Origin of the sequence: Peijinzhouia sedimentorum, assembly GCF_049340005.1 — a bacterium.
Classification (GTDB): domain Bacteria; phylum Bacteroidota; class Bacteroidia; order Cytophagales; family Cyclobacteriaceae; genus CAXBDP01.
The window spans coordinates 115,909-173,579 of the sequence record NZ_JBMPIY010000006.1; the positions used below are offsets into that span (position 1 = coordinate 115,909).

Here is a 57,671-nt window from a genome sequence, read left to right on the forward strand (position 1 = left end):
GAGTTGTGCTCCATGCTACTCCTCTAGCCGTAACGACTCCATTACCTAGATTGGTTACTTCCCCTCCGCTGGTTGCATTGATTACGGCAATATTGGAAATTTCTTTGGTTGTGACCGTAGGCATCACAATTTCTGGTTTAGTAGTAAACATATCGATGAAACTACTATAATTTGTACCTGCCTCGTTGGTAGCATATGCTCGAACATAGTAAGTTGTATTAGGATTTAGGCCAGTAAGCTGGCTTTTAAAAGGACCTAACCCCAAACTATCGGCAGTAAATGAATCATTAAGAGTAGGAGGGAAAGATGTACTCCAGAGAACCCCTCCAGCAGAAACGGTTCCATTTCCCAAAAAGGTAATTTCACCCTCAGCTATAGCACTTGTTGAACCAATGTTGGATACCGTTATCATGCTAACATCAGGGTAGAGTATTTCCAAAGTAGTAAACACAATTTCGTTTCCATAAGCTGTACCTGCCTCGTTGGTAGCATATGCTCGAACATAATAAGTTGTGTTTGGATTTAAGTTAATAAGTTGACTTGTAAAAGCCCCTAATCCTTCTCCGTCGGTTGTAAATGAGTTATTTATCGTAGGGTTTGGAGTTGTGCTCCATGCTACTCCTCTAGCCGTAACGACTCCATTACCTAGATTGGTTACTTCCCCTCCGCTGGTTGCACTGGTTGCACCGATGTTTGAAATTGATGCAGTTGTTAAAATCAATTCTGGCTTAGCAGTAACAAACATAACTTCATTCCCATAAGCTGTACCTACCTCGTTTGTAGCATATGCTCGAACATAGTAAGTTGTATTAGGAATTAATCCAATAAGCTGGCTGGTAAACGGCCCTAATCCCTCCCCATCAATTGTAGTTGAATCACTAATGGTGGGATTTCGAGATGTGCTCCAGCATACTCCTCGGGCGGTAACGACTCCATTACTTAGATTAAATATTTCCCCTCCACCTGTTGCTGACATGTCTCGAACATTTATTATTTTTTTTGTCAATAATGGGTAATTGCCACTAGTATTTATTCTATACTTTGAAAGTACTTCTCTCATTTCCCGAATGGTTCTTGCATTATTTGCTAAATTAGGATGGCCGGTAGGGTATCCTTTGTGTAATACATCAGGGTTTGAAAAATAGGGTAGATTGACAACTATTGAACTATCTGCATAAAAATGACCGCCGAATGACATTTCATCCGCAAAAAAAGGATATTTATCGAAATATAAAATATCTGGATGCGGTTCATCGGACTTCCACTTCCAACCTGCTGACCATGTATTCTCAGGCCAATCTCCCCAGGTATTAGGTCCAGGATCAATTGTTTGTTCCCAATTATGTCCAGCTCCAAAATTATGACCTATTTCGTGTGCTAAGACACCTTTATCATATCGCCATGAATCAATGCCACAAACATTAAAAGCACTTAATTCAGAAGCTCCGGTTTTTCTTCCTAACGCACTGGCGACACCACCTGCTCCCATGATTTCAGCAACTAGAGTTACTAAATCGGCATTGTAGGCGTCTCTTAATTCATGGATTTCATCCATATATCCATCATCTTTTCCCTGTAATCTATAAAGGGCATCAGTGAAGTTTGTTACTGTGTTAGGGTTGAAAACGTAATCTGTTAACCCTGAATAGACAAGTGATACTTGAGTGTAAGTTAAACTGTTTTCTAAACATAAATTTAAATAAGCAATTTGGTTAGCTGTTATATTTTCAATTCCATTTGAATGCTCGTTAAACCACTTAAATGCTTCGGGTGTGTAAACTACCATTAGGTCGATGTTAATAATGGAGTCTCCAATATCCGTAACTTTATTATTGGGTATTAAGTGCTCAGATTTATGTTGATGTATAGTTTTGGGCTCCATGGCATCAAAATAACAATAAGCATCTGAGGCTAAATTATTTAACTGATTCCTATTTTCACTGACTTCAATTACAGCTATTCCAGAAAGATCTTTGGTGAAAAAATTATATTCCTGATTTAGTTCAGGTATTTGAATAATTCCCGTACTTAGGCCATTCGTTGTAGAAAGAAGCAAATAACCCATTGAATACATTTGAAACCTTGCTCTTACTGTAGTAGTATTATTTACATTTGTGCTAATTTTATCTATAATTACTATAAAAATTTCATCAAACAAATTTAAACTAATAGTATTACCTATTTCAAGGTTTCCCATTGCTACAGATTTATTCAAAACAACAGTTTTCTTATTTAAAGAAGGGATACTATCAATTCTATTAGAGTTAAAAACATCTGAATCAGCAATTGGAATAAATAAATTAAAATCTGCTTTTTTATTTAGATTAATATTTTGTCCACTAAGGGTTTTAACTGTAAATAAGGGCAAAATAATTATTAATAATACTATTCTTAAATTGTGCAAATATTTCATGAGAATTTATTTAACTTTCTTTGCAAGGATTCTCTATTTCGATTGAAACTTCATTGACACTAAATTAAAAATTAATTTTTAATCATTAGTGTCCGACTAAAATTAAAAGTAGAGAAAAGTCTTTATTAGAGTCGATTTAGGTGGATATTTATTTGATTTTAAAAAACAAAGCCCCTATGTGGGAAAAAGTGAAGGTTGGTTGAGTGCATTTACCCTTTGTTTTAGCCCTTTTTCTGGGTTGATTAGGTGGACGTAGCTGATCAGATAGAATCTGACCAATGCGACCATATTAGAAAATGCCCATCTTCTTTTGGCCATTTTTCTGATTACCTCCATAAGCAAAAGAGAGATCAAGGAACACCATATATGGATTTCAATTGCATTTTGATTGTCTCCTAAGAAGTATTTTAATGGGAAATTTTGCTTGAGTTTTTTAAACAGCAGTTCTATCTGCCAGCGATACTTGTATATGGCGGTAATGATGGATACGTCGAGTTCAAAATTATTGGTCATAAAAACCAATAGTTTTGGATGCTGTTCATGTCAAAAGACTATCCTACGAAGTTTTAGCGGTCTTTTTTCGTTGTTTACTTTATAATTGATAGTAATGAGCTCATCTTTTAGGATTTCTTGCTCGTTGTATTCGGGAAGCTCTATTTCTTGTAGGCTTTTATAGCGCGTATTATCTCTCATTCTGGTGATGAAATAAATCTCTCTGTCAGTCCATTGGGCATATTGAAGGTAATCTGTATAACCCTAGTAGGTTCTTCTAATCTGGAAACAACCCCTTTCGTCTTGATTGATTTTAACTCTTTATCCCAGATTTTGATTTGTGAGAAGGTTGAAAAAGAAACCCCAATCAAAATAATTAAAACAATATATTTTACTTTCATAATTTCACTTTTGCTAAGACCTTTTCAAACTCAAACACGTTTCGCATCTATTGTAATAAACTCCTCATCGTCAAAACTATATAAAAGTAACCCATCCCAAAATAAAATCCAATAGTGCTATTGTAATATTATGAAGAAAATTGAAATGAGAATTGGCCTAGCCTAGTTTCCTCGCATCCCCCAAAGCCTTCACCAATTGCAAAGTATCAATTTTGAAGGCGCAGTCGAAATGGCCTTTGGGGCAGTCTTTGAAGCCATGTAGGCCACAGGGGCGGCAGGGGAGGGATTCTTTGATTTGGATAATTCGCTTAAAGCTGGAGAGTGGTCCAAAGCCAAACTGTGGAATAGTGGAGCAAAATACCACAGCTACCGGCGCATCCATGGCAGATGCTAAATGTAGCGGAGCTGAGTCATTTACATAATTCAAAATGGCACCTTTCATCAAAGCGGCAGATTGCAATAGCGATAGTTTTCCGCAGAGGTTTACCAGCCTGCTATCGTTCGTTTCGGAGATAATGCCATTTACCAGCTCGGCATCATTGGGTGCGCCGAGTAGATATATCTTTCCTTTGAAGTCCAAATGACGGATTAAGTCGCACCACTTCTCAGTTGGGTATTGCTTGGTGTACCAAACTGAGGCGGGTGCTATGCAGATATAAGCTCCCTGTTGAAACTCGGCAATTTTTTGCTTATCCGCTTCCGAAGGGTATAGCTTAGGCATACACGGCTTTTCATCCGTCCAGGGTAAGATCAATTGCTGATTGCGGCTGATCTCATGTGTGCCATCGCCTACTTCATGGCTTACCCGGTATTTGAATAGCGCAGAAAAGGGATTTTTACGAAAGCCCACTTTGATTTTGGCTTTGGACAAAGTGGTGAATAAACCCATAGAGGCAAATCGCTGTAGGTTTACGAGCAAATCGTATCGCTGCTGTTTTACCTCCCGCAAAAGCTCCCGCCAATGTCCGTACTTATCGGTTTTTTTATCCCAGACCAACACTTTTCGGATATGCGGGTTTCCATCCAAAACCGATTCATTTCCTTTTCGACACATAAAATCGATGGCACTTTCCGGATAAAATCGACGTAATTTTTCCACCAAAGCCGTAGCCAAAATCACATCGCCGATAAAGGCCGTTTGGATGATCAGGATAGAGTGGATCTGGATTTTCTTTTTCATTGGAGGCTTAAAGATAAGACTTCCCTTCAAAAGGCAATTTGCCATATAGTTATTTTGTAAGTTTGTACAATTTCTAGCGATGACCGATTACGACATTATTACATTAGACAATGGCATTCGGGTGGCCTTCAAACCCAATCCGCATAGCCATATCGTACACTGCGGCTACATAATAGATGTAGGCAGTCGCGACGAACAACCGGGGCAGGAAGGGCTTGCACACTTTTGGGAGCACATGGTTTTTAAAGGAACCTCCCGCCGCAATTCCTTCCAGATTATCAATAGACTCGAAAGCGTTGGCGGTGAGCTGAATGCTTATACAACGAAAGAAAAAATCTGCTTTTATGCTTCGGTTTTAGATCAGTTTTTTCCACAAGCTGTGGATTTGCTTACTGATATTACTTTCGGTTCTATATTTCCTAAAAAACAGCTTGAGGTAGAGCGAGGCGTTATTTTGGAGGAAATGTCCTTGTATGAAGATACCCCGGAAGATGCTTTACAAGATGTATTTGATGAAGTGCTTTTTGGCAAGCATCCATTGGGCAATAATATATTGGGTAGCCGCGAAACCGTCCGCAGTTTTTCGCGGGAGGATATGCTGCAATTTGTGCATCAGAATTTGCGTTCGCAGCAAATCATTTTTTCGATAGTAGGCAATTTGCCCTTGAAAAAAGTGAAATACTATGCCGAGAAATTTATCGCGCAAGTGCCTGTATTGAGTGGCCGAAAAGTACGGACGCCTTTCGAGAAATACGATCCCAAATCAGTGAAATACGAAAAGCCGATTACTCAAGCGCATTGTGCTATTGGAGGCTTGGCTTATCCGATCAATCACAAACATCAGCTCGACTTTTTTATATTGATGAATCTGCTGGGCGGCCCGGCAATGAATTCACGCTTGAATATGGCTTTGCGTGAGAAAAACGGTTTGGTTTACGCTATAGAAGCATCTTATCAGCCCTACTCGGATACTGGCAGTATGGGAATATTTTTCGCTACTGAGCCCAACCAAATCAATAGGGCGATTCGTTTAGTGATGAAGGAAATCAAAAAACTTCGCGAGCAGCCTTTGGGCATTATGCAACTGCACCGTGCCAAAGCGCAGATTAAAGGGCAATTGGCGATGGGTGAAGAGAATAGCGGAGGTATGATGTTGATGATGGGTAAAAACCTGCTTGAACTAGGCAAAATGGAAAGCATTAACAATATTTTCAGCCGAATTGATAATATTTCGGCCGAAAGGCTGATGGATATTGCCAACGAAACGTTAGAACCGAGTAAATTGAGTATATTAACTTTTGAGCCTGATTGAGGTGAAAAGTAATTTTTTGGTCAAAAAACGGTTATTCAATTAATGGAATTTATTGACGTTAAGCTTCAGGAATATTGCGAGCAGCATTCAGGAACGGAAGCGGAAGTGCTGAAGAAGCTCGATAGAGAAACGCATGCAAAAGTAATGATGCCTCGAATGCTTTCAGGGCATTTGCAAGGGCAGTTTTTGGCGATGATCTCGAAAATGTGCCAGCCCAAACGTATATTGGAAATTGGAACATACACCGGCTATTCGGCCATTTACCTTGCCCAAGGTTTGGCAAAAGGCGGGAGGTTGATCACCATCGATATCAATGAGGAGCTGGAAGAAATGGCCAATCGCTATTGGACTGAAGCGGGTGTACGCGAAAAAATCGATTATAGAATTGGTAATGGGCTGGAATTGATCCCGGATATTGATGGCCCTTTCGATTTGGTTTTTATCGATGCGGATAAGAAAAACTACTCCAACTATTACGACCTAATCATTGATAAAATGGCTCCTAGCGGAATAATCCTAGCCGATAATGTGCTGTGGAGTGGAAAGGTAATCGACGAATCTGCAAAAGATAAGGATACTGTAGCCATAAAGGCCTTTAATCAGAAAGTGCAGGAAGATGATCGAGTGGAAAATATGCTCCTCCCGCTCAGAGATGGAATAATGATGGCAAGAATGAAGAAATGATTAAAAGAATCAGCGTCATATTACTTGGATTTCTACTGATAAGCAATGCTTTTGTGCAGGCTCAAACCCCAACTGTGCCTTCAACATTAAAGTTTGGCGATATGACTTTGGAGCTGGACAATAAAGTGCGGGGGGAAATCCAAGTGGATGTGGATCGTCTGTATCGCAGCCCTACGTATTTTCAAAGCTTACTCGATCGCGTAAATCTTTATTTCCCTATCATCGAGACCGTGTTTAGAGAAGAAAATGTGCCTGATGAATTCAAGTATTTGGTAATCCAAGAAAGTGCTTTGATTTCGGATGCCGTATCCGTTTCCAATGCCGTTGGTTTTTGGCAATTCAAAATGGCGTCTGCCCAAGAAGTAGGAATGCGGGTGGATAGGCAAATAGACGAGCGTGCCCATATCGAAAGAGCCAGTAGAGGAGCTGCAAAATATCTCAAGCGTAATAATCAGACCTTTGACAATTGGTTGTATTCATTGCTATCCTACAATGTAGGTTTGGGTGGAGCTTTGTCTATTGTGGATAAAAAGTATTATGGCTCTCGCAAAATGCCTATCACTAGCAAAACGCATTGGTATGTGAAGAAATTCTTGGCGCATCAAGTAGCCTTTGCAGGCCGAACAGGTCTTGCGCGTCATCCTGAATTGGCGCTATATAACCTGAAAGGCAGTCCGGGAATAGCACTTGAAAAGATTGCGGCAGACTATAGCTTAGATCCCAAACTAGTACGCGACTATAATAAATGGCTCAAAACAGAGAAAATCCCACAGGGTGGAAGCTTCGATGTGATATTGCCGGTAGCGCATCAAAATGAAAGAGCAATTGCTCAGCTGACAGGTAAAACCTATTTAGAAAATACACGAATTCCTGTAAATCAAGATATTCGATCGGTTTCCCAGCCGGCAAGAAGTACAGCGAGATATCAGGTTCGAAATGAAATGGAGGCCGTGTTGGGTCAGCGAAATGACACGCAAAAGGAGTTGGCGAAGTTGGGTGGAATCTCAAGGAGAAAATTCAGGAAGTATAATGATCTATTTAGGAAGGAAGAAATTCGACCTGGACAGATTTATTATTATGAAAAGAAAGCAAGAAAAGCAGAACAGGAATATCATGTGCTTCAGCCCGGACAAAGTCTTTGGGAGGTATCGCAAGCGCATGGAATCCAAATGGGAAGGCTCATGAAATTGAATAGAATTGAGCCTGATGAAAAGGTAAGAGATTGGCGAAAGCTTCATTTGCGGAAGCGCATTAAGAAAAATCAGCAAGTAGAGTATGTTAGAAATACTACTCAATTCGCAAACAATTCAACAAGTAGTAATCGAAGATCAAATAGCCAAACAAGTAGTAATTCAAGTAATACAATTGAACGCTATGTGCCTTCTGAGCAAGGTTATGCTATACCAGCGGGGCACAACAAAATCAACTATACAGTAAAGCGTGGCGACAATTATTTCAATATCGCAGCAAGACACGGAGTATCGATGGACGATGTATTGATATGGAACGATGCCAATGCTTCACAGGCACTTAAAGAAGGAACAGTTTTAGTAATCTATGTAGATCCAAATAAGAAAAAATTACCTCCCGCTGGTCCGGGTTCTTATTATGAAGTGCAGCCGGGAGATACGCTGTCGGCCATTTCCAGAAGAACTGGTGCAAGTGTCGCCAATATCAAAGATTGGAATGGCTTGAAAGATGATATTATCCACCCCGGACAAAAACTTCGAATTAAGCTGTAAAAATTTATTTTGATTGTATAATTGCAAATCGCTTAGCTCGTTTAAGAAGCTGTATTTTTAATTTAATAGATATCCGATCTTGCGTTTCTTTTTAATTTCACTATTCATCTTCATTTTTTCAATTCCTATCTATGCGCAAAGTGATACTACTAAAGCGGTGGTAGAGGTCGATTCTGTTTTGGCAGCAGACACTGTGAAGTATTGGTCTAAAACAGGGAATTTCAGACTCAATTTCAGAAACGTAACTTTGAAAAACTGGAATGCGGGTGGATCGAGCAATATTTCTGTAGGAGGAGAATTGCGATTAGGAGCTGTTAAGGAGAAGGAAGATATTACATGGACAAGTGATTTGCTGTTTGCTTATGGCTTGATTCGCGAAAGTAGCAGTGATTTTCCTTTCAAAAAGAATGACGACCGTATTTTACTCAACACTAAATACAGTCATAAAATCAACGAAACTTGGTCGCTTTCATCCATTTTAAACTTCCGTACTCAATTCGACGATGGTTATAGATATCGAAGAGATGCAAACGCCGATAGAGAAACGCGTACTTTCTTATCCACTTTTATGGCTCCAGGTTACTTGCAAGGCTCCCTTGGACTTACCTTGAAAAAGGTAGAATGGTATTCCGTGACTATGGCTCCCTATACAGGAAAGCTCACCTTTGTGTGGAATGATAGCCTTTCGAATGCAGGAGCCTTTGGTGTGGAAAAGGGCGAAAAAAGCAGATTGGAAGCTGGTTCAAGTATTACGACATCCATTAAGAAAACGCTTTTTGAAAATGTAAAAATCACCAGCTTGCTCAACTTGTTTGCCGGCTATGAATCGTTCGAAAAAGTGGATGTGAACTGGGAAGCCTTGCTGGAATTGAAGGTAAATAAATTTATCACATCTAGTGTATCGGCAGTGCTTATTTACGATGAGGATATTGATGTGAAACGGGATGATGGCACCACTGGGCCAGCCGTTCAATTTCAGAATGTAATCAACGTTGGATTTAGTCTCGACCTGAATGGGAATGGGAAGTAAGAGGTTTTTTGCTCAATTGAATTGTTGACAGATCTTTAAAATTCATTTTTTACTATGCTTTGAATTACTTTTTCTAAATCATCCAAATCTTGGGTGGCATAGTAAATCCTTTCCATTTTCACACCATGATAAACGTGAATAATGAAATTTCTGAATGATTTTGGAATATGCCATGGATAATCATATTTGGATAAAATACGTTCATCAGTATGTCTTATCGCTTCACCAATGATCAAAAACTGATATTGTATTGCACTTTGAATTTTTATATCAACTAAAAATGCGGCTTCGTCCACATCGGCTACAAACTCCTTGATTAACTTAATAGCTTCAAGAACATGCTCAAATCTTTCTTTAGGGTTTGGCTTAACCATAGATTTTTAACAGGTTATTTTTAGCCGATTTCAGCGCAAATTCCTCTAATTGCCCTTTTTCGACAAGATCTACCTTTCTGTCAATTTTGTTTTCTATGTTGTGGGCAATATCCAGTAGGTCAAACATAGAATATTGTTTCTTGTCATTGAACTCGATAATAATATCTACATCACTTTCTGGTTTTTCTTCACCAATTGCCATCGATCCATAAAGCCAAGCAGCGGCAACTCTTCCGTCTATTTGCAGCACCTTTTTGATTTCAGTTACGATTGCAGCTAAGTTCTTTTTGGTGGGAGATAGATAGCCAATTTTTTCCTCAGCCACTTGCAAAGCTCTTAAAGCCACATCTTCGTCTCCAACTTCATACAGTAGTTTGTCCGAAAGCCATGCAACGAGTAAATCACTTTCCTTCACATTAAAATATTGCGCAAGTTTTACAACAGTTCCGCGGCTTGCATTGCGTTGCCCTCTTTCAATTTTGCTCAAAATGGCCTGGTCAATATCGAGATATGCAGCAACTGTCCTTAGGGGCAATTCCTTTTCTAAGCGGAGTTTTCTTATCGTTTCACCTAGGCTATCCATATTCATTATCCACAGTGAGAATTTTGCAAAAATTATTTTGACTAATTTTGTCAAAAATACTTAAAAATTTGAAAAACTCACTGACGCGTTTTTGCAAAGTGTGCCTATCTATTTTCTTTTCTACCGAATCAATTGCAATTGGCTTATATAACCTGTGCATTTTTTCGCTTCTCTTGTATACCGGATTGCAAATCCTGGAATTGAACCAGCAATCTTTGCAAAAGCGCTTCAGAATAAATCGAAAAATATCATAGCTATCATTCAATCAATATCATCCCTACCTAAGAAAGGCAAGATGGTTAGACAATTCGTAAGCTTTATTTGAGATTCAAATTGTTGTGAATATTGGATAATTAAATAAGATGTCCTAGGAATTTGATTGTTGTTGTAAAGGGTAAGTTTTGTTCATCATCAATTTTGACCGTTCATTTTGTCATTTTGCTATTTTATCGATCTCTTATTTTTATAAAATTAGTTATAAAATTAGATTTATAATCTAATCAAGTAACGAAAAAGCTTAAAAACTCTTTCATCAGAAGTAGCTTGTGGGGATATGATTCCTACGGGAGTCATTATTTGATAGAATAAATTGTAATCCAACCATCGAATGATACGGTTATTTTCTGGCCTTTGCTTATTCTTATGCATTAACTTTATGTCCTGTACCTCCGAGAAGGGAGTGCAAGACATTTCCTTTGCTCAGCCTGATACTTTAGTCATTCAAACTAATGTAAATTTTTTAACATATTATGATCGAAGTTATACTTCTACCATTGAGGAAGATCAAATTATTTTTTATGGCTTTAATCATACTCGAAACACGATTGATAGAATAAACCTTAGTACGGGTGAGATTGCCAATTTCAAACCTTGTGATCCACTTGTCAGCCTTTATTCAGGTTCAGCTGTTGGTGTTTATGGACAAGACATAATTGTTCAGAATTTTCGTACTAACTATCAACATTTTCAGATCAACAAAGAAAAAAACTGCTTAAAACTAATAGCGGAAATTGATTCCAAAAGTTTAGCTGGAAATAGTATTGTTGTGAATCCAGGTTTAGATATAACAATCTCCCCATCAATTAAACCTGCGTGGGTAAACCAGGAATTCATAGAAAGTTTTTACCCATTTGTGTTTGATGAAATTCCAAGGATGGTTAAGATAAACCCAGACAGCAAAACTGTTAGAGCATTGGACGTAGCATTGCCGGATGAAATAAAAGAAAGACTTAGGCCATTCACGGATATAGCCAAACCCTTAGTCAGTGCTATTGATGATACTAAGGTCGCCTTTATCTTTCCTTTTTCAGATTTACTTTTTACTTACAATCTCACTGAAAAAAAAATAAATTTTGCATCGGCACCTGGTGAATTCATTAAAGGAGAGGTTGAATTGCCAGGTGAAAATGAAGACTTACGGGTCTGGCACGTTAGAAGGAGCAATTTTTTTCACAATCTGATATGGGATCCTTCCCGAAGAGTTTTTTATCGTGTTGAGGTTACATATAATCCTAATGAAGATTTAAAGAAACCCAGTTTCTTTTTTAACCGTCATCATATCTCTGTAATTTCTGAAAATTTGAGTTTAATTGGTCAAGTAAAGGTTCCAAAAAACTGCTTCTCCATTCCCATCCCAATGGGTGATAGGCTTTATTTTATGTTAGCTCAAAACATGGAAGAGGATGCTATTATGTTTGTTGGCATTCCTACACCTGAGAATTAGGAGTTTTTATTCTAATCAGTCTAACTGGCGCGTTTTTGGAGATTGGCTAAATATTAATTGATTTCTAATTCTATTTTCGGATGACTATGCGGGAGGATGATTTGTGCTTTTCCATTATCCCACGGTTGAAACCATGGGCTATGGCCATTTTCCTTTCACTAAAAAAAATCCGTGAAATCTGTTAATCTGTGAAATCCCTGCCTGACAGGCGTGATTCAGACAATTGTCCAGAAGGATGATTTGTGCAATTCCATTACCCTATAGTGGAAACCTCAGCCTTACTTCTCGTAAGTATAAAATCCCTTACCGCTTTTTCTGCCATGAAATCCGGCATCTACTTTCTGTTGCTGTATTCTACTTGGGCGGAATTTTGAATCTTGATAGAAGGAGTTGAACATCGAAGTAGTCACTGAAAAATTGGTGTCCACACCGATTAAGTCCATCAAACGGAAAGGACCCATTTTGAACCCACTCGCTTCCATCAATCTGTCTATGCTTTCGTGTGAGGCTACATTTTCTTCAAGCACTTTGAGGCTTTCCACATAGAAATGACGGGCAACACGGTTTACGATAAAGCCAGGAGCATCTTTGGCCATTACTGGAGTTTTGCCCAGTTTCAAAGCAAGCTCATAAATAGTATTGGCTACTTGTTCATCAGTGGCGGCACCGCTAATTACTTCTACCAATTTCATGATATGCGCAGGATTGAAAAAGTGCATGCCAACCAAATTCTGTGGGCGACTCAATCCAGCACCAATTTGAGTAATCGGGATGGACGAAGTATTGGTTGCCATGATGCAATGCTCATGGTTGATTTCTTCCAATTTGCGGAAAATGCTCAATTTCACATCCAGTTTTTCCACTACCGCTTCCACGATCAAATCGGCTTTGCAATCTTCAAGCTTTTCTACATAGCTCAGGTTTTTGAGCGTAGCTGCTTTACCAGCTTCATCGAGTTTACCAATTTCAATAGCCTTATTCAGGTTCTTTTCTATTTGCTTGGCAGCTTTCTCAAGCATAGCGGTAGATATATCGAACAGCATACAAGTGAATCCATTCATGGCCGCCACTTGTGCGATGCCCAATCCCATTGTTCCTGCGCCTATTACTGCTATACTTTTGATCTGCTGCGTCATAATTTCAATTGGTTAATAAGGTTTTTATCCTCCCGCTTTATGTAAACTGCTTGAGGAATCGGACGTCATTTTCGGTGAAAAGTCTCAAATCCTTTATTTGATATTTCAGCATGGTAATGCGCTCCAAACCCATTCCAAATGCAAATCCCGTATATTTTTTACTGTCAATACCACAATTTTCTAAAACATTCGGATCTACCATGCCACAGCCTAATATTTCTACCCAGCCCGAGTATTTACATACATTGCAGCCTTTGCCGCCACATATTTGGCAAGAGATATCGCATTCAGCGCTTGGCTCAGTAAATGGGAAATAGGAAGGACGAAGACGGATTTTCACATCCTTGTCGAAGAACTCTTTGGCGAAATGATAAAGCGTTTGTTTCAAATCTGCAAAGCTTACATTCTCATCTACATACAAACCTTCCACTTGGTGGAAAATACAATGCGCCCTTGCCGAAATAGCTTCATTCCGAAATACACGTCCCAATGAAAGTGTGCGAATGGGTGGTTTTTGATTTTCCATCACCCGTACCTGTACCGATGAGGTATGAGTACGCAATGCAATATCTGGATTTTTCTCTACGAAAAACGTGTCCTGCATTTCACGTGCTGGGTGATTTTCGGGAAAATTTAATGCGGAGAAATTATGCCAATCGTCTTCGATTTCAGGCCCTTCCGAAGTATTGAATCCCAATCGGCCAAAAATTTCGATAATTCGGTTTTTGGTAGCGGTAATCGGGTGAATACTTCCCAAGCTATCAGGAATAGGCGGGAGGGTAAGATCAATGGGGGCGGCTATAGATTCATCCTTTTTGGCTTCCAGTGCATCGATAAGCTCTTTAAATTTTTCTTGTGCTGCATCCTTCACTCCATTGATGGCCGCGCCATAAGCTTTGCGTTCTTCAGGAGCTACACTTCCCATTTTGGCAAACAATTCTCCCACTATGCTCTTTTTACTTATAAAGCGCATTCTGAACTGCTCCAGCTCTTCTTCTGAATTGGCTGTGAAATTTTTAATTTCTTCTGTAATGGATTGTAACTCGACCAACATAAAGATGTAAATTGAACTTGAAAGCAAAAATACACGGCATATCGTGAAATAAATAGTTATCTGATAGAATATGATAGATTCCAGTGAAAAGAATGGGTTTGAGATGAATTGGATTCCGAAGTTATTGGAAAGCTCGCGAGAAGCCGGTGATATTCTTATGCACTATTTCGATGGGCATAGTCCACTACGGGCAATGGAAAAAGCCGACGAAAGCCCAGTAACCCAAGCCGACTTGCAAGCCGATAAATTTATTAGAAAGGTGCTGTTGGACATTGCGCCGTCTATACCTGTGATTTCTGAAGAACATAGCCTGCCGAGCGATCAAGAGATTGCCAAATTCACTAACTTTTGGTTGGTCGATCCGCTAGATGGCACGAGAGCTTTTATGCGTGGCTCGGGTGAATTCGCAGTCAATATTGCTTTTGTGCATCAACATGAACCTGTTTTTGGAATTATCTACTTACCATTTACTCAGCAGTTGTATTGGGGGCATGTGGGTAAAAATGCTTTTAGAAGCGAATCAATTACCAAGGATGGAAAAAATCCGCATACGGAGGAAATTAGCATTTCGGGTAAAAAGAAAGATTTAACGGCCATTTTGAGTCACATGTATGCACAAACAGAGCGGGAGGAAATATTGGTGAATTATCCTATTACCAAATGGGTAGGAGCCTCCAGTGCACTTAAGTTTTGTAGGGTAGCAGAAGGAGCCGCAGACTTGTACGCCCGAAAAGGTCGTACTATGGAATGGGATACCGCTGCCGGTCAAGCCATTATTGAGGCAGCGGGAGGAATAGTGACCAATCCATACACAGGAGAACGAATACGCTATAAAAAGCCTGGTATGGACAATGGCCCGTTTCTGTGTTCAGGGATGGGAAGTTAATAAGGGTTTTTTCTTATAGCCTGGCATCAACTTTATCCTTCGGCAACATCCCTTTAATATCGAATACTACAGAATAAGTATTTTTCAGCGCATCGATATCTAAGGTCTTAAATTCCTGATGAGCTACTGCAAGAATTATCGCATTGTATGAACCTGTAGGTTTTTCTACTAGGTTGATTCCGTATTCGTGTTTCACCTCATCTTTGAGCGCATAAGGGTCATATACCTCTACGTTGATACTGAAATTACTCAGCTCTCTCACAATGTCTACTACTTTGGTGTTTCTGATATCAGGACAGTTTTCTTTGAAGGTGATGCCTAAAATCAAGGCTCTAGAATCTTTAATTTTATCGCCTTTTTGCACCATCAATTTCACCACTTTATTAGCAATAAAAACGCCCATATTGTCATTGATCCGACGACCTGAAAGGATTACTTCCGGATAATAACCGAGACTTTCAGATTTTTGAGTGAGGTAATAGGGATCCACACTTATACAATGTCCACCTACCAAACCCGGACGAAATGGAAGGAAATTCCACTTAGTGCCAGCCGCTTCTAATACATCCAAGGTGTCGATGCCCATTCGATCGAAAATCAGCGATAGTTCATTCATAAAGCTGATATTCACATCGCGCTGAGAATTCTCAACAACTTTAGCCGCCTCAGCTACTTTCATAGAAGCAGCTTTGTGCGTGCCAGCTGTGATTATTTGCTTATAGAGTTGATCTACTTCTTCTGCAATATCCGGAGTGGAGCCGCTAGTTACTTTTTTGATAGTAGGCAGGCGATTTACCTTATCTCCAGGATTGATTCTCTCTGGTGAATAACCGCAATAGAAGTCCTGATTGAATTGCAGCCCGCTATACTTTTCAAGCATCGGTACACAATCTTCTTCTGTGCATCCAGGGTATACGGTCGACTCATATATCACGATATCGCCTTGCTTCAATATAGTCCCAATCATTTCAGAAGCTTTGAGCAAAGGCGTAAGATCAGGATTCTTGAAATCATCAACTGGCGTAGGTACAGTTACAATATAAATCTGGCATTCTTTGATGTCCTCAAGTTGAGAAGTAAAGCTTAAATGTTGGGCTTCTTTCAGTTCCTCACCATCTACTTCCAAAGTGCGATCGAAGCCATTATTAAGCTCAACCACACGCTCCTTATTGATATCGAAACCAATTACTTCACGGATTTTGCCAAACTCTACCGCTAGGGGAAGGCCAACATAACCCAAACCAATTATACCTATTTTCTTATTGCTAGTTGATGTCATGAATCTTATTGAATTATAAGCTATTGCTCATTTTTATAATATTGCTTATACCACTCTACAAATTTTGTCAAACCTGTTTCGATGCTGGTAGCAGGCTTAAAATCCACCTCCCGCATTAGGTCGTCCACATCAGCAAAGGTAGCCTCTACATCTCCATCTTGCATGGGTAAAAACTCTTTTTTAGCTTCCTTGCCCAAAGCTTTTTCCAATACCTGAATAAAGGTCAGTAACTCTACGGGTTGATTATTTCCAATATTGAATATTCGATATGGCGCAAAACTACTCGATGGGCTCGGTTTGCTTCTATCCCAGTTGGGATTTGCTATGGGTGCTTTCGGAATCAGGCGAACAATTCCTTCAACTATATCATCGATATACGTAAAGTCTCGTTTCATTTTACCCTCATTGAAAACCTTGATTGGCTCACCTTTTAATATGGCTTTTGTAAATAGAAAATAAGCCATATCTGGTCTGCCATACGGGCCGTACACAGTGAAAAAGCGCAATCCCGTTACAGGAATTTGATACAAATGGGCGTAAGTATGCGCCATGAGTTCATTACTTTTTTTGGTAGCAGCGTATAAGGAAACCGGGTGATCTACACTATCAGTTGTGCTAAATGGCATTTTGGTATTAGCGCCATAAACCGAGCTTGAGGAAGCAAAAATTAGGTGCTTTACGGGATAGTGACGGCAAGCTTCGAGTATATTCAAAAAGCCTTGCACATTGCTTTCGATGTAAGCGTGTGGATTTTCTAAGGAATATCGAACGCCTGCTTGTGCAGCAAGGTGCACGACAAATTCAGGATTTTCACTTTTGAAAACTTCTAAAACATCTTCGGTATTCTTGAGATCAACATGATGAAATGTAAAATTAGAATCTCCTTTTAGCTGATTGAGTCTAGCGTGTTTGAGGCTTGTTTCGTAGTAGTTATTCAGATTGTCCAAACCAATTACCTGCATGCCTTGGGCTAGTAATTGACTGCTGAGATGATAACCAATAAAACCCGCAGCACCAGTTACCAATATTCTGGTATTTTCCTTCATATTATCTATTTCCGAAATTATAATGCAATTAACGGCAAAAATAGAAAAAAGCAGATAAGGAAGTAGAATTCTCTTTCCACGTATTATTCCTCCCGCTTATATCGAAGCCTTTATGTATCGAAAAATTTAGTGCTATATTAACCTTTGAAACCACAATGAAATGAAATGATGAAACAAAAACTATTAGCATTGGGGATGGCCTGCCTTCTTTTTGGTGGGACTTCCCTTGCGCAGCAAAACCCTAAGGTTTTCAAGGGAGCCACTATCCATACTGTGTCGGGCGACCCTATTGAGAATGGGGTATTAATTGTGCAAAACGGAAAAATCACCGCTGTAGGTGGAGCTCAAACGAATATTCCATCAAATGCAGAAATAATTGATGTAAGTGGAAAGGTAATTTTACCTGGACTGGTTGATACGCATACGCACTTGGGTGAAGGTTCGGGTGGTGATGGTTCCTCGGCGCTCAATCCTGATGTTCGTATTTATGATGCCATAAATGCTCGTAGTGATGGCTTTAATAGAGCATTAGCCGGTGGAATTACTACAGTGAATGCCATGCCAGGTTCAGGTCATTTGATGAGTGGCCAAACAGTTTATTTGAAAATGCGTGAGGCTCGTACGATCGATGATTTGATCATTACCAACAGAGAAGGCGTATTTGGCGGAATGAAAATGGCAAATGGTACCAACCCGATAAGGTCTATGGGCCCATTTCCAGGAACAAGAGCCAAGAGTGCAGCAATGGCTCGTGATTTATTTGTGAAAGCTCAAGAGTATAAATCCAAGGTAGAAAAAGCGGGAGGTGATGCGACTAAAATGCCCGAGCGAAATCTGCAAATGGAAGCAATGATGGAAATATTGGAAGGTAAGCGAATCGTCCATTTCCACACCCACCGCCACGATGATATTATGACAGCAATTCGTCTTTCTCAGGAATTTGATTTTCGTCTTGTACTACATCACGTAAGTGAAGCTTGGAAAGTAGCAGAAGAAATTGCCAAAGCTGGCGTACATGCTTCTATTATTTATCTGGACTCACCGGGTGGTAAATTGGAAGCAGTAGATTTGCGCCCAACCAATGGTCGTGAACTTGAAAAGTATGGTGCCAATGTAGCTTTCCATACCGATGATGGTATTTCAGATTCACGCTTTTTTATCAGACAAGCTGCTTTTTCTGTAAAAGAAGGCATGTCCAGAAAAGCCGCCATCGAAGCATTAACCATTGCAGGAGCTAGAATGATGGATCTTGACGATCGTATTGGGACACTAGACAAGGGAAAAGATGCTGATTTTATCATCCTTTCAGGTGATCCATTCAGTGTATATACTCGTGTAGAGCAAACTTGGGTAGAAGGGCAAAAGAGATTTGATCTAGCAAACCCAGAAGACAGCTCATTTGCCAGTGGAGGCTACGATGTATATAGATCGAATATGCATATTCATCATCACCTAGAAAATTAAGAATAAGAAAATGAAAAAGTTTAATATATATAGAATTGCATGTTTGCTAATGCTCGGCATGTTACCCATGTTAGCAAATGCACAAATTGCAGTGAAAGCCGAAACGATTTATACCATGGAAGGTCAGGCCATTTCCAATGGTGTAATTTTGATCAGAGATGGAAAAATCCAGCAAGTGGGAACTGCTGCTCAAGTAAGTATCCCATCGGGCTATAAAGTGCACGAAGCAAAAGTTGTAACACCAGGACTTGTAGATGGTCACTCGGTGGTTGGTTTGGCGGGGATTTTAAATGCGCCCGGTGATCAAGATCAACTGGAAAAATCATCACCAATTCAGCCAGACTTAAGAGCAATTGATGCCTACAATGCAAGAGAGGCCTTAGTAGGTTATGTTCGCAGCCAAGGAGTTACCACAATGCATACAGGCCATGGTACGGGCGCAATCATAAGCGGCCAAACGATGGTAGTGAAAACTGTAGGCGAAAATATAGATGAGGTAACCTTAGTTCCTGAGAAAATGCTTGCCATGACCTTGGGTACAATGACAACCGGTAATTTCAGTTCGCCAGGCACAAAAGCCAAGGTAATTGCCATGCTCAGAACAGAGCTACTTAAGGCGCAAAGCTATCTCAAGAAAATGGAAGATAGCGACCCAGCAAAGCATCCTTCGAGAGATTTGAAAATGGAAGCACTTGCGAAACTCCTGAAAGGAGAGACCAAAGCGCTAATCACGGCAAATACAGCTTCCGATATTCAAGCTGCTCTTCGTTTGAAGGAGGAATTTGGTTTCAAACTAGTATTAGATGGAGCTGCTGAAGCTTACAATTTTATAGAAGAAATTAAAGCTTCTGGAGCTGAAGTTACCATCCACCCAACAATGGCTCGCTCAACGGGAGATATGAAAAATATGAATATGGAAACGGCAGGGAAATTAGCAAGTGCCGGTATTCCGGTTAGCTTGCAGAGTGGTTTCGAAGGCTATGTGCCTAAAGCCAGAGTCATTCGTTTCGAAGCTGCCGAAGCTGTGAAATTTGGAATGGATTATAATGAAGCATTAAAATCGATTACCATCAATCCAGCCAAGATTCTTGGTTTGGATGCCAGAGTTGGTTCAATCAAAGCCGGTAAAGATGCGGACTTGGTATTGTACGATGGCGATCCATTCGAATACCTTACTAATGTATGCATAGTGATGATCAACGGAGAAGTGGTTGAATCACAATGTGATTGATTACTGAAATAAAATCTGATAGGAAAAGGGAGGCAACTGGCCTCCCTTTTTTATTTCCTTTCGCTGATATTAATATTCGGGATCAAGCCCAAATTTATCAGCCATTTCTCTAAGAAGCGGATGCTTTTCTAGTAGGAAGGTGAATTTCTCAGAACTTGTATAAGGTCTGCGTTCTTTAGCTTCTTCCTCGTTGATTTCAGCTTCAAGTACAATCTTTCTATTCTGATTTTGATGTTTCAAATGCTCCATCAAATCCACCTTGAAATCTTCGAGAATTCCCTCCTCAATATTATTAATCAGATTGATTACAACCTTGTGTTCTTCAACCAGTCGTATTTTTTTGTTGGCAAATGTTTGAAGCAATGCTTTACCATTGTCTTTTCTTTTTTCGAAAAACTGTAGCCAAGTTTCTTGCAACTTCTCAATGGTGAGGGGAAGATCTTCCTTGATATTTAAACTAGAATTTTCTTCTTCCTTTACTTCATTTTCAGCATTTATTGCAGCGTCGTTTTTGGATGGAATCGTCGGTATTTTTTTTAGAGAAAGGCTAACTTTCTTCTTTGCCGGGGTGTTTACTTCAGGCCTTTTGGCAGAAGGAGCAGGAGGAGTGTTTTCTGCTTTAGGTACTTCTACTGGCTTGTTTGAGCTCTCAGTAGCATCATCAGCTATTTTTTTTTTAATACCGGCTCCGATTGAGCAAGAAAAGCAAGTTGAATAGCATCTTTTACGTGAGCCATTTTCAACAAGTAAATTTCCAAATGCAATCGCTGATTTCTGCTAGCTTTATATTGCAGATCACATTGATTAGCCAAGTTGATACAGCTTAGCAAAAAGGAGATGGAAGTTTTCTGCGCTTGTTGGATATAGAGTTCTTTTACACCGTCGCTCATTTCAAGGAGCTTATGGGTGCGTTCATCTTTACAAACCATTAGATTGCGGAAATGCTCTGCTAAGCCTGTAATAAAATGATGCCCGTCGAAGCCTTTCTTAAGAATGTCATCCAGCGTAAGTAAAATAGCTGAATTATCACCTGCAAGCAATTGATCTGTGGCTTTCAAATAATAATCATAATCAAGAATATGGAGGTTTTCTACTACTCGATCGTATTTTACTTTACGATCAGATGAGTAGGTAACAATTAAATCGAAAAGTGAAAGTGCATCCCTCAATGCGCCATCAGCCTTTTGAGCAATTAGGTGTAAAGCTTCATCCTCAGCTTCGATATTCTCCTGATCTGCTATGGCACGTAGGTGCATTACAATCTCCTTCACCTGTATCCGATTGAAATCGAAAATCTGACAGCGCGATAGAATAGTTGGAATAATCTTATGCTTCTCTGTAGTTGCCAATATGAAAATGGCATAGGAAGGAGGCTCTTCCAAGGTTTTCAAAAAAGCATTAAATGCTTGATTGGAAAGCATGTGAACCTCATCAATAATGTAGATTTTGTACTTACCATTCTGTGGGCCATATCGTACTTGATCTACCAAGTTTCTAATATCTTCTACGGAGTTATTAGAAGCAGCATCTAGCTCCCGAATATTGAGCGAGGCACCTGTATTGAAACTCAAGCAAGAGTCGCACTCATTGCAAGGCTCCATATCAGCTGATGGATTTTTGCAATTGATGGTTTTGGCCAATATTCTAGCGCAGGTAGTTTTACCAACACCTCTTGGTCCACAAAACAAGAATGCCTGAGCAAGCTGATTATTTTGAATTGCGTTTTTTAAAGTGGTAGTAATATGCTCTTGTCCTATTACCGAAGAGAAAGTATTAGGGCGATATTTTCTAGCCGAAACAACAAAATTTTCCATCGTTGCAAGATAAAGAAAATGACTTCAACTTGGAGAGATTATATATGAAATTTGGCAGTATTCATTCAATTTTCGAAACCAATTAACCTATTCCTCCCGCTACATTATCGTAAATGAAAAAAGCGATTGATTCAAAATGTGAATCAATCGCTTTGTAAATATCTTCTTTTGATTTTCGTTATGCTCCTTCTGCAACCACTTCTTTTACTTCATTCGGCAGCATTCTTTTTAGCAGATTTTCTATACCTGCTTTCAATGTAATTGTAGATGAAGGACATCCACTGCATGAGCCTTGAAGCAATACTTTTACTACACCATCATTAAATGAGTGAAAGCCAATAGCGCCGCCATCTTGCTCCACAGCCGGACGGATATATTCATCTAAGATACCTTTGATTTTCTTTACCGTTTCGGAGTCACTTTCATCAAACAGCGGATCTTTGCTCAAATCTTCCTGAATCACAGCTTTGCCTGATTCTAGATATTTTTTCACATGATCTCTAATGAAATCTTGCACATCCATCCATTCGACTTCGGCTTTTTTTGTAACGGTGATAAAGTTACTCATCACAAATACACGTTCCACGAAGGCATAATTGAAGAGTTCTTGAGCCAATGGGCAATTTTCGGCACTTTCCAATGTTGGATAGTCGAAGCTCATGCCTTCAGGCACCAACATAAAATTGGCGACAAATTTTAATGAGTTTGGATTTGGGTTTGACTCCAAGTAAATGGTAACCGCTCTTTTATATTCTTTCAGCATAGTAATTCATTTTTAGAAACAACAAAATCAATCTTAATAAGTTCTGTTGCTCGAGAATTATGCAGTTTTGTCTGTTTCTACATTTTCGTAACCTGGCGTGGTGGAGGTATCGAGCATATCTTCACTATGCGCTACCACCATTGTCACTGTGGCATCACCCGTAACGTTTACCACAGTACGACACATATCGAGTGGCCTATCTACCGCAAGGATCAATGCCAAGCCGGCAGGATCAAGTCCAACAGATTCTAATACGATAATAAGCATGATAATACCTGCACTTGGTACGGCTGCTGCGCCGACCGAAGCTAATACTGCGGTAAGCAAAATAGTAATTTGCTGACCAATACTTAAATCTAAACCAAATGCTTGCGCAATAAATACGGCAGATACACCTTGGTGAATACTTGTGCCATCCATGTTAACAGTAGCGCCGAGCGGGAGGACAAAGCTGGAAATCTCTTCCTTTACACCTAGATTTTTCTCCACACAATCCATTGTTACAGGCAGAGTGGCAGCACTGGAACTGGTTGAGAAGGCTAAGATTTGTGCAGGTAAAATGGCTTTGAAAAAGCCGAAATAGCTTGTTTTGGTAAACATCTTAAAGATGAGTGGATAGATAACAAACACCATCATTGCCAAACCGAGGATTACGTTTCCGCTATACACACCAAGTGCACCTAGGAGATTGAGATCTAAGTTTAAACTTGCCAAAAGGGCAAACACACCCAATGGGGCATAGAGCATAATAAAATCCACGATTTTTAATATGATGGAATTTACTCCATCAAAAAAGGCCTTTACTGTAGCAACCTTTTTGGGTGGTGACATTACCATAGCTACGCCAAATAATATTGCAAAGAATATTACTTGAAGCATGTTGGTATTATTGGTAAGTGCAAAAAAGAGATTATCGGGCACTATATTCACTAAAGTATCCAATGGGCCGGCATCAGTTACGCCTTCAGCGCCTTGGATTCGTGTGTCCATATCGGAAGCGTAAGCTGCTCTCAATTCCTCCCGCTTACTTGGGTCTAAGAATTTGCCGGGCTTAATAATATTAACCGAAACCAAACCTATTACTACAGCGATTACCGTGGTAGCCAAATAGAATATAATAGTTTTGCTTCCAATTCGGCTAAGCTTGGATACATCTGTAAGATTGGAAATTCCATCAATTAGGGAAACCAAAACCAACGGAATGGCTATGAGCTTAAGTGAATTTATAAATATGGTACCGAATGGCTTTATCCAGTCAGCTGTGAAATCTACCAGTCCAAATGACGGTGCAACGAGTCCCCAAACTAAGCCCAGCCCCATACCAATTAGTATTTTGGCATATAATGGCATAGGTTTTTTTTCCTTCAGCATATATTTAATCTAAATAGGCTACAAAATAGAAATACGAAAGCTATTGATTGCTCTGCTGCGAATGTCACAACACACAAACAAGCCTACAATTTTGAAATTTTATTCCTTAAATAAAAATCTGCTATGACGATTGCAGCCATTGCTTCGACTATTGGTACTGCACGTGGCACTACGCAAGGGTCGTGACGTCCTTTTCCGCTTACAGTTGTTGTATTGCCTTGCTCATCCACACTTTCTTGATCTTGCATTAATGTAGCCACAGGTTTGAAAGCCACACGGAAATAAATATCCTGGCCGTTGCTGATGCCACCTTGAATGCCACCGCTATGATTGCTTGTAGTTATTATTTTATCGCCTTCTTTTTTGAAAAGATCATTATGAGCAGATCCATTCATTTCTACTCCTTCGAAGCCGCTGCCGTATTCGAAGCCTTTTACTGCATTGATGCTTAGCATGGCTTTGCCTAATTCGGCATGCAGTCTATCGAATACTGGTTCGCCAAGTCCGGTAGGCACTCCTTTGATTACCCCCGTAATCACTCCACCAATGGTGTCTCGATTTTTACGGGTGGTGTCTATCAGCTCGATCATTTTTTCGGCCATTGCTGCATCCGGACAGCGGACGATATTATTCTCGATACTTTCTAGATCCAATTCCTGATAGGGTTTCTCAAGTTTGAGCTTGCCCACTTGTGAGACATAGGCTTGGCAAGTAATGTTTTGTGTATTGAGGAGCAATTGAGCTACAGCACCAGCGGCTACTCTTGCCGCAGTTTCTCTTGCAGATGACCTTCCGCCACCACGATAATCACGCACGCCATATTTTTCGCTATAGGTGAAATCGGCGTGGGAGGGACGGAATTTGTCCGCAATGTGGCTATAATCATTGCTTTTGGCATCGGCATTAGGAATCAACAACATTATCGGAGTTCCTGTGCTTTTGCCTTCGAATACACCAGAGAGGACTTGAAAAACGTCATTTTCCTTGCGCTGCGTGGTGATGCGAGACTGCCCAGGTTTCCGCTTTTCTAATTGCGCTTGAATAAATTCCTCGTCAATTTCTAAGCCTGCCGGGCAGCCGTCTATTACTACGCCAATAGCTGGGCCATGTGATTCACCAAAAGTTGTAATGCGAAATAGCTTACCGTACGTATTGGACATTCTTTATTTTTTGAACATGATGTATGCTGATACGCCCAACATCAAAAATATGAGCGCATTGGCAAATATGGTGAATGTGCCTGATCCGCCCAAGTTTCTCAATTTATTATCCTCAAGTTCGATGCGATCATAAAATGGACCAAAATCATTGGAACTGATCACTTGGTTTTTCTTACTTTCTCCTGTAACTGTGATTGTTGCTTTTGGCTTGAGCGTATCGTATTTGGCTACATTGGTATTAAAATAAATAAACTGTAACTGATCCGCCAACGCATATTGGCCAGGCTCATTTGGGATAAAGAAATAGCTAAAGGATTTATTGCCAGTCACCCTGCCATTGCTCCTACGGATATTTTGTGTGGTGTTTGGTGGAAAAATATCAAAGTTCTTTCCTTTTGTTAAAGTAGGCTCTTGAATAGCTGAAATGTTTCCTTCACCCACCAGATTGAATGTATAAGTTAAACTTTCGCCAGTGCTCAATGCTGCTGTAGAAAGTCCTTCCTCCAAACTATAAGCACCTACTGTAACTTGATCTTTTAATGGATGAGGCGGGAGGTCAAGCACTCTTACCGTTTTTGGTTTGGTGGTGAATGTCACATAATCTTCTTGCCTGTTGTTACCGAAGAAAGATTGGTTTTGAGCCACTCTATATTTGATCATTTTCAATGGAACAGATGGGAATTCCAATGGGCTTACTGAGAGTGGGAAGAAGGTAGCTTGGTAAATTTTGAACTGAGTGTAATACTTACCATTTATGTTGATTCGTGTTCCTTGAATATTGTCAATGGCGAAATTCTCTTCCCAAGTATTTTCCGGCTTCAAGGTTTTTAAGATGTCTTGTAACTGAATAGCCAAATCAAACCATTGCAATTGAGCTCGGTTTGTTTCAGCTACATAAAGTGCAAATGTGGCTGTAACGCCTTCACCTCGATAAACTTGATCTTTGTCCGTAGTTAGAGCCAAAAACGCATCCTCTTTTACATCTATATATTCGGCTTGGCCTCTACGTCCACCAAAAAACTCTTCGAAGGGGTCTCGTGTAGGATCGGTTGCTCTTTGTTGAGTTTTTGGAGCGACTACACGGATGGTTTTGCCTGGTGAAGAAACTTCTTTTTCATTTACAGTAATCTTAAATGGCGCTATAGTAAATGAACCCTCCCGCATTGGCTGATAGTTTTGAGTGATGGTTTGCGAAAAGGACATTTGGCCATTTACTATGCTTGTAGAAGAGGAAGATGCTGTTCCTCTTTTTTCGAAACCAGGAATGTCCGGGAAGTTATCGTAATTACGAATTCTTTCATTTTTCACCATTATCGATATAGTGAACATCTCATTCATTCCTATTTCATCAGCACCTAATTCAATCGTAGTTTCTTGAGCAAAGGAAAGTGAACTAAGAATAAAAATATTTAATACTAGGAGGTATAGACCTTTCGTTATCTTCATGAAATTGATAGACTTAAATTTTTGTAAAAATACGTTTTATAAACTATTTTAAGGTCTTTGACGAAACGAAGAAACATCAAGTTTGGTATTTCGTAAAAAAATGTGACTTACGATCAATCTACATATAAAATCAATAATAAAAATGCTAGAATATGCAAAGACTATCCTTTCCAAAGTAAGCTTTGATAAGAGACTTTTTGAAAAAGAACTCAGCAAAGCAGTTAAGGCGCTGGTACCTGACGAGCTCAGGGAATTTAAACAATGGTGTTATGATAAGTTTGGTCAATTGTATCAAACGGTTTTGAATAAATATTTTGTGAATGTCGCATAAAAGCAAAAACCCGGATTCGTCCGGGTTTTTTGTTATTTCTAATTTTCAAAATCCTGAATACTTTTTAGCTCACGTAAAGCTGTCTGTATTGATCGTATCTAGAAAGGATCTCTTTCACATAGTTTACTGGTTCTGCTCCTCTGCAGTATCCGGATCTTACGATTGGATCTAAATAGAATTCAGGGTCAGATTTTTTCAGTAAATACTCTTCTACATTTTCCCACTTCTTGGGATTTTCTCCATACTTGATCGTAAGGTTGTATGCATCTAATACGTGGCCTTGGCCAGCATTGTAAGAGGAGAGTATGAATTTCAATCTTTCGTTGGGATCTTCAATTTTCTTCATCCAAAACTTATCGAGATATTCTAAGTATTTAACTCCAGCTCTCAAGCTTTGCATTGGATCGAAAGGATCTTCTGCGCCAAATCTTTCCGCTGTAGCAGGCATTATTTGCATTAGGCCTTGCGCTCCAGCCCAAGATTCTACGTCTATTTCGAATTTAGATTCTTGGTAAATTTGAGAGGCTAATAGGCGCCAATCCCAACCTAGTAAATCTGCATATGATTGTATTTCTGAATCAAAAGGCGAAATCATGCTTCCTCGAACAGATGAATAACTGCTACGGACTCTATATGCATGGTTGTAAGAGTTTTTGTAATAACGGTTATACAATACCGCATAGATTGAGGATTTTTGAACCTCGTTGAGCCAGGTGTTAGTTTCTGCTAATAGTTCGGGAGCGTTGCGTCTTACCGCCCAAGCAATGCTTTGAGTAAAGCTAATGGGAGTTTTAGTGTCAATATCAAGATACAAGCCTTCTAATAACTTAGCGTCGTTCTCATCTATCACGGTCATAGCAATTTCACCATTTGCTACCATTTGGATTAGCTCTTCTGAGCCAACTTCTCCACCCATTTCTACAATCTGAATAGGCGAACCAATTTCTGTAGATAAGTTCTGTAGTCTGGTTTTGAATGAGCTGCCCTTCCGAATGTGTATTCTCTTATCACCTAGTTCTACAACATTTCTAACTAACTGCCTATCAATTTGAGTGGCAGACATCGAACGCCAGTTTATTGGCTTTCTTTGAATTAGAATTTGACGAGTTTCGTGATGAGTTTCGGTAAAGGCAACTTTCTTAAGTCGGCCTTTTGTTACGGCAAGGTTGTAAGCTAAAATATCTGCTCTTCCAGCATTCAATTCGTGGAAGGCAACATCTAAATCCGACTCTTGTCTTACTTCAAGTTCTACTCCGAGCTTTTTACTCAATCGAGTTAGCAGCTCAAACTCAAAGCCCATTGGTCGGCCTTTGTAAATATAGAAGCTAGTGGAAGTATTATCCACTAACGCGATTAATCTACCTCTTTTTTTGATTTCTGTGAGATCAAACTCTACTGGAGGGATTCCGCCAAGTTCCTTTTCATCTGTATCTGTTATTTCGGCTTGCTGACAAGCATGAGAAACAAACACAAGAACAAGAAACATCTTAATTAGCAAATTGCTCTTAAGAAAGTTTTTTTTCATACCTGAAGATACACAATGCAGATTTTCAGCTTCTTAGCTAAATCTATGCCACATTATGCAAAGCCTCTTTTGATTACTATTTGTTATGAGGCTAGAAAACGAAGGCGCAAAGATAATAATAAAAAACGTAATAACAAATTGATTATTAGACTAGTATCTTCGTTCGGTATGCAAACAGGTCTTTTACTATAAAGGTTCCATTACTCTTGTGCGTATTGAATTATCTCACCGCTAAGTCTAAGTAGCTCTATTTCAGATGATTTTGCATTGAAGGCTGCAACTAGTGCACGAGTTTCGGCGTCAACAGCATTGACTTGAGCTTCTCTTAATTCAAGTGCATTACTCACACCAAGCCTATATCTTTCCAATGCTATTTCTGCATTTTCCTTGGCTATTTCCTGATTGGCATTTTCGAGATTCATCAGGATAATATTTTTTTGGTGAGTAGTATATGCTCTTTTGATATCTGATTCTAGTTGGAGTTGCAATTGATCTACTTCGAGTTCGGCATTTAGGGATTGAACTTTTGCAATTTGTGCTCTTCGGTTCACGCTATTTCCATTGAATACATTCAGAAATGCAGAAGCACCATAAGTAAAGCCTGAACCTTTATTTGAAATTAAGAAACCCGCATCCGAATTACGAACTGAATAATTATAGCCACCATTCAGTGTAAGCGTCGGCATTCTTTCAGCTTGTATCTCTCTTATCTGCAAGTAGCTAACATTTTTTCTTCTTTGTGCTGCAAGCAATTGTGGATTTTTTACATTTAATGTATTTACCAATTCATCAAGAACTAGATCTTCCGAAACTTCAATTTCAAAAGCTACACTAAAATCAATGCTAGCATCTCTACCCATCAATTCATTCAAATTGGCTTTTGATGTGAAGATGATTACCTCTTGATTAATAAGTGCAGTGGAATCTGTATTATAATCAACCTGAGCCGCTAGGTATTCTAATTTGGAAGCCTTTCCCAATTCATACTTGTCTTTGGAAATGGTCAAACGTTCTTTTGAAATATCCATGGTGGTTTCTAACACCTCAAGTCGAGCTTCTTCCAGCGCAATTAAATAGAAGGAGTTGAAAATTGAAGCCATAGTATTTTCAACTGCGATTTTCGTGTTTTCTAAACCTTCGGCTTCCAATTCTCTTAATCTTTCCAAGGCAACAAACATTCCTAAGCCATCAAAAATTGTCCATTGTAGTGAAGGATTAATTGATAAGTTATTCGTTTTCGCATTATCAATTCGCCCAGGCTCTGGATCATTCCGAAATTGCTGCTCAACATCTTCGATAGAAAAACTTCTTGACGCATTTACTCCTACAATTGGCAAAAAACCTGCTGCACCTGGAGTCGCATTAAGTTTAGCTATTTCTTCAGTGTTTTTAGCAATCCTTATCGAATAATTATTTTCCAAACCTATCGAAATTGCTTCCTTCAAAGTGAGCTCATTTTGAGCGCTTGCAGTATTGTTTACAAACAAAAAGGCACAAATAAATATAATTGAAAACAGGTGTTTCATAGTAATGGTGGTGGTATGCAGCAATAATTTAAACTCTAGCTAGTCGAGCTGATTTACTTGTGAAATAAATGTAGATACCTGGAATAACATATAGCGTAAGGATGGTTGCGAAAATCAATCCACCAATTACTGCTATACCCATGGAGACGCGACTCTCAGCTCCAGCACCCAAAGCAAGAGCAATTGGTAAAATACCTAGGATCGTTGACAAACTAGTCATCAAAATCGGTCTGAATCGGGCTTGGGCAGCACCAACAATTGCTTCATAAATCGGCATTCCTAATGCCTTGCGTTGATTTGCAAATTCTACTATCAGAATACCATTTTTAGTAACAAGTCCTATGAGCATGATGATACCGATTTGACTAAAGATATTCAGTGTTTGGTCAAATCTCCATAAGGAAATCAAGGCACCTGCTAATGCCAAAGGCACTGTAAACATGATGATAAGCGGGTCTCTAAAGCTTTCAAACTGAGCAGAAAGAACCAAATAAATCAAAATCAAAGCAAAGCCAAATGCAAAGTATAAACTGTTTGAACTATCCTGGAATTCTTTAGACGCACCAGTAAGTGTAGTGGCAAAAGTATCATCAAGTAACTCACCAGCAATTCTGTCCATTTCTTCTATACCTTCTCCTAAAGTTACACCTCTGCCAAGGTTGGCTGAAACTGTAGCAGATACATATCTATTGTATCTATACAATTGAGGTGGAGTGGCAGATTCAGTAAGGAATACCAAATTATCCATTTGGATAAGATCGCCATTGGAAGATCTTACATAAAGGGATTTTAGATCTAAAGGCTCATTTCTTTGATTTCTAGCTACTTGCCCAATGACTTGATATTGTTTACCATCCATGATGAAAAAGCCAAATCTTGATCCACTCAAACTCAACTGCAATGTCTGAGCAATATCGCGAGTGGAAACACCCAAGTTTCTCGCTTTCTCTCTATCTATCTCAATTTTTAACTCAGGTTTATTGAATTTCAAATTGACATCAGCGTAACTGAATTTAGGGCTGGCTTTAGCTTGATCCAAGAATTCAGGAATTACTTCTTGTAATTTCTCAATCGTTGGGGCTTGAATAACATATTGAACTGGCGGGCCACCACGTCTATCGCCAATACTTTGTGATTGAGTAATGTTTGCTCTAGCGCCAGTAAGTGTGTTTACAAGTGGAGTTAAGTCATCTACAATTTCTTGTTGGGATCTAGTTCTTTCGCTTTTGTCAACAAGGACAATTCTTAAAAAGCCTGAGTTTACAGCACTAGTGCCGAACCCAGGTGATGTAATCGATACTACTGAAGCTAATTCTGGAACATTATCATTTACCAGCTGCACCATTTCTTCCAAGTATCTATCCATGTACTCAAAGGTTGCACCCTCTTGAGCAGAGGCTTGTATTCTAAACTCTCCTCTATCCTCCATTGGAGAAAGCTCAGTTTTTACTCTATTATCAGTCATCATTAAACCGATGATTCCTGCTGAAGCTATAATTACCACAAAGGCGAGCCATTTCATTTTCATGAAACCCTCTAATGAGTTGTTGTAGCTTTGATTCAACCACTTGAAGAATGGCTCAGTTGCATTGTAAATCATATTGTGGTTCTTCCTTTGTTTCAACAGTCTGGTACAGACCATTGGAGTAAGCGTAAGCGCTACAAATGAAGATATGATTACAGCACCGGCCACTACAATACCAAATTCTCTAAATAATCGACCCGTGAGTCCATCTAAGAAAATTACTGGTAAGAATACTGCAGCTAAAGCTACGGTTGTAGCGATTACCGCAAAGAATATCTCAGCAGTTCCTTTTTTACCAGCTTCAATAGGAGATTCGCCATCTTCAATTTTGGTGTAAATGTTTTCCAACACCACTATGGTGTCATCCACCACGAGTCCAATAGCAAGTACAATACCCAATAGCGTAAGTACATTGATCGAAAAGCCCATGGTGTACATAATGAAGAATGTACCAATCAAAGCAATGGGAATAGTAAGAACTGGGATAATTGTAGTTCGCCAATCTCTAAAGAATAAAAATATAATACCAACAACTAATAGGAAAGCAACTAAAATCGTCTGTTGCACTTCCGTGATCGAGTCTCTTATATATGTTGTGACATCAAAACCCATTACTGTACTAATATCCTCAGGTAAATCCTTTTCGATACTTTCCACCCGCTTATAAAACTCATCGGCAATAGCAATAGAGTTTGATCCTGGCTGGGTTACTACCACAACTCCGACCATTGGCACACGGTCTCTTCTCAGTATTGTGCGCTCATTTTCAGGTGCGTATTCTGCATACCCTAAATCTCTAAAGCGTACTATATCATCTCCAGATTGAGTAATCACTAAGTTATTAAATTCCTCAGGAGTATTCAGTCTACCTAAGGTCCTAACAGTCAGCTCTATATTTTGTCCTTCTACTCTACCTGATGGAAGTTCGATATTCTCTCTTGTTACAGCATTTAGAATATCCAGTGGAGTCATATTGTATGCTACCAGTTTATCTGGATCCATCCATAGTCTCAATGAGTATCTTTTAGAGCCCCAAACTTGAATAGTACTTACGCCAGGAATCGTCTGAATTCTTTCTTTAAATAGATTTTCAGCAACAAGGGTTAGATCAAGCAGTGATCGGGTTTCACTTTTTATTCCTAAGAAAATAATGGGTTGAGAATCTGCATCTGCTTTGGAAACAGTTGGCGGCTCGGCATCAGGCGGGAGGTTGCGGACTGCTCTGGATACTCTGTCGCGTACGTCATTGGCCGCAGCTTCCATATCTATACCCAATTCAAATTCCACATTTATATTACTGCCACCATCACGACTAGTAGAAGTCAAGCTTTTGATCCCAGCAATACCATTAATTGATTCCTCTAATGGCTCAGTAATTTGAGATTCGATAATATCTGCATTCGCTCCAGGGTACGAGGTTGACACCGAAACAGTAGGAGGATCGACACTTGGATATTCTCTGATACCCAATAAGTTGAAGCCAATAATGCCAAAAATGATGATGGTAAGGGACATCACCACTGCCAATACTGGCCTGTCAATACTAATATTGGATAAACTTGCCATTAATTAATTTTTTAAGTTGTTTATTTCTATTGCAATGCCTGGCCTAAGTTGGAGAATGCCTGAAGTAATTACAGTGTCTCCAATATTAAGACCTCTTGCAACCTGTATCTCACTTTCCGTTCTCATGCCAATCTCAATAATCCTTTGTTCGGCCACGCCGTTCTTAGCAACAAATACCATTTGAGAGTCTGCAGTTGGGGTCACCGCAATCGAAGGCACAAGTATGGCAGAATCTAGCTCCTCTAGCACAACTTCAATTCTTGCAAATTGACCCGGTAATATTTTACTATTTTTGTTAGGAGCAGTAGCTCTTAATCGTAGCGTTCTTGTAGCTGGATCAATCAATGGCTCCAATGCGTAAATCGCCCCTTCGTATTGGTCGATTGTGCCATCTAGTTCAAAATAAATCTTATCTCCAATTCCTAACAAACCTGAATATCTAGCTGGAATTGAGAATTCGATTTTTGCTGGGTCGATGCTATATATATTTACTATGGAGGTAGCAGGTGTAACATAGCTACCTTCACTAATATTTCTAAGCCCAACCACCCCATCAAATGGAGCTCTAATTTGCGCTTTATTAATTTGAACTTCCAGTAATTTGATATCTGCCTCTGAAGTTCTCAATTCAGTAAGAGCAATTTCGTATTCTTCACGACTTATTGCTTCTCTTTCAAGTAGTATTTTTTGTCTATATTCATTGTCCTCGTATAGCTTTTTGCTGAAAGTGAGTTTTTCTAACTGTGCTCTCGATTCTTCATCGTTTAGACTTAGCAGCAAATCACCTTTACGAACTCTTTGTCCTTCTTGAAAATGAATTTTCTCTACAATACCATTTAGCTCACTTTTCAGATCAACAGATTCATTAGCCTGCACTGTACCAGTAACACGAATTTTATTTTCAATTTTTTGTGGTTTTAGCACCACGGCATTTACAGGAAGGGCTGAATTATAGGCTGATATAGCTGGCCCACTTTCCGATTGTTCTGCAATTTCCGAATTGCCAAATTCGATTTTTGGCATAAAGAACAGAAACAATAAAACTAGGACTATGACAAATATTAGGATGTTTTTTACCGTGCGGTTCATTCAGGTTTTATTTGGTGCTTTTGAAACGATTTATAAGTAGGGCTAGTTTTGTTATCCGTTTTTAATTTGTAAACGGAGTTTATGTCTTCTTTCGAGTAAAAAATCTAGAGATAAGTGGTTGAAAGTATCTGGAGCTTCGATATTGCAAACGTGGCCACATTTATCTATTACATTAAGTATTGCGCCAGTTTGGCCTTTTACCAGTTCCTTCACTTGTGGTAAAAACATATAATCATCTGCTCCCATTATATAAAGAGATGGAAGTTTAAGATCTTTCTCATAGAAATACTTTAAGAGCTTATTCAGATCTTTTGTAAGATTAAACCACCTAAGAAATTCCTTTTGACAGAGTTTTTTGGCTTCTCGGATGAATAGATTTCTTGAGAGTGAATGCCTTTTTTTAGGCATGATAATCCATGCTACTAATTTGTAGAGCCACATATAGGGAACAAAGCGCTTGATTGCATTGCCGACACCAACTAAAAATTTTGATCTGAAATTGAGTCGAGCAATGGCACCGCCCATTATTAAACTTTCCACCCGCTCAGGCCAAAGTTCACCTATGGTTCGCACGATGATAGTACCGAGACTTATTCCCATAAAATGAGCCTTTTCAATTTTATGGTGATCGAGCACTTCCAAAATATCTTGACTGACTTTCTCAAAAGTGTATTCACCTTTTATAATTTCTGTAAAAGTAACTTCTCTCGATTTGCCATGTCCTCGGAGGTCAATTAGTAATAGATTGAAATGATCTTGAAATGCACGTATTTGTTTGAAAAATAAATTTGAACTCCCTCCTGCACCATGCACGAAAACGAGCCAGTCTTTATCCTCTCCAAGAAAATACGGTTTATTATAGAGCATGGGATCTTTGTATTAATCTATTAACCAAGCTTGTTGTGCTTTGTTGTCGATTTTAAAAATTTAAATTAGTTGGATCAACTATTTCAATAAGCATTAATTATGCAAATGGTACACGTAATTCCTTAAAAGGTCATGTTTGTAAATAGAAAAGCCCCTTTCAGAATTTGAAAGGGGCTCCAATGAATTTAGCTATTATTATTTAGTCGCTTGGTATCTTCTTGCCACTTCATCCCAATTGATTACATTCCAAAATGCTGAAATATAATCTGGACGACGGTTTTGGTAGTTCAGATAATATGCATGCTCCCAAACATCCAGGCCTAAGATAGGTGTTCCAGCACATCCATTTGTCTCAACATCCATCAAAGGATTGTCTTGATTTGGCGTAGAGCATACTTCCAAGGAGCCATCAGCTTTTACACAAAGCCATGCCCAGCCTGAGCCAAAACGAGTTGCGGCGGCTTTGTTAAACTGCTCTTTCAAGGCGTCTAAGCTTCCGAATTGTGAGTTAATTGCAGCGGCTAAATCTCCTTGTGGAGCTCCGCCACCATTTGGTGACAATACGGACCAAAAAAGTGAGTGATTGAAATGGCCGCCACCATTATTTCTTACAGCAACAGAGGCTTTGCTCACATTTGCTAATATATCTTCAATGCTTTTGCCTGCAAGGTCAGTGCCTTCTATAGCTGCATTTAAGTTGTTTACATATCCTGCATGGTGTTTGCCATGGTGAATTTCCATAGTGCGCGCATCAATATGAGGTTCTAGCGCATTGAAATCATAAGCTAATTTTGGTAATTCAAATGCCATTTTTGATTTATTATTATAGTTGAACAATTATTTAATCTCATCTAATTCCTAAGCTTCTTAAAGAAACTTTGAAGCAATTCTGCTGCCTCCTCTCTTAATATTCCTCCTTCACATATTGTTTTCGGATGAAGCAATTTATCCGATATCAAACTGTAGCCTTTTTTATTATCAGCTGCTCCAAAAACGATTCTTCCTATCTGTGACCAATTTAATGCACTTGCGCACATACTACAAGGCTCCAAAGTCACGTATATACAACACTCAGAAAGATATTTGGTTCCAAGAGAATTTGCTGCTGATGTAATTGCCAACATTTCAGCATGAGCTGTCGCATCTTTAAGTTTTTCGGTTTGATTATAAGCTCTAGAAATTATTTTATTCCGGCAAACTATCACCGCACCTACCGGAACTTCATCCTCTTCAAAAGCGTATCTGGCTTGCTTTAAGGCCTCCCGCATATAGCGGATATCATCCATTTCGGAATTCTGAATTGACTGCATATTGCAAAAATGCTAAAGTATTTTCTTTTTGCCTCAATGCAATTTGTCAGAGTTTTCAATAGTAATCAATAGATAAATTTTTTTCCATGCGATTCCTATCCAATGAAGTGAGTTATTACATTAAATTACTTCATCTATAGTGCCTTTTATACTTGAGGCTAATTACAATCCCCATATCCTTCTTAAATTGCAGCCTCAAAACGAAATAGAAATGATAAGAACTCATACTTGCGGAGAACTCCGTTTGGCAGATATAGGAACAGAAGTGACACTTTGTGGCTGGGTACAGCGAATTAGAGATAAGGGTGGAATGGTCTGGATAGATATTCGTGATAGATATGGACTCACTCAACTCATGCTAGATGGCAGCAGTTCAAACGCTGATTTGCTAGAAACCGCACGGAACCTTGGCAGGGAATTCGTAATAAAAGCGGGAGGTAAAGTAATAGAACGCGTAAGCAAAAATGATAAAATGCCCACTGGGGATATCGAAATCAAACTGTCGAGTTTAACAATACTCAATGGTTCAAAAGTACCTCCATTCATTATAGAGGACGATACAGATGGTGGCGATGAACTACGAATGAAATACCGCTACTTGGATTTGCGTAGAAATTCAGTTCGGAAAAATCTTGAGCTTCGTCATAGAATGATGCAGCAGACGAGAGCCTATTTGGATGGCTCTAACTTTATAGAAGTGGAAACACCTGTGTTAATCAAATCCACACCTGAGGGAGCGCGTGATTTTGTGGTGCCAAGTCGAGTACATGCTGGGGAGTTTTATGCCCTCCCGCAATCTCCACAAACTTTCAAGCAATTATTAATGGTATCGGGTTTTGATCGCTACTTTCAGATTGTGAAGTGCTTTAGAGATGAAGACTTGAGAGCAGATAGGCAGCCAGAATTCACCCAAATAGATTGTGAAATGTCTTTTGTAACTCAAGAAGATATTTTACAAACCTTCGAAGGCCTAATTCGCCATCTATTCAGCAAAGTGAAAGGTGTAGACTTACCAAGTCTTAATAGAATGACCTATGCCGATGCCATGAATAAATATGGAAGCGATAAGCCTGACTTGCGTTTTGGAATGGAGTTTTGTTATCTCACCGAGTTGGCTCAAGGTAATGGGTTTCCAGTATTCGATTCTGCCGAAGCTGTAATTGGTATTAATGCTGCGGGTTGTGCGGGATTTACTCGTAAAGAAATTGATGCACTTACAGATTTTGTAAAAAGGCCACAAATTGGTGCAAAAGGCTTGGTTTACTTAAGATATAATGAAGATGGAAGCTTAAAATCTAGTGTAGATAAATTTTATTCTACAGATGATTTGGAAGCTTGGGCAAAAGCATTCGATGCTAAACCAGGAGATTTGATGCTAATATTAGCGGGAGGTTTAGCAGCCACGCGTAAGCAATTGAATGAGCTTCGATTAGAAATGGGCAATAAGCTTGGCCTTAGAGATAGAAATACATTTGTGCCGCTATGGGTGGTAGATTTCCCACTTTTGGAATGGGATGATGAGAGTGCGAGATTCCATGCAATGCACCATCCATTTACCTCGCCTAAACCTGAGGATATAGAATTGCTATCCTCCGATCCGGGAGCCGTTCGTGCCAATGCTTATGATATGGTAATCAATGGAGTGGAAGTTGGTGGTGGCTCTATCAGAATTCATGATCGTAGTATGCAGGAGCGTATGCTTTCGCTTTTAGGCTTTAGTCCCGAGGAAGCAAAAGCACAATTTGGGTTCCTAATGGACGCCTTTGAATTTGGAGCTCCTCCACACGGTGGTATTGCTTTTGGTTTCGACAGATTGTGTGCTCTCTTTGGAGGTGTTGATTCGATTCGTGATTTCATTGCCTTTCCTAAGAATAATGCAGGGAGAGATGTTATGATAGATTCGCCTTCACCAATATCTAAAGAGCAGCTTACAGAGCTGTACCTTGATATTAAGCAATCCACCAAAGCCTAATGCCTTTTGGATATTAAAATTTGATTAGATTAAATGCCCTGAAATTATGCAGGGCATTTTTTTGTATATTCGAGCCTCAAGAATACCGATAATTACTGCATGCTCTCACAAAAAGCGATTTTAAGAATAACTGGCCCACTTGCTTTCTTATCTTGGCTTATTCTGCTTGCAGTTAATCTAATCATTTATTTTGGAGAGATTAACCAGGTTCCTTCCGGGATTCCAGGTTTTATTCCTCCCGCTTTATTGAGCATATTTTTCCTAAGCTTACTTATTTTCTTCCGCCACCAGATCGACAAAGCCAAAAGGATGAACCTTGTGGATATGCTCTGGAAGGTATTTGTAACGGGACTAATGGCAGCTATTATTACTATTTTAGTGATACTTGTTTTTGTGTTGTTAGGTGATAATCGATTAAGCCAAAATCCACTATTTATCAATTTTCTATACCATCTGGACTTAGGTGTAATTACGGTTTTTCTGGTAATTACTTTCACCATTTACAAGAGGTTAGTCTTATACCAAAAATCCAAAGTACTTATCAATACTTGGTATATTTTCGAATATGGACTTATGATAAGTATAATGCTCAATTTCTTTAAAATTGAGCTTTTTGATTCCTTTTACATCACCACTTTTATCTTCTTTCTGGTTTTAAGTTTATACCTAAGTGTCAATTTGAAATGGGTGGCTTATTTATCATTTAAAGAAAAGTGGAAAAGTATTTTACTTCTTTTATTGGTCTGTTTATATCTCTACTTCTTCCTTACTGTTTTATCAGGTTTTCCAAGCGAAATATTGGTTGTTAATTTAGTTGATAATGTATTTGCTACCACATTATTCTCATTCATTTTCATTTATAGCCTGTTCTCCTTTTTAGTAATTCTATTCAATTTGCCCACTACTTCTGTATTCGAGCAAAAGCTTAAGGAAGCAGTAAATATTCAAATGCTGAGCCGTACTATTCAGGAAAAAAGAAATGAAAGTGAGATTTATCAGATGTTCTTCTTTAGTTCTGTGAGTGCAGTGTTTGCCGATGCAGCTTTTTTGGAGTCGGTAGATGAAAAAGGAACGAACAGAATTATTTTGAAAGAAAACTTAACTGATGAGCAGATAGAAGAGATAAAGGATAGTTTGGCAAGTAGTAAGGTTCGGCCGCTCAAGAGTGCACAAGTACCTGTCGAGCAAAGTGGAATTATTGCAAAGGCTTTGAAATATTCAGGTTTTAGGTCTTTAATGATGCTCCCCTTGGTCGTAAAGGAAAAGGAAATCGCACAACTCTATTTGCTAAAAGAGGTAAGCGATGGATTTAATGATGAAATGCAAAACATCATTACAACTTTTGCAAATCAAGCGAGTATATCCATCGAGAATTCACGACTGATGACAGAGACGGTAGCAAACGAACGCTACCAAAAGGAGCTGAAAATTGCTAAAGAAGTACAAAAAGCACTTTTGCCAACAGTGCTGGAAAAGGATCCTGCCTTTGAGATTTCGGCCTTTTCACAAGCTGCCGATGAAGTTGGTGGCGATTATTACGATATATTCAAGAAATCAGATGTCAATTATGCCTTGATAATTGCTGACGTTTCAGGCAAGGGAACTTCGGCAGCCTTTCATATGTCCCAGCTAAAGGGGATTTTCCAAAGTTTATCGGAGATTGCTTTGGGTCCTAAAGAGTTTTTGATCCATGCGAATAGTGCATTAAGTAGATGTTTGGATAGGCGGTCGTTTATTACAGCATCTTATTTCTTAATTGATACTTCCGATTCATCAATCAAATTTGCAAGAGCTGGACATTGTCCAACACTTTACTTTAAGAAGTCGGACAACAAAGCTTATTATTTTAAAAACAAAGGCTTAGGCCTTGGCGTATTACGCAACAATCAATTTCAAAACTATATTCAAGTTCATCAGATGAACTATGAGTCGGGTGATATAATGGTGCTATACACCGATGGAATTACTGAAAGTAAGAATGATTCTGGTGAAGAGTTGGGCTATGAAGCCTTGAAGAAATGGCTAGAAGAGAATGCTCATTTTGATGCTGAAACAATTAAAAATAGAATTGCAGAGACCTTTTTGAACTTCTGTGGAGAAGCGCCACCGGATGATGATTATACAGTTGTAGTGATCAAATTTGAATAAACTTAACAATTACCTAAACGTTACTAGAATATGGTAGAAATAGAAAAGGAGCTAGAAGGGGATCGGATTTTAATCCGAGTAATTGGTGAAGTTGATGCCAGCTCCTCCATCAAATTGGATCAAGAGCTTTCCGAAGCTATTGAAAACAATCACAAGAAGATACTCGTTGATTGCGAGAAACTCGAATACATTTCATCTGCAGGGTTAGGAGTTTTTATGTCCTACATTCAAGTTTTAGAGAAAAAGGAAATTAAGTTTGTGTTATATGGTCTTAGCGATAAAGTACATAATGTATTTGAAATCCTCGGCTTAGATCAATTATTACCCATTACTGGATCAAAAGAAGAAGCACTTCAAATAGTAAATGAAGGATAGTTTAACAGTTGGCTGTACAAGAACAATTTTGAGGTCTGTCAGGAGTTTTGTTTCTGATGTGCTTTTCAAAATAGGTATGTCCGACATCGATGTAAATATGCTTGTATTGGCAGTGGATGAAGTATGCTCCAATTTGATCATCCATTCTCACAGTTGCAACCCAGAAAGGCATATTACTTTGGAAATCTGGACGGATGATGATGGTATTTTTTTTGATATAATGGACGAAGGCAAATTATTCAATTTTATGAATTACGAAGAGCCAACTCTTGATCAGCTTGTCCAGGACCAGCGCAAAGGAGGCATGGGGATCATTCTTGTAAAAAGAATTATGGATAATATCGAGTTTTTCCGAGAGGATAATCGCAATGTAATTAGGCTGTATAAGAAGTTCACAGACAAAAGCCAAGCTGCATCATAAAAACCTCCCGCATTTTCATGCCAATTCAGTTAAAATAGATTAAAATTGCACCCTATTTCGAATTGCCCATATGAAGCGCTTTCAGCAGTTTTCAATTTTCCTTATCATTTTTATCTCCATTTCTTGTAGTACTCCGCAGAAACTCGTGGACGCTACTAAAGATGAATACATTTTCAAACTTGGAAACGAGATTGTAAGTCCGGAAGAATTTATCTATCAGTATAACAAAACAAGTACAATTAGCGAAGACATTGAAACAGAAAGTGCTGAGGAGTACCTCAATCGCTATATTAATTTTAAGCTGAAAGTTCAATATGCAAAATCACTCGGTCGACATGAAGATGAGGGTTTTCAAAAGGAATTAAATCAATATAAAGCAGATTTAGCCAAACCTTTTTTGCAAGATGAGGACAAATTGGAAGAGCTTGTCGATGAATATATTGAAAGAAAGCGGGAGGAAGTTTCTGCCTCACACATATTAATAGAAGTGCCGCCATTAGCAGCCCCAGAAGACACTTTGGAGGCTTGGAATCAAATTTTGGAAATCAAACAAAGAGCATTAATTGGTGCCCCATTTGAAGCACTTGCTCAAAGCTATTCTGAAGATCCATCTGCGGCCAACAACAAGGGAAATTTGGGATATTTTTCGGCCATGCAAATGGTGTATCCATTCGAGTCGGCAGCATATAGCTTAGCGAAAGGCCAATTGTCAGATCCAGTTCGCACACGATTTGGCTATCACCTGATCAAACTTAATGATAGAATTCCAGCTCGTGGCGAGGTAAAAGTAGCTCATATTATGCTTCGTGCTACGGAAGGAATGCCACAGCAAATGATTGCGGACCAAGAGTCTAAAATCAAACAGATTCATCAGGAATTAATAGCAAATCCCGAAATGTGGTCAAATTTGGTAAGCAATTTTAGCGATGATATTTCTACTAAGCAGCGAAATGGAGAACTCGATTGGATTGGAGTAGGAGCTTTGGTGCCAGCCTTTGAAAATGTAGCCTTTGGTCTGCGAGAGATTAATGAAATAAGCGAGCCTTTCAAAACGCCTTATGGCTGGCATATTGTGAAACTATTGGAAAAACGTCCAATGGATGAAGCTAGCCTTCAAAGAGATATGATTCGTGAAAGGGTTTCGAGAGATAATCGTTCTAGAGTGGCTTTTGAGAGTTTTATAGAAAATGCTGCAGTAGATATTAATCTTGTGGAAGTAGATAGTGTTAAATCAATCCTTCTAGCTCAAGCTAATTCCAAGCTATTACAAGGCAATTGGAAATGGGATGGTGATTCTTCGCAGTTGAATCAGATCTTGTATACCACAAATACGCGCCAAATACCATTAAAAGAGGCGGTTGTTTATATCGAGAATGAACAAACTCGTGTGCAGAATGCTGCGCCTGAGCCGTTAATGCTACAGAAAATTGCACAGTTCAGGCAAGCTCTAATTCAATCGGAATACCAATCAAATCTTGAGAATCTAAAGCCTGCATACAAATGGCTTGTAAAGGAATATCAGGATGGGATGTTGCTTTTCGATATCATGGAAGAAATGGTTTGGGATAAAGCGTTGGAAGATACAATCGGCTTGCAATCGTTTTATGAATTAAACAAAGGAAACTATCGCTATGAAGAAAGAGCCAAAGCAACCTTATTTATAGCCTCAGGTGCTTCGTCTATTGATCTGCTCAAGGAAGTTTTTGAAACAGCAGATTCTGCGGAGGAGATAAAAAGTAAAGTTGAAAAGGTTTTGAGCAATAATCCTCAATTGATTCAAGTTAGAAATGGTACCTTTGAAATTGAGAATGATCCGTATTTGTCTGTTTTTGATGAGTTGCTTGAGCTCAATAGCCTTGAGACGGATGATAGTTTTATAATTGCAGTAATTGATGAAACCCTCCCGCCACAGACAAAGGAGCTAAATGAGATCAGAGGTCAAGTAATCTCTGAATATCAAGAATATTTGGAAGAACAATGGCTTAATCAACTTAGAGAAGAATATCCCGTTGTGATTAACAAAACAGTTTTTAATCGAACCAAAGAAATTATTGAAAAGGAAGAGTAACATATTAATTGCCTTGGTTGCTTTATTTGGTTTATTCTCATGTGAAAACTTGGGACTAGGCGAAAAGAGTAATCCTAGCAATGATGATCGAATTCCTGTAGCCCGAGTTTATGATTTGTATCTGTATGCAGATGACCTTGTAGGTGTGGTACCCAATGGCACAACAAGCCTTGACAGTGGGCGAATTACCGAAGCGTATGTTAGAAATTGGTTAGTAAAGCAGCTGATGACGAGAGAGGCTAATGCATATCTCAGCATAAATATGAATGAAGTGGAGCGTAAGGTGCAAGATTACCGCTACGCATTGATTGCTTATGAGTACGAAAAGCAAATGGTAAATGAGCAATTGGATACAGAGGTAAGCCAAGAAGAAATCAGGCAGTATTACGAAGAGAATAAGGAAAATTACGAACTGAAGCAAAATATTATTAGAGGCTGGTATGCTAAAATACCCAAAGGCGCACCTAGGATAAACCAAGTCCCTGGCTGGTTTAAGAGTAACAGTGAAAAAAGTAAAGAGGAATTTAGGCTTTACTGCGTTCAATTTGCCGATATTTACCACTTGGAAGATTCCACTTGGCTCAATTTTGATGATGTGATTAGGAATACACCATTAGCCGGAGTTCCTAATAAGGTTCAATTTTTGCAAGAAAATGAGTTTGTCGAAACGGCAGATAATGAATTTAATTATTACTTGAAAATTAAGGAATACAAGTTTTCTGATCAGATATCGCCATTGGAATTTGTAGCAGATAATATAGCCAGTATCATCGTCACAAAAAGGCGGGTGGATTTGGTGGAAAAAATGGAAAGAGAAATTTATGAAAAAGCATCACGTCAAAATAATTTCGAGATTTTTAGGCCTTAGTTGCATTTTGCTACTAAGTATGGCTTTGGTAAATCCCAGCTTGGCTCAGCAAGTGCGTGGCACAGTAGCCGAGAAAATCGTAGGCAAGGTGGATAATTATATCATCCTAAAATCGGATTTGGAAGCCAACTATTTACGGGGCTTAAGTGAAGGTATGTTCAAGGTGGCAGATGGCAGATGCGCAGCCTTAGAAAGCCTTGTATTGGGAAAAGTGTTAGTTGCCAAAGCGGAGATTGACTCAGTAGAAGTGAGTGATGCCCAAGTGTATATGGAGTTGGATAATCGCCTACAGGTAATGTCTCAAAGACTTGGTGGCGATGAGGCTATAGAAGCTCAGTATGGAAAAACATTGTCGCAAATTCGTCTGGACTTGTTTAAGGATATCAAGGAACAAGAACTGGCTGCAGCAATGGAGCGTCAAATTTTTGAGGATGTTACAGTTACTCCGGCAGATGTACGCAAATACTTTAATTCACTTCCTAGAAACGAAAGGCCATACTATTCGGCAGAAGTAAAACTCGGTGTAATTGAAAAGAAGCCTGTTGCAGGAAAGGAACAGAAAGATGAGATAAGAGCCAAATTAACCGAAATCAGAAGAAAAATAGTTGAAGGCGAAGCAACTTTTGCCCAAATGGCATTAGAACATGGAATGGATGCTACTTCGCAACGTGGAGGTGAACTTGGGTTTTATAAAAGAGGAGAATTGGATCCAACATTCGAAGCTACAGCAATGAAAATGAAGGTTGGTGATGTGTCTCCTGTTTTCGAAAGCCAATTTGGTTTTCACATATTGCAATTGGTTGAACGTAGAGGGAATGAATATAATACTCGCCATATTGTAATAATGCCTCAGCCTTCACAAGCAGATAAGGATAAAGCAATCAGATACTTAGATAGCTTAAAAACCGAAATTATTGAGGGAAATATTTCTTTTGAGAAAGCAGCATCCGAATACAGTGACGATAAAAATACATCTTCTGCAGGTGGCTTCATGATGGGAAGATATGGAGGATATACCATTTCGGTTGAGGACATTGCACCTGACTTATACCTTACCATTGATACTATGCAGGTAGGTACTTATAGCAAGCCAATAGCCTTTCGTCAAGAAGATGGAACAGAATCTTTCAAAATCCTTTATTATCAAGACAGAATTGCTCCACATGAAGCTAATCTCGAGCAAGATTACGAAAAACTTAAAGCAGTAGCTTTATCAATTAAAAAAGATGCAGCTAGAAGGGAATGGTTTAAGCGAGCAATGACTGAGGTGTTTGTGGAGGTAGCTCCAGAATACCAAAACTGTGCATTTTTGGAAAATCAACAATAATTAATGGAAGGACAAACTGATGTAGCACTGGCCGATAAATTTCACCAGTCGCACGAAGAGCTAAGAAAAGAAATAAGTAAAGTAATTGTTGGGCAAGATGAAACGGTAAAGTTTTTGTTGATTTCCCTTTTTTGTCAAGGCCACTCATTACTAGTTGGAGTTCCAGGTTTAGCCAAAACTCTCCTTATCCAAACGATTAGCTCAGCTCTTGATTTGAGTTATAATCGCATCCAGTTTACTCCAGATTTGATGCCCTCAGATATATTGGGGGCAGAAACTATGGATAATGAAAGAAATTTCAGATTCATAAAAGGGCCAATCTTTGCCAATGTAGTATTGGCTGATGAGATTAACAGAACCCCTCCAAAAACCCAAGCCGCCTTACTTGAATCAATGCAAGAGTTTTCTGTAACAATTGCTGGTCAGGTGTTTAAACTTCAAAAACCGTTTTTTGTATTAGCGACTCAAAACCCAATTGAGCAAGAAGGTACTTATCCATTGCCAGAAGCACAGCTAGATAGATTTATGTTCAATATCAGATTGGACTACCCAAGCTATGATGAGGAAGTTGCCATTGTAAAAAGCACAACAGCGGGAGGTTTACCTCAGGTTAATAAAGTAGTAAGTCAAGAGGAGATCATAGCATTCCAACAATTGGTGCGTAGAGTTCCTGTTACAGATAATATTGTGAAATATGCTGTAAGTTTGGTGCAAAAGACTCGTCCTGATAATTCCTTAGCACCAGATATTACCAAAAACTACTTGGAATGGGGTGCTGGACCTAGGGCTTCTCAATATTTGGTATTAGGAGCAAAATGCCACGCACTCACAAAAGGCAAATATGCTCCCGATATTGAAGATGTGATGGCAGTAGCCAAACCAATCTTGAGACATCGTATTGTTAGAAATTTCAAAGCTGAAGCAGAGGAGTTTTCTGAAGATATGATCATCGAAAAATTATTATAATCTCTTCCATTCCAAAATCCGGACTGCGCAAATTGGAAATTAATTGATAGCCATAGATTAGCTTCAAATTGATTTCTCTTTAGGTAGATTCTTTTCTGAAACTCAAAGGTTTTATGGCTTTTGCGTTGTATTTTTGCGCCACAATTGCTATGCTAAGAGAAATTAATGCATTGATATGGAAAGAAGTAGTACTTGAATGGAGGCAACGTTATGCTTTCAATGGGCTACTCTTGTATATCGGCAGCACTATTTTTATTGCCTATCTCAGTTTTCAAACCTACAATCAATCTCTAAGCTCAGCTACGTGGAATGTCCTTTTTTGGATAATCATTCTTTTTGCAGCTGTTAATGCAATTGCCAAAAGCTTCATTCAAGAAAGCTCGGGTCGACAACTTTACTATTACACGCTAGCTCGACCCGAAAGCATCATTATATCCAAAGTAATTTACAATGCAGCATTATTGCTCGTTATAGCACTTTTGGGTTTTCTGCTTTACAGTTTGGTGCTTGGGAATCCAGTTGAACAGTTAAGTTTATTTATATTGGGGATTGTACTTGGCTCGATTGCTTTCTCCAGTTCGCTCACTTTGATTTCCGGTATTGCTTCCAAGACGGCCAATTCGAGTACGATTATGGCAATTTTGGCTTTTCCCGTATTAGTGCCGGTAATGCTTATGAATATCAGAATCTCTTGGAATGCAATTTCCGGCATTCCTATTTCTGATAGCACTACTGCTATTTATGGACTTGTAGCGATCAATTTAATCATGATTGCCATGTCTTTTTTATTGTTTCCTTATCTGTGGCGTAGCTAATGATGATATGAAAAATTACTGGTGGAAAATATTAACCGTTGTTCTAGTCGCCTATACGCTTATTGGAGGTCTGCTTCTGGATGTGCCAAGATTAGCAATTTTGAATGAAACCATACGCTCATTGTACTTCCATGTACCCATGTGGTTTGGTATGACTATCCTTTTCACCATTTCGGTTTTCTATTCAATCAAATACTTACGAACCCAAAATAGCCTTGATGATTTCAAAGCAGTAGAATTTGCCAATGCTGGAATTGTGTTTGGAGTGCTTGGAATGGTCACGGGGATGATTTGGGCGAATTTTACTTGGGGCGAACCTTGGAGTAGCGATCCGAAACAAAATGCTTCTGCCATAGCATTGCTTATTTACTTCGCTTATATGGTTTTGAGAAACGCCTTGGAAGATGAGCAGCAAAGAGCTAGAATCGGTGCGATATATAATGTCTTTGCATTTGCAGCGATGATTCCGCTTTTGTTTATCCTCCCGCGTCTTACCGACTCACTTCATCCGGGCAATGGAGGCAATCCAGGCTTTAATGCCTATGATTTGGATAGTAAACTCAGAGCAGTTTTCTACCCAGCAGTTATCGGTTGGACATTAGTAGGAGTTTGGCTGGCAAGCTTAAGAGTAAGAATACGTGTGGTGGCCAATAAGCTTTTGGAAAGAGGAATGTAATTAATTCAAATTTGTTTGATTAGAATATTTACCAAAATGAAGCATATACTAACAATTACGATTTTCATTCTCATGCTTAATTTTTCAGCATTTGCACAGAAAATGGAAGTGAATGAAAGTGATTATAGCAACACGCAAGTGGAGATGGCAGATACCTTCCGAAAAGAAGGAAAAATCTATACCGTTGTAGCAATCGTCGGGACTGTAATGGCTGGAATTTTTATATATGCGTTCTTTATTGACAGGCGCTTGGCTCGTTTAGAAAAAGAATTAGAAATGTAATTTCGATAGGGGACTTTAATTGATAAAACTTTGTTCCTTCTGAAGCAAAAATAATCTGATTATGAAAAAATCACATATTCTCGCCCTTATTGTAGTGGCACTTGGTGTAGTAATCGTAATTTCTACAGCAGGCGATGCCAGTAGCTACGTGTCTTTCAACGAAGCCTATGAAATGGCTCAAGGTGGAAGTAGTAAAAAAATCCACGTGGTTGGTGAATTGAAAAAAGGTGAATCAGGACAAGTGATAGGTTTGGAGCCAAGTGCAGATAAGCTTTCATTTAGTTTCGTAATGGTAGATGAACACAATCGCGAACAAAAAGTATTTTATGCCGAGCCTGTGCCTGCGGATTTTGTAAGAAGTGAGCAAGTGGTAGTGGTAGGCAGTTACAATAATGACCTATTTGTAGCCGATAAAATTTTGATGAAATGTCCATCAAAATATCAAGAAGAGGAGCTTTGATTTAGAATTCACCCATTATGATTGATACACTTATTGGCGAAATTGGTCACATTTTCGTTATAGTTTCCTTTGTTAGTGCACTACTAGCAGCATTCTCATATTACAAGCTCACAGTTTCTTCAGAATTCGAAAAAGAAAAATGGAAAAGCTTTGCTAGAGGGACATTTTACTTTCACATTGTAAGTATTATGGGGATTGTGACTACACTTTTCCTCATTATTTACCAGCATAAGTTCGAGTACCATTATGCTTGGAGCCATTCCTCCCGCCTTTTGCCAGCTTACTATATGGTGTCCTCCTTCTGGGAAGGTCAAGAAGGGAGTTTTCTGCTTTGGATGTTTTGGCATGCAGTATTAGGTATCTTCCTTATCAAAACCAACAAAAGTTGGGAAGGCCCAATGATGACCATTTTTGCTTTGATTCAAGCTTTCTTGGTGTCAATGATATTGGGTGTTGTCATTGGAGATTTGAAAATAGGTAGTACGCCTTTTATACTACTAAGAGATGCACTTGCTGATCCCATTTTCCAAATAGATCCGAATTTTGTACCTGAAGATGGTACTGGCCTTAACCCACTTTTGCAAAATTATTGGATGGTAATACATCCACCTACGTTGTTTTTGGGCTTTGCTTTAACCTTGGTTCCATTCTCCTATTGCATTAGCGGATTGTGGACTGGCAGGTATAAGGAATGGGTAAGACCCGCCTTGCCTTGGATGCATGCAGCTACATTAGTGTTGGGTTTAGGCATCATGATGGGTGCAATTTGGGCCTATGAAACCTTGAATTTCGAAGGCTATTGGAACTGGGATCCTGTGGAAAATGCAGTGTATATTCCTTGGATTATCATGGTGGCGAGTATTCACACTATGATTACCTATCGCAAAAGTAATACAGCCCTAAAGGCTTCGATCATACTTGTGATCACAAGTTTTATCCTAATCCTCTATTCCACTTTCCTTACGCGTAGTGGTATTTTGGGCAATGCATCCGTTCACTCATTTACCGATTTAGGTTTGAGTGGCCAGCTTTTGGTATATTTGCTCTTCTTCACCTTTATGGCGATAATCTTCTCAATTAAAGCCTGGAAGCATATTCCTAGCGCCAAAGAGGAGGTTTCAAATTACTCAAGAGAATTTTGGATTTTCATCGGTGCTACTACTTTGGGATTGATGGCTTTTCAGGTGTTAATACCCACATCTATACCGGTTTACAATGCCATCGTAGAGTTATTTGGAGGCATTTCAAATGTAGCACCTCCAGCAGATCAAATTGAGTTTTATACTAAGTTCCAAATGTGGTTTGCTATTGTAGTGGCCCTTCTTTCGGGTACAGGTCAATTTTTCTGGTGGAAAAAGATGAAAGCTTCGGATCTCTGGAAAGCAATCTCTACACCTTTGATCATCACTTTTTTAGTAGCGAGTTTAGTTATTGTTTTAGCGAAAATTACCAATCTAGCTTATATCCTATTGCTAACTGCGGCAATCTATTCGATAGTTGCCAATAGCAAAATATTGATCGACTTGGCCAAACAGAATGTGAAATTGGCGGGAGGGTCGGTTGCTCATATTGGCATAGCACTGATGCTAATAGGCATATTATTCTCTTCAGGTTACTCTGAGGTTTTGTCTATCAACAACACGGGTCGTTTAATCAATCGCGAATTGCCTGATGATATGAACCTCAATAATGTCCCGCTTTTCTATGGCAAAAAATATCAAATGGGAGAGTACACACTCAACTACAATGGTAAATTGATGGATGCCAAGGGAATTCCTGAATTGGTGAATATCAGAGATCTTGAAGATACGATGGAGCCTGAATTCAAAGTAGCCCGAAATGATATCGAAGCAAAAGGAAAATTGTATGCTCAAGCTGGGGATACAATTCAAGTTTTTCCAGAAAATACGTATTATAGAGTGGAATTCACTCATCTTGATGGAGATCAATTCTCTTTATTTCCAAGAGCTCAAGTAAACCCAAACATGGGTTTAATATCATCGCCGGACATCAAAAAATATTTTGGTCGTGATTTATATGCACATGCGACATCCATTCCAAATCCAGATGCAGAAATAGAATGGGGCGAAGCAACAACATACAATTTGGCATTAGGTGAGCAGTTTTTCCTTAACGACTACGTTGCCAATTTGACGAATGTAGAAAGGATGACAAGCATTGAAAATGTGGATCTTGGCGTAAACGATGTCGCCGTAAAAGCAACAGTTGAAGTCCAAACAGACAACGGAATTTTCACTTTGAACCCACTATTCATCATCAAAGATCAGATGGTGGGTCGTGTTCCAGATGAAAGTCCAGAAATTGGTGTGAAGCTCGTTTTCAACAATGTAATACCTGATCAAAACATTTTTGAATTTTCAGCGCAAACTACTCAACAAGATTGGATGGTTTTTAAGGTAATTGAGAAACCATATATCAATTTACTTTGGATTGGTACTATTATGCTTTTGATTGGCCTTTTGATGGCGATGTTTAGAAGATATAGAGATTTTAAATTGATGCGCGATAAGGGTCAGGATTAAAAACTGATTATATGAGCACAGAAAAAAACCTTCAAGGAAAAATAGCTTTAGTAACTGGTGGAAGCCGAGGAATTGGAAGAGCTATTTCGCAAGCACTTGCCGAAAGAGGAGCTTTGGTTTATATCAATTTCCGCAAAAGAGAAAGCGAAGCCCAAGAAGCTAAAAAGCTTATAGAAAAAGCGGGAGGTTCCTGTCGCCTATTACAAGCAGATATTAGCAAAGAAGAGGAAATTCAAAGTATCATTGATCAGATAAAAGAAGAAAGCGGCGCATTAGATATTTTGGTGTCCAATGCGGTGACTGGTGTACTAAAGCCAATTTCAGAACTGTCCGTATCTGATTGGCACTTTGTGATGAACACCAATGTCTTATCTCTAATGCACCTAGTGCAAAAGGCTTTGCCCATAATGGAAAATCAACCTTATGGTAGAATTATCTCCTTGTCTAGTCATGGCTCCTGGAAGGCTTATCCTATGTATGGATCCATTGGAATTTCAAAAGCAGCACTTGAGACTATGTCCATGTATTTGGCTGATGAGCTGGCTCCTAAAAATATTACAGTGAATGTGATAAGAGGTGGAACCGTTAAAACTGATGCCATCAAAAATTTCCCAAATTTGGATAAAATGCTTGCTCAACTTACTAAGCAAACACCAATGGGTAAACTAACTTCAGCAGAAGATATTGGTTCTTTGGCTGCTTATTTATGTTCAGCTGAAGCTGGAATGATTACCGGGCAAAATATCACTGTTGATGGAGGAATTAGTATTCGCTAACCTCCCGCAAAAACTCATCAATTAAATGAGCGGTTTCCTCAGCTGACTCCCAATGTGGGTAATGTCCCACTCCTTCCAAAAAGTTAATATTTGCATTTGGCACCAATTCATGGTAGCGCTTTGCCATATGTATGCCAGATACAGGGTCTAAAGGCCCATTTATTAGCTTCATCATCACGCTAGCATTAGTCAAGGCAGAAACCCAACGATCTCTATTTCTGTCTCTTTCAGGAATATAATTGACGAGTTTTGCCGCCAGTCTATTTCCGTGCTTGTAGGAGATTATTGACCAAAAGTCATCTAACTCTTTTTCTGTTGGTTGATTATTTTCACCAAATACTGAGGAAAAGCTTTTCCCAAATCTGCTTCTGCCAACCAAACGAGAAACCAAACCGCCAATCTTAGACATGAACAATTTCTGAATAAGTCGAGGTTTATGTGTTTCTGGGAAAAGACCTCCATTCAGAAAAGTAATCGACTTCATTTTCAAAAAGTAATTTTCATCTTCGAGACTGCGAGCGAGCATTTCTTGAACTACACTTACACCATAATCGTGCGCTACAATGTGGCATGTGTCAATTCCCAAGCTACGCATCAAAGCCTCAACCAAACTTGCCTGATCATAGATAGAATAATGATATTCAGTAGGTTTGGAAGAAAACCCAAAGCCTAAAAAATCAGGTGCAATAAGTCGATAATTTTCTTTTAATGATGGCCAAATCTTTGCCCAATCCCATGAGGAAGTAGGAAAGCCGTGCAAAAACAAGACTGCTTCGCCTTTTCCTTGTTCTTTAAAAAATATGGGCATACTTCTGAAGTTGAAATATAGCCCTGTTTGCTTCCAACTTTCAGGTGATATTACTTTTTGCATAATGGTATTATTGGAGCTTTATAATTGTAACTATTAATTTATCGTATTTTTTCTCTACTAATATAGATAAACAACCTTTGCTTAAGGTCATCTATGTTATTCTAACGAGTTTTAAGTAAATTGTTTGCCAAACCTCTCGCCTTATGAAACTCAACAGACGCAATTTTATTTCAGGATTAGCTGGGGCAAGTAGCCTATTATCTATCAAGGGTCTCAGCCACAAACTATTGGCTGCAGAAGTAAATGATAGTTTAGCCAAATTAAAACAATCTTCAAATTATAATGCTATAGAAGATGAAGATATTTGGAATGGAATAAGGCAAGCTTTTACGTTAAATCCCAATATAATAAACCTAAATAATGGGGGAGTAAGTCCACAGCCCAAAGTGGTGCAAGATGCTATGGATCGGTATTATAGATACAGCAATGAAGGACCGACCTACTTTATGTGGCGAATTTTGGATCAAGGAAGAGAACCTCTTAGAAGTTCCTTGGCAGATTTCGCAGGGTGTTCTGCGGATGAATTGGCCATAAATAGAAATACTACAGAGGCTTTAGATAATGTGATTTTTGGATTGGATTTGAAAGCCGGCGATGAAGTGATTCTTACCAAGCAAGATTATCCAAATATGATACAAGCTTGGAAGCAAAGAGAAATGCGGGAGGGAATAGTTCTTAAATGGCTAAGTTTTGATTTGCCAATTGAGGATGATCAGCAATTTGTAGATGCTTTTGTAAATGCCATTACACCTAAAACCAAGGTGTTTCATATCACGCACATGATTAATTGGACTGGACAATTATTGCCGGTGCGCAAACTTTGTGATGAAGCACGCAAAAGAGGGATTTTTTCTGTAGTAGATGGGGCTCATACTTTTGGGCATATTGAATTCAAGATTCCCGACTTAGGTTGCGATGCATTTGGTACAAGCTTGCACAAGTGGCTTTGTGCACCTTTTGGTACCGGCCTTTTGTACATTCGCAAAGATCGGATAGCTGAAATTTGGCCATTAATGCCAAATGTAGATCCAAAAAGTAGCGACATTCGGAAATTTGAAAATATTGGAACCCGCTCCTTTGCACCTGAACAAGCCATTGCTACTGCATTGGACTTTCACTTGGCTATTGGCAGCAAAATGAAGCAAGATCGACTTCATTATCTCACCAAGTATTGGTCGGAAAAGGTAATAACTCACCCGAAGATTAAATTGAATACTTCCCTCAATCCCAAGTATGCCTGTGCATTAGCAAGTGTGAGTATTGAAGGATTTGAGCCCGGTGAAGTTTCAAATTTTCTGTTTGCCAATTACAAAATACACACAACTTCTATCGTTTGGGAGAATATAAGTGGAGTAAGAATCACACCTCATGTATATACACTTACCAAAGATTTAGACAAATTAGTGGAGGCCTTAATTGCAAAAGCAAATTCTTAAATGTCAAAATATTATAAAGTAACCATAATAGGTTCGGGAAATGTAGCTTGGCATCTTTCAAGAGCGTTAGAGGATGCAGGCCATTTCGTTTTAGAAGTATATTCAAGAAACATAAAAGATGCTATTTCATTAACAAAAAGGCTATATGATGCAGAAGCTGTTGATAGTCTAGATTTTTCAAATAGTGAATCGGAGGTTTTTATTTTAGCAGTTTCAGACTCTGCCATTGAGGAAATCGTGGGGGAAATTATTCTTCCAGACAATGCCATCATTGCACATACATCTGGCGCCATGTCTATTTCGGAATTGGGTTATGCTCCTACAGAGCATTTGGGCGTGTTTTATCCGTTGCAAACTTTCAGCAAAGGAAAGATCGTAGACTGGAAGCAAATCCCAATTCTGATCGAGGCCGAAACACAAGCATGTGCTGATGCACTTGAAACGCTAGGTGAAAGTATAAGTAGCCGAGTACTCTCAATAAATTCTGCCAAAAGACAAGAAATTCATTTGTCTGCAGTCTTTGCCTCAAATTTCACCACATATATTTTGAGTTTGTCCGAGCAAATATTAGCGGAAAGGAAACTTGACTTCGATTTGCTTAAACCACTCATTGCTGAGACAATTAATAAGTGCTTTGACATGAGTCCATACGATGCACTCACAGGTCCAGCACGTCGAGGCGACATGGAAACCCTAAATAGACACATACAAATGTTGGAGGGTAATCAAAGTCAAAAAGAAGTGTATAAAATACTCAGTCAACAAATTTTGGATGCCTATTTTGAGGGTTAAAGCTGATTTTGAAAAATGATTCTGGATATTTGTTGTATTTGATTTCCAATCCTTATAACTTTATCAGTGTTTCGCTGTATCCTCATATTTTTGAGAAAGTTAGTAGACTTAAAGTATTAAGAAGCAATAGATTTCAGTAGATTTCAATTAAACCAATCGTCAGCCATGACAAGAATTTTTACAATTAGTATTTTTTTAACCTTTATGGCAAGTATTGCCATAGCACAAGAGGTTCAATGGGCGTCAAAGGTCATGGAAGTTTCCAGTCAATTTCAGACAGGTATTCCAGGGCCATATTTTTCTAATCAGCAGGTGCTTAACCGCCCGAATGCAATGCCGGCAGGAGGTAGAAGAGCTAATGCATGGATGCCAGCTGAATTTGAAGGTCGTGAAACCATCAAAGTTGGTTTTCATCACCCACAAAGGGTAAGTCAAATCGCCATTTCTGAATCATTCAATGCTTCTGCGGTGAAGGAAGTGTACGTGTACGATTTCCAAGATGTACCTTATCTAGTCTACACTCAAGAGCCTTCAATGGTAGCAGAGAATGGCCGTGTATTAAATATATACTTGGACAAGACTCCCTATGATGTATATTCTGTAAGGTTGATACTCGACGGTTCAGCTATTGGAGATTATTATGGAATTGATGCCATTGGTATTTCTGAATCTACTGATCCAATTGAAGCAGAAATTTTAACCGCTGAAAACTTGAATCCAATGTTTATGGCTGAAAGAGTTAGCGAAAACGTAAACAGTCCATTCAGTGAAACTGCTCCAATTTATGCTCCAGACAGCCAAACACTATATTTCAGCAGAGCTGAGCACCCTGAAAATTCGGGAGGAATTGAAGATCCAATGGATATTTGGTACTCAACTTACAACCCGTCTACAGGTGATTGGAGTATGGCTCAAAATATTGGCTCTCCATTAAATAATAGTGGAGCGAACTTTATGACGGCCATTAAGGCTAATGGTGCGGATTATGTAGCTGTCCTTGGCAATACTTACAGAAATGATGGCACTATGAGAACAGGTGTGTCTGTTACAGGTAAACCTGCTACAGCTGGTCAAGACGCTTGGGAAGAGCCTGCAACATTTAGAATAGTAGAAGATTATAATTTTAGCGATAAAGTTGATTTCACTCTTTCTGAAAATAGAAGAGTTTTAATAATGTCAACGCAAAGAAACGATGGTCGTGGAGATAGAGATCTTTGGGTGAGTTTTTTACAAGAGAACGGTAATTTTTCAAGACCACTTAATTTAGGTGGAAATATCAATACTGCTTGTGAAGAAGCATCTCCATATTTGGCTCCAGATTTTAAAACATTATACTTCTCGTCTTGTGGGCATGCCGGTTATGGTGGAATGGATATCTACATGACAAAGAGATTGGATGACTCTTGGACAAATTGGTCCACTCCTGTAAACCTAGGTCCATTGGTAAATGGTGCAGAAGATGAAATGCATTTTAATTCAACTCCTGATGGAAAAGAATTTTACTTCTCTCGCGGTGATAAAAATGGTGACATGGACATCCTAAGAGCAACTACTCCATTATTCAGGGATCCTCCACATGAGGTTCGAATCATTGGTAAGGTTTACGACAATGAGAATAAGAACCCTTTGAATGGTAGAATTGCTTATTACGATCAAGACAATAATTTGAAAGGCCATGCAATCACTAATGCGTCTGGATATTATGAAATATACCTTGATGCTCAGTCAACTTACACTTACAAAATGGAAGTAGATTGCTACGAGAATTTCTCAGCAAATCTTGATTTAAATATTCCAGTGGATTCTACTTTGGCGCTTGTTGACTTGTATTTGGAACCAATTTATTTGGAAAGCTCTCAAGATTTAGCAGTATTTTTCAACTTAGGCTCTGCTGATTTGAAAATGGATGAGTCTAGCCAGCAATTAGATTTACTCTTTAATTTCCTTCGTTCGAACCCTGGTGTTTCTGTGGAAATTGAAGGCCATACTTGTACCATTGGAGGAGAAGAGTTGAACAACAAACTATCGATGGATAGAGCAAATGCTGTACGACAAGAAATGATTGAGCGTGGTATTGATGGATTTAGAGTAAATGCTCAAGGATTTGGCTATACTCAGCCAAGAGCGAGCAATGATACTGAGGAAGGTCGTGAACAAAACCGTAGAGTGGAATTCACTATCAAGCAGAACACTAAGTGTAATTAGAATTAAAAAATTATTTTATTTCAAAAGCCGCTCATTGAGCGGCTTTTGTGTTTTAATGAGGTCTGTGATTCTCACAAATTGATCAACCTCCTGCTTTTTATGTTTTTGTATTGATCATTAGCATCCTCTTCAAATTGTCAAAAGCTTCTGCAAAGAAAAAATCTCTACAAAGCAATTAATTGACTATTAAGCCTTTCAATTTTCTTTGTCTTAGGTAAAAAATGATTTATCTTTCTAAGACAGCATAGAGAAATGATGAATTCAGACACTATAATAGACGGGCAAATTGAGAAAATCCAGAATGTCTTTCGTCTTCAACAAAAACAAGCAAAACTGACTGGGCTCGA

53 protein-coding genes (1 of these 53 running past the window's edge) are annotated in these 57,671 nt (G+C 39.0%); 28 read left to right on the forward strand and 25 right to left on the reverse strand.

Annotation, left to right across the window (positions count from 1 at the left end):
* From ACOXY8_RS10245 to ACOXY8_RS10265, 5 genes are all read right to left on the reverse strand, one after another.
* Nucleotides 1-2,413, reverse strand: a 2,413-nt coding sequence (locus ACOXY8_RS10245; RefSeq protein ID WP_458331493.1) for a M12 family metallo-peptidase, incomplete at its 3' end; no start/stop codon positions are given.
* Nucleotides 2,414-2,587: 174 nt separating this feature from the next.
* The gene (locus ACOXY8_RS10250) at nt 2,588-2,926 is read right to left on the reverse strand and encodes a transposase (protein WP_458331494.1); all 339 of its coding nucleotides are present in this window, start codon (nt 2,924-2,926) and stop codon (nt 2,588-2,590) included.
* A 30-nt stretch (nt 2,927-2,956) separates the two neighbouring features.
* Nucleotides 2,957-3,106: a hypothetical protein gene (locus ACOXY8_RS10255; RefSeq protein WP_458331495.1), complete on the reverse strand. Its 150-nt coding sequence runs from the start codon at nt 3,104-3,106 to the stop codon at nt 2,957-2,959.
* Complete coding sequence (locus ACOXY8_RS10260; RefSeq protein ID WP_458331496.1) at nt 3,103-3,306, reverse strand: hypothetical protein; 204 nt, start codon at nt 3,304-3,306, stop codon at nt 3,103-3,105. Before ACOXY8_RS10260 ends, ACOXY8_RS10255 begins: the two co-directional genes overlap by 4 nt.
* A gap of 157 nt (nt 3,307-3,463) precedes the next feature.
* The gene (locus ACOXY8_RS10265) at nt 3,464-4,486 is read right to left on the reverse strand and encodes a glycosyltransferase family 9 protein (RefSeq protein ID WP_458331497.1); all 1,023 of its coding nucleotides are present in this window, start codon (nt 4,484-4,486) and stop codon (nt 3,464-3,466) included.
* A gap of 79 nt (nt 4,487-4,565) precedes the next feature.
* Between ACOXY8_RS10265 and ACOXY8_RS10270 the strand changes: the two genes are divergently transcribed.
* The 4 genes from ACOXY8_RS10270 to ACOXY8_RS10285 all read left to right on the forward strand — a co-directional run bounded on the left by ACOXY8_RS10270 (nt 4,566) and on the right by ACOXY8_RS10285 (nt 9,254).
* Nucleotides 4,566-5,798, forward strand: a complete 1,233-nt coding sequence (locus ACOXY8_RS10270) for a M16 family metallopeptidase (RefSeq protein WP_458331498.1) — start codon at nt 4,566-4,568, stop codon at nt 5,796-5,798.
* Nucleotides 5,799-5,840: 42 nt separating this feature from the next.
* Complete coding sequence (locus ACOXY8_RS10275) at nt 5,841-6,482, forward strand: O-methyltransferase (protein ID WP_458331499.1); 642 nt, start codon at nt 5,841-5,843, stop codon at nt 6,480-6,482.
* Nucleotides 6,479-8,224 carry a LysM peptidoglycan-binding domain-containing protein gene (locus tag ACOXY8_RS10280; protein WP_458331500.1) on the forward strand — a complete coding sequence of 582 codons (1,746 nt, stop codon included), beginning with the start codon at nt 6,479-6,481 and terminating at the stop codon, nt 8,222-8,224. Before ACOXY8_RS10275 ends, ACOXY8_RS10280 begins: the two co-directional genes overlap by 4 nt.
* A 79-nt stretch (nt 8,225-8,303) precedes the next feature.
* The gene (locus ACOXY8_RS10285; RefSeq protein WP_458331501.1) at nt 8,304-9,254 is read left to right on the forward strand and encodes a DUF3078 domain-containing protein; all 951 of its coding nucleotides are present in this window, start codon (nt 8,304-8,306) and stop codon (nt 9,252-9,254) included.
* A gap of 35 nt (nt 9,255-9,289) precedes the next feature.
* Here the strand turns inward: ACOXY8_RS10285 and ACOXY8_RS10290 are convergent, their stop codons facing one another.
* Both ACOXY8_RS10290 and ACOXY8_RS10295 read right to left on the reverse strand, forming a co-directional pair.
* Nucleotides 9,290-9,628 carry a HepT-like ribonuclease domain-containing protein gene (locus tag ACOXY8_RS10290; RefSeq protein ID WP_458331502.1) on the reverse strand — a complete coding sequence of 113 codons (339 nt, stop codon included), beginning with the start codon at nt 9,626-9,628 and terminating at the stop codon, nt 9,290-9,292.
* On the reverse strand, nt 9,621-10,211 hold the full coding sequence (locus tag ACOXY8_RS10295) for a nucleotidyltransferase domain-containing protein (RefSeq protein ID WP_458331503.1): 591 nt from the start codon (nt 10,209-10,211) through the stop codon (nt 9,621-9,623). The genes ACOXY8_RS10290 and ACOXY8_RS10295 overlap by 8 nt, the downstream gene beginning before the upstream one ends.
* Before the next feature lie 655 nt (nt 10,212-10,866).
* Here ACOXY8_RS10295 and ACOXY8_RS10300 point away from each other — a divergent pair.
* Nucleotides 10,867-11,934, forward strand: coding sequence for a DUF4221 family protein (locus tag ACOXY8_RS10300; RefSeq protein WP_458331504.1), 1,068 nt, complete (start codon nt 10,867-10,869; stop codon nt 11,932-11,934).
* Nucleotides 11,935-12,212: 278 nt separating this feature from the next.
* Here the strand turns inward: ACOXY8_RS10300 and ACOXY8_RS10305 are convergent, their stop codons facing one another.
* Nucleotides 12,213-13,070, reverse strand: coding sequence for a 3-hydroxyacyl-CoA dehydrogenase NAD-binding domain-containing protein (locus ACOXY8_RS10305; protein WP_458331505.1), 858 nt, complete (start codon nt 13,068-13,070; stop codon nt 12,213-12,215).
* Nucleotides 13,071-13,107: 37 nt separating this feature from the next.
* Entirely contained in the window at nt 13,108-14,124 is a 1,017-nt protein-coding gene (pheS, locus tag ACOXY8_RS10310) for a phenylalanine--tRNA ligase subunit alpha (protein WP_458331506.1), read from the reverse strand.
* A 70-nt stretch (nt 14,125-14,194) separates the two neighbouring features.
* Here pheS and ACOXY8_RS10315 point away from each other — a divergent pair, with 70 nt between their 5' ends.
* On the forward strand, nt 14,195-15,010 hold the full coding sequence (locus ACOXY8_RS10315) for a 3'(2'),5'-bisphosphate nucleotidase CysQ family protein (protein WP_458331507.1): 816 nt from the start codon (nt 14,195-14,197) through the stop codon (nt 15,008-15,010).
* Nucleotides 15,011-15,023: 13 nt separating this feature from the next.
* Here the strand turns inward: ACOXY8_RS10315 and tviB are convergent, their stop codons facing one another.
* Together tviB and ACOXY8_RS10325 are read right to left on the reverse strand one after the other, a co-directional pair.
* On the reverse strand, nt 15,024-16,289 hold the full coding sequence (gene tviB, locus ACOXY8_RS10320; protein WP_458331508.1) for a Vi polysaccharide biosynthesis UDP-N-acetylglucosamine C-6 dehydrogenase TviB: 1,266 nt from the start codon (nt 16,287-16,289) through the stop codon (nt 15,024-15,026).
* 20 nt (nt 16,290-16,309) lie between these two features.
* The gene (locus ACOXY8_RS10325; protein WP_458331509.1) at nt 16,310-17,335 is read right to left on the reverse strand and encodes an NAD-dependent epimerase; all 1,026 of its coding nucleotides are present in this window, start codon (nt 17,333-17,335) and stop codon (nt 16,310-16,312) included.
* A 165-nt stretch (nt 17,336-17,500) separates the two neighbouring features.
* On the opposite strand from ACOXY8_RS10325, the gene ACOXY8_RS10330 reads away from it, so the two are divergent.
* Together ACOXY8_RS10330 and ACOXY8_RS10335 are read left to right on the forward strand one after the other, a co-directional pair.
* Nucleotides 17,501-18,799 (forward strand): amidohydrolase family protein, encoded by a 1,299-nt coding sequence (locus tag ACOXY8_RS10330; protein WP_458331510.1) that lies wholly within the window; start codon nt 17,501-17,503, stop codon nt 18,797-18,799.
* Nucleotides 18,800-18,809: 10 nt separating this feature from the next.
* A complete protein-coding gene (locus tag ACOXY8_RS10335) occupies nt 18,810-20,030 on the forward strand; it encodes an amidohydrolase family protein (RefSeq protein WP_458331511.1) in 1,221 nt (406 codons plus the stop codon).
* A 69-nt stretch (nt 20,031-20,099) separates the two neighbouring features.
* Here ACOXY8_RS10335 and ACOXY8_RS10340 read toward each other — a convergent pair whose 3' ends face one another.
* On the reverse strand, nt 20,100-20,447 hold the full coding sequence (locus tag ACOXY8_RS10340; RefSeq protein ID WP_458331512.1) for a hypothetical protein: 348 nt from the start codon (nt 20,445-20,447) through the stop codon (nt 20,100-20,102).
* Between the two features lie 28 nt (nt 20,448-20,475).
* Between ACOXY8_RS10340 and ACOXY8_RS10345 the strand changes: the two genes are divergently transcribed.
* A complete protein-coding gene (locus ACOXY8_RS10345; protein WP_458331513.1) occupies nt 20,476-20,748 on the forward strand; it encodes a hypothetical protein in 273 nt (90 codons plus the stop codon).
* On the opposite strand, the gene ACOXY8_RS10350 is transcribed toward ACOXY8_RS10345, so the two are convergent.
* The 5 genes from ACOXY8_RS10350 to ACOXY8_RS10370 form a co-directional block, all read right to left on the reverse strand.
* Complete coding sequence (locus ACOXY8_RS10350; protein ID WP_458331514.1) at nt 20,696-21,844, reverse strand: DNA polymerase III subunit gamma/tau; 1,149 nt, start codon at nt 21,842-21,844, stop codon at nt 20,696-20,698. The two genes, ACOXY8_RS10345 and ACOXY8_RS10350, sit on opposite strands and share 53 nt — an antisense overlap.
* 178 nt (nt 21,845-22,022) lie before the next feature.
* Entirely contained in the window at nt 22,023-22,607 is a 585-nt protein-coding gene (locus ACOXY8_RS10355) for a NifU family protein (protein ID WP_458331515.1), read from the reverse strand.
* Between the two features lie 57 nt (nt 22,608-22,664).
* Nucleotides 22,665-23,978, reverse strand: coding sequence for a dicarboxylate/amino acid:cation symporter (locus ACOXY8_RS10360; protein ID WP_458331516.1), 1,314 nt, complete (start codon nt 23,976-23,978; stop codon nt 22,665-22,667).
* A gap of 83 nt (nt 23,979-24,061) precedes the next feature.
* Nucleotides 24,062-25,138 (reverse strand): chorismate synthase, encoded by a 1,077-nt coding sequence (gene aroC / locus ACOXY8_RS10365; RefSeq protein WP_458331517.1) that lies wholly within the window; start codon nt 25,136-25,138, stop codon nt 24,062-24,064.
* 3 nt (nt 25,139-25,141) lie between these two features.
* On the reverse strand, nt 25,142-26,584 hold the full coding sequence (locus tag ACOXY8_RS10370) for a BatD family protein (RefSeq protein ID WP_458331518.1): 1,443 nt from the start codon (nt 26,582-26,584) through the stop codon (nt 25,142-25,144).
* 142 nt (nt 26,585-26,726) lie between these two features.
* On the opposite strand from ACOXY8_RS10370, the gene ACOXY8_RS10375 reads away from it, so the two are divergent.
* Complete coding sequence (locus ACOXY8_RS10375) at nt 26,727-26,915, forward strand: hypothetical protein (RefSeq protein ID WP_458331519.1); 189 nt, start codon at nt 26,727-26,729, stop codon at nt 26,913-26,915.
* Between the two features lie 64 nt (nt 26,916-26,979).
* Here the strand turns inward: ACOXY8_RS10375 and ACOXY8_RS10380 are convergent, their stop codons facing one another.
* From ACOXY8_RS10380 to ACOXY8_RS10410, 7 genes are all read right to left on the reverse strand, one after another.
* The gene (locus ACOXY8_RS10380; RefSeq protein ID WP_458331520.1) at nt 26,980-28,440 is read right to left on the reverse strand and encodes a transporter substrate-binding domain-containing protein; all 1,461 of its coding nucleotides are present in this window, start codon (nt 28,438-28,440) and stop codon (nt 26,980-26,982) included.
* 200 nt (nt 28,441-28,640) lie between these two features.
* Complete coding sequence (locus ACOXY8_RS10385) at nt 28,641-29,885, reverse strand: TolC family protein (RefSeq protein ID WP_458331521.1); 1,245 nt, start codon at nt 29,883-29,885, stop codon at nt 28,641-28,643.
* Between the two features lie 109 nt (nt 29,886-29,994).
* Complete coding sequence (locus ACOXY8_RS10390; protein ID WP_458331522.1) at nt 29,995-33,057, reverse strand: efflux RND transporter permease subunit; 3,063 nt, start codon at nt 33,055-33,057, stop codon at nt 29,995-29,997.
* A 3-nt stretch (nt 33,058-33,060) separates the two neighbouring features.
* Nucleotides 33,061-34,146 (reverse strand): efflux RND transporter periplasmic adaptor subunit, encoded by a 1,086-nt coding sequence (locus ACOXY8_RS10395; RefSeq protein ID WP_458331523.1) that lies wholly within the window; start codon nt 34,144-34,146, stop codon nt 33,061-33,063.
* A 51-nt stretch (nt 34,147-34,197) separates the two neighbouring features.
* Nucleotides 34,198-35,013 carry an alpha/beta fold hydrolase gene (locus tag ACOXY8_RS10400; protein ID WP_458331524.1) on the reverse strand — a complete coding sequence of 272 codons (816 nt, stop codon included), beginning with the start codon at nt 35,011-35,013 and terminating at the stop codon, nt 34,198-34,200.
* Between the two features lie 195 nt (nt 35,014-35,208).
* Nucleotides 35,209-35,823 (reverse strand): superoxide dismutase, encoded by a 615-nt coding sequence (locus tag ACOXY8_RS10405; protein WP_458331525.1) that lies wholly within the window; start codon nt 35,821-35,823, stop codon nt 35,209-35,211.
* 41 nt (nt 35,824-35,864) lie between these two features.
* Nucleotides 35,865-36,323, reverse strand: a complete 459-nt coding sequence (locus ACOXY8_RS10410) for a nucleoside deaminase (protein WP_458331526.1) — start codon at nt 36,321-36,323, stop codon at nt 35,865-35,867.
* 211 nt (nt 36,324-36,534) lie between these two features.
* On the opposite strand from ACOXY8_RS10410, the gene aspS reads away from it, so the two are divergent.
* The 14 genes from aspS to ACOXY8_RS10480 all read left to right on the forward strand — a co-directional run bounded on the left by aspS (nt 36,535) and on the right by ACOXY8_RS10480 (nt 52,020).
* Complete coding sequence (aspS, locus tag ACOXY8_RS10415; RefSeq protein ID WP_458331527.1) at nt 36,535-38,295, forward strand: aspartate--tRNA ligase; 1,761 nt, start codon at nt 36,535-36,537, stop codon at nt 38,293-38,295.
* A 99-nt stretch (nt 38,296-38,394) separates the two neighbouring features.
* The gene (locus tag ACOXY8_RS10420) at nt 38,395-40,443 is read left to right on the forward strand and encodes a GAF domain-containing SpoIIE family protein phosphatase (protein ID WP_458331528.1); all 2,049 of its coding nucleotides are present in this window, start codon (nt 38,395-38,397) and stop codon (nt 40,441-40,443) included.
* Between the two features lie 30 nt (nt 40,444-40,473).
* Nucleotides 40,474-40,818: an STAS domain-containing protein gene (locus ACOXY8_RS10425; protein ID WP_458331529.1), complete on the forward strand. Its 345-nt coding sequence runs from the start codon at nt 40,474-40,476 to the stop codon at nt 40,816-40,818.
* Complete coding sequence (locus ACOXY8_RS10430) at nt 40,808-41,239, forward strand: ATP-binding protein (RefSeq protein WP_458331530.1); 432 nt, start codon at nt 40,808-40,810, stop codon at nt 41,237-41,239. Before ACOXY8_RS10425 ends, ACOXY8_RS10430 begins: the two co-directional genes overlap by 11 nt.
* A 70-nt stretch (nt 41,240-41,309) precedes the next feature.
* A complete protein-coding gene (locus ACOXY8_RS10435) occupies nt 41,310-43,307 on the forward strand; it encodes a peptidylprolyl isomerase (protein ID WP_458331531.1) in 1,998 nt (665 codons plus the stop codon).
* Nucleotides 43,291-44,175, forward strand: coding sequence for a peptidyl-prolyl cis-trans isomerase (locus tag ACOXY8_RS10440; RefSeq protein ID WP_458331532.1), 885 nt, complete (start codon nt 43,291-43,293; stop codon nt 44,173-44,175). Before ACOXY8_RS10435 ends, ACOXY8_RS10440 begins: the two co-directional genes overlap by 17 nt.
* Entirely contained in the window at nt 44,129-45,502 is a 1,374-nt protein-coding gene (locus ACOXY8_RS10445; protein ID WP_458331533.1) for a peptidylprolyl isomerase, read from the forward strand. The genes ACOXY8_RS10440 and ACOXY8_RS10445 overlap by 47 nt, the downstream gene beginning before the upstream one ends.
* Before the next feature lie 3 nt (nt 45,503-45,505).
* Nucleotides 45,506-46,468 carry an AAA family ATPase gene (locus ACOXY8_RS10450; RefSeq protein WP_458331534.1) on the forward strand — a complete coding sequence of 321 codons (963 nt, stop codon included), beginning with the start codon at nt 45,506-45,508 and terminating at the stop codon, nt 46,466-46,468.
* Between the two features lie 149 nt (nt 46,469-46,617).
* A complete protein-coding gene (locus tag ACOXY8_RS10455; RefSeq protein ID WP_458331535.1) occupies nt 46,618-47,283 on the forward strand; it encodes a heme exporter protein CcmB in 666 nt (221 codons plus the stop codon).
* A gap of 7 nt (nt 47,284-47,290) precedes the next feature.
* Nucleotides 47,291-47,959, forward strand: coding sequence for a cytochrome c biogenesis protein CcsA (gene ccsA / locus ACOXY8_RS10460; RefSeq protein ID WP_458331536.1), 669 nt, complete (start codon nt 47,291-47,293; stop codon nt 47,957-47,959).
* Between the two features lie 36 nt (nt 47,960-47,995).
* Nucleotides 47,996-48,241: a CcmD family protein gene (locus tag ACOXY8_RS10465; protein WP_458331537.1), complete on the forward strand. Its 246-nt coding sequence runs from the start codon at nt 47,996-47,998 to the stop codon at nt 48,239-48,241.
* Nucleotides 48,242-48,302: 61 nt separating this feature from the next.
* On the forward strand, nt 48,303-48,701 hold the full coding sequence (locus ACOXY8_RS10470; RefSeq protein WP_458331538.1) for a cytochrome c maturation protein CcmE domain-containing protein: 399 nt from the start codon (nt 48,303-48,305) through the stop codon (nt 48,699-48,701).
* A gap of 17 nt (nt 48,702-48,718) precedes the next feature.
* Nucleotides 48,719-51,244 carry a cytochrome c biogenesis protein CcsA gene (ccsA, locus tag ACOXY8_RS10475; RefSeq protein ID WP_458331539.1) on the forward strand — a complete coding sequence of 842 codons (2,526 nt, stop codon included), beginning with the start codon at nt 48,719-48,721 and terminating at the stop codon, nt 51,242-51,244.
* An 11-nt stretch (nt 51,245-51,255) separates the two neighbouring features.
* On the forward strand, nt 51,256-52,020 hold the full coding sequence (locus tag ACOXY8_RS10480; protein WP_458331540.1) for an SDR family oxidoreductase: 765 nt from the start codon (nt 51,256-51,258) through the stop codon (nt 52,018-52,020).
* Here ACOXY8_RS10480 and ACOXY8_RS10485 read toward each other — a convergent pair.
* Nucleotides 52,007-52,891, reverse strand: coding sequence for an alpha/beta fold hydrolase (locus tag ACOXY8_RS10485; protein WP_458331541.1), 885 nt, complete (start codon nt 52,889-52,891; stop codon nt 52,007-52,009). The two genes, ACOXY8_RS10480 and ACOXY8_RS10485, sit on opposite strands and share 14 nt — an antisense overlap.
* A 143-nt stretch (nt 52,892-53,034) precedes the next feature.
* Between ACOXY8_RS10485 and ACOXY8_RS10490 the strand changes: the two genes are divergently transcribed.
* From ACOXY8_RS10490 to ACOXY8_RS10505, 4 genes are all read left to right on the forward strand, one after another.
* Nucleotides 53,035-54,327 carry an aminotransferase class V-fold PLP-dependent enzyme gene (locus ACOXY8_RS10490; protein ID WP_458331542.1) on the forward strand — a complete coding sequence of 431 codons (1,293 nt, stop codon included), beginning with the start codon at nt 53,035-53,037 and terminating at the stop codon, nt 54,325-54,327.
* Entirely contained in the window at nt 54,328-55,119 is a 792-nt protein-coding gene (locus ACOXY8_RS10495; protein WP_458331543.1) for a Rossmann-like and DUF2520 domain-containing protein, read from the forward strand.
* Between the two features lie 165 nt (nt 55,120-55,284).
* The gene (locus ACOXY8_RS10500; protein ID WP_458331544.1) at nt 55,285-57,324 is read left to right on the forward strand and encodes an OmpA family protein; all 2,040 of its coding nucleotides are present in this window, start codon (nt 55,285-55,287) and stop codon (nt 57,322-57,324) included.
* 252 nt (nt 57,325-57,576) lie between these two features.
* On the forward strand, nt 57,577-57,671 hold the 5' end (the start) of the coding sequence (locus tag ACOXY8_RS10505) for an aldehyde dehydrogenase family protein (RefSeq protein ID WP_458331545.1). It continues 1,345 nt past the right edge of the window; only the first 95 of its 1,440 coding nucleotides appear in the window; the start codon lies at nt 57,577-57,579; its stop codon lies beyond the right edge, outside the window.

Bases quoted from the DNA above. Each gene is read 5' to 3' on its own strand.
- ACOXY8_RS10330 (WP_458331510.1), top strand. From the start codon at position 17,501: ATGATGAAACAAAAACTATTAGCATTGGGGATGGCCTGCCTTCTTTTT.
- ACOXY8_RS10255 (WP_458331495.1), bottom strand. From the start codon at position 3,106: ATGAGAGATAATACGCGCTATAAAAGCCTACAAGAAATAGAGCTTCCC.
- ACOXY8_RS10470 (WP_458331538.1), top strand. From the start codon at position 48,303: ATGAAAAAATCACATATTCTCGCCCTTATTGTAGTGGCACTTGGTGTA.
- ACOXY8_RS10485 (WP_458331541.1), bottom strand. From the start codon at position 52,891: ATGCAAAAAGTAATATCACCTGAAAGTTGGAAGCAAACAGGGCTATAT.
- ACOXY8_RS10435 (WP_458331531.1), top strand. From the start codon at position 41,310: ATGAAGCGCTTTCAGCAGTTTTCAATTTTCCTTATCATTTTTATCTCC.
- ACOXY8_RS10335 (WP_458331511.1), top strand. From the start codon at position 18,810: ATGAAAAAGTTTAATATATATAGAATTGCATGTTTGCTAATGCTCGGC.
- ACOXY8_RS10480 (WP_458331540.1), top strand. From the start codon at position 51,256: ATGAGCACAGAAAAAAACCTTCAAGGAAAAATAGCTTTAGTAACTGGT.
- ACOXY8_RS10425 (WP_458331529.1), top strand. From the start codon at position 40,474: ATGGTAGAAATAGAAAAGGAGCTAGAAGGGGATCGGATTTTAATCCGA.
- ACOXY8_RS10500 (WP_458331544.1), top strand. From the start codon at position 55,285: ATGACAAGAATTTTTACAATTAGTATTTTTTTAACCTTTATGGCAAGT.
- ACOXY8_RS10490 (WP_458331542.1), top strand. From the start codon at position 53,035: ATGAAACTCAACAGACGCAATTTTATTTCAGGATTAGCTGGGGCAAGT.
- aroC (WP_458331517.1), bottom strand. From the start codon at position 25,138: ATGTCCAATACGTACGGTAAGCTATTTCGCATTACAACTTTTGGTGAA.
- ACOXY8_RS10450 (WP_458331534.1), top strand. From the start codon at position 45,506: ATGGAAGGACAAACTGATGTAGCACTGGCCGATAAATTTCACCAGTCG.
- ACOXY8_RS10325 (WP_458331509.1), bottom strand. From the start codon at position 17,335: ATGAAGGAAAATACCAGAATATTGGTAACTGGTGCTGCGGGTTTTATT.
- ACOXY8_RS10355 (WP_458331515.1), bottom strand. From the start codon at position 22,607: ATGCTGAAAGAATATAAAAGAGCGGTTACCATTTACTTGGAGTCAAAC.
- ACOXY8_RS10305 (WP_458331505.1), bottom strand. From the start codon at position 13,070: ATGACGCAGCAGATCAAAAGTATAGCAGTAATAGGCGCAGGAACAATG.
- ACOXY8_RS10270 (WP_458331498.1), top strand. From the start codon at position 4,566: ATGACCGATTACGACATTATTACATTAGACAATGGCATTCGGGTGGCC.
- ACOXY8_RS10420 (WP_458331528.1), top strand. From the start codon at position 38,395: ATGCTCTCACAAAAAGCGATTTTAAGAATAACTGGCCCACTTGCTTTC.
- ACOXY8_RS10250 (WP_458331494.1), bottom strand. From the start codon at position 2,926: ATGACCAATAATTTTGAACTCGACGTATCCATCATTACCGCCATATAC.
- ACOXY8_RS10360 (WP_458331516.1), bottom strand. From the start codon at position 23,978: ATGCTGAAGGAAAAAAAACCTATGCCATTATATGCCAAAATACTAATT.
- ACOXY8_RS10465 (WP_458331537.1), top strand. From the start codon at position 47,996: ATGAAGCATATACTAACAATTACGATTTTCATTCTCATGCTTAATTTT.
- ACOXY8_RS10280 (WP_458331500.1), top strand. From the start codon at position 6,479: ATGATTAAAAGAATCAGCGTCATATTACTTGGATTTCTACTGATAAGC.
- ACOXY8_RS10370 (WP_458331518.1), bottom strand. From the start codon at position 26,584: ATGAAGATAACGAAAGGTCTATACCTCCTAGTATTAAATATTTTTATT.
- ACOXY8_RS10455 (WP_458331535.1), top strand. From the start codon at position 46,618: ATGCTAAGAGAAATTAATGCATTGATATGGAAAGAAGTAGTACTTGAA.
- ACOXY8_RS10260 (WP_458331496.1), bottom strand. From the start codon at position 3,306: ATGAAAGTAAAATATATTGTTTTAATTATTTTGATTGGGGTTTCTTTT.
- ACOXY8_RS10430 (WP_458331530.1), top strand. From the start codon at position 40,808: ATGAAGGATAGTTTAACAGTTGGCTGTACAAGAACAATTTTGAGGTCT.
- ACOXY8_RS10350 (WP_458331514.1), bottom strand. From the start codon at position 21,844: ATGGAAAATTTTGTTGTTTCGGCTAGAAAATATCGCCCTAATACTTTC.
- ACOXY8_RS10290 (WP_458331502.1), bottom strand. From the start codon at position 9,628: ATGGTTAAGCCAAACCCTAAAGAAAGATTTGAGCATGTTCTTGAAGCT.
- ACOXY8_RS10390 (WP_458331522.1), bottom strand. From the start codon at position 33,057: ATGGCAAGTTTATCCAATATTAGTATTGACAGGCCAGTATTGGCAGTG.
- ACOXY8_RS10410 (WP_458331526.1), bottom strand. From the start codon at position 36,323: ATGCAGTCAATTCAGAATTCCGAAATGGATGATATCCGCTATATGCGG.
- ACOXY8_RS10375 (WP_458331519.1), top strand. From the start codon at position 26,727: ATGCTAGAATATGCAAAGACTATCCTTTCCAAAGTAAGCTTTGATAAG.
- ACOXY8_RS10400 (WP_458331524.1), bottom strand. From the start codon at position 35,013: ATGCTCTATAATAAACCGTATTTTCTTGGAGAGGATAAAGACTGGCTC.
- tviB (WP_458331508.1), bottom strand. From the start codon at position 16,289: ATGACATCAACTAGCAATAAGAAAATAGGTATAATTGGTTTGGGTTAT.
- ACOXY8_RS10380 (WP_458331520.1), bottom strand. From the start codon at position 28,440: ATGAAAAAAAACTTTCTTAAGAGCAATTTGCTAATTAAGATGTTTCTT.
- aspS (WP_458331527.1), top strand. From the start codon at position 36,535: ATGATAAGAACTCATACTTGCGGAGAACTCCGTTTGGCAGATATAGGA.
- pheS (WP_458331506.1), bottom strand. From the start codon at position 14,124: ATGTTGGTCGAGTTACAATCCATTACAGAAGAAATTAAAAATTTCACA.
- ACOXY8_RS10265 (WP_458331497.1), bottom strand. From the start codon at position 4,486: ATGAAAAAGAAAATCCAGATCCACTCTATCCTGATCATCCAAACGGCC.
- ACOXY8_RS10445 (WP_458331533.1), top strand. From the start codon at position 44,129: ATGAAAAAGCATCACGTCAAAATAATTTCGAGATTTTTAGGCCTTAGT.
- ACOXY8_RS10495 (WP_458331543.1), top strand. From the start codon at position 54,328: ATGTCAAAATATTATAAAGTAACCATAATAGGTTCGGGAAATGTAGCT.
- ccsA (WP_458331536.1), top strand. From the start codon at position 47,291: ATGAAAAATTACTGGTGGAAAATATTAACCGTTGTTCTAGTCGCCTAT.
- ACOXY8_RS10300 (WP_458331504.1), top strand. From the start codon at position 10,867: ATGTCCTGTACCTCCGAGAAGGGAGTGCAAGACATTTCCTTTGCTCAG.
- ACOXY8_RS10295 (WP_458331503.1), bottom strand. From the start codon at position 10,211: ATGGATAGCCTAGGTGAAACGATAAGAAAACTCCGCTTAGAAAAGGAA.
- ACOXY8_RS10315 (WP_458331507.1), top strand. From the start codon at position 14,195: ATGATAGATTCCAGTGAAAAGAATGGGTTTGAGATGAATTGGATTCCG.
- ACOXY8_RS10395 (WP_458331523.1), bottom strand. From the start codon at position 34,146: ATGAACCGCACGGTAAAAAACATCCTAATATTTGTCATAGTCCTAGTT.
- ACOXY8_RS10275 (WP_458331499.1), top strand. From the start codon at position 5,841: ATGGAATTTATTGACGTTAAGCTTCAGGAATATTGCGAGCAGCATTCA.
- ACOXY8_RS10405 (WP_458331525.1), bottom strand. From the start codon at position 35,823: ATGGCATTTGAATTACCAAAATTAGCTTATGATTTCAATGCGCTAGAA.
- ccsA (WP_458331539.1), top strand. From the start codon at position 48,719: ATGATTGATACACTTATTGGCGAAATTGGTCACATTTTCGTTATAGTT.